The sequence below is a fragment of the Streptomyces sp. NPDC007164 genome, from assembly GCF_040634135.1.
GTDB lineage: Bacteria > Actinomycetota > Actinomycetes > Streptomycetales > Streptomycetaceae > Streptomyces > Streptomyces sanglieri.
The window spans coordinates 1-57,671 of the sequence record NZ_JBEYFB010000034.1; the positions used below are offsets into that span (position 1 = coordinate 1).

The 57,671-nt window shown below is 71.4% G+C and carries 47 protein-coding genes and 1 pseudogene (1 of these 48 running past the window's edge); 9 read left to right on the forward strand and 39 right to left on the reverse strand.

Going from position 1 to position 57,671, the window contains the following annotated elements:
- From ABZ622_RS30870 to ABZ622_RS30890, 5 genes are all read right to left on the reverse strand, one after another.
- On the reverse strand, positions 1–98 hold a 98-nt coding region (locus ABZ622_RS30870; protein ID WP_318273256.1), incomplete at its 3' end, for a hypothetical protein.
- Positions 99–198: 100 nt separating this feature from the next.
- Positions 199–726, reverse strand: coding sequence for an acetolactate synthase small subunit (gene ilvN, locus ABZ622_RS30875; protein WP_072486863.1), 528 nt, complete (start codon positions 724–726; stop codon positions 199–201).
- Positions 727–748: 22 nt separating this feature from the next.
- The gene (locus ABZ622_RS30880) at positions 749–2,605 is read right to left on the reverse strand and encodes an acetolactate synthase large subunit (protein WP_360548781.1); all 1,857 of its coding nucleotides are present in this window, start codon (positions 2,603–2,605) and stop codon (positions 749–751) included.
- A 217-nt stretch (positions 2,606–2,822) separates the two neighbouring features.
- Positions 2,823–5,657, reverse strand: a complete 2,835-nt coding sequence (locus ABZ622_RS30885; RefSeq protein WP_360548888.1) for an EAL domain-containing protein — start codon at positions 5,655–5,657, stop codon at positions 2,823–2,825.
- A gap of 272 nt (positions 5,658–5,929) precedes the next feature.
- Positions 5,930–6,898 (reverse strand): 2-hydroxyacid dehydrogenase, encoded by a 969-nt coding sequence (locus tag ABZ622_RS30890; protein ID WP_360548783.1) that lies wholly within the window; start codon positions 6,896–6,898, stop codon positions 5,930–5,932.
- A 131-nt stretch (positions 6,899–7,029) separates the two neighbouring features.
- On the opposite strand from ABZ622_RS30890, the gene ABZ622_RS30895 reads away from it, so the two are divergent.
- The 3 genes from ABZ622_RS30895 (at position 7,030) to ABZ622_RS30905 (ending at position 9,708) form a co-directional block, all read left to right on the forward strand.
- Positions 7,030–8,022 (forward strand): aldo/keto reductase, encoded by a 993-nt coding sequence (locus ABZ622_RS30895; protein WP_360548785.1) that lies wholly within the window; start codon positions 7,030–7,032, stop codon positions 8,020–8,022.
- A 209-nt stretch (positions 8,023–8,231) separates the two neighbouring features.
- Positions 8,232–9,404: a PQQ-dependent sugar dehydrogenase gene (locus tag ABZ622_RS30900; protein ID WP_360548890.1), complete on the forward strand. Its 1,173-nt coding sequence runs from the start codon at positions 8,232–8,234 to the stop codon at positions 9,402–9,404.
- A gap of 31 nt (positions 9,405–9,435) precedes the next feature.
- Positions 9,436–9,708 carry a DUF6191 domain-containing protein gene (locus ABZ622_RS30905; RefSeq protein ID WP_360548892.1) on the forward strand — a complete coding sequence of 91 codons (273 nt, stop codon included), beginning with the start codon at positions 9,436–9,438 and terminating at the stop codon, positions 9,706–9,708.
- Between the two features lie 22 nt (positions 9,709–9,730).
- Here ABZ622_RS30905 and ABZ622_RS30910 read toward each other — a convergent pair whose 3' ends face one another.
- The 6 genes from ABZ622_RS30910 to ABZ622_RS30935 all read right to left on the reverse strand — a co-directional run bounded on the left by ABZ622_RS30910 (position 9,731) and on the right by ABZ622_RS30935 (position 17,004).
- Positions 9,731–12,883 carry an AAA family ATPase gene (locus ABZ622_RS30910; protein ID WP_360548894.1) on the reverse strand — a complete coding sequence of 1,051 codons (3,153 nt, stop codon included), beginning with the start codon at positions 12,881–12,883 and terminating at the stop codon, positions 9,731–9,733.
- 156 nt (positions 12,884–13,039) lie between these two features.
- Positions 13,040–13,225 (reverse strand): hypothetical protein, encoded by a 186-nt coding sequence (locus tag ABZ622_RS30915; protein WP_360548787.1) that lies wholly within the window; start codon positions 13,223–13,225, stop codon positions 13,040–13,042.
- A gap of 181 nt (positions 13,226–13,406) precedes the next feature.
- Positions 13,407–13,946, reverse strand: a complete 540-nt coding sequence (locus ABZ622_RS30920; protein WP_360548789.1) for a hypothetical protein — start codon at positions 13,944–13,946, stop codon at positions 13,407–13,409.
- 263 nt (positions 13,947–14,209) lie between these two features.
- Positions 14,210–15,301, reverse strand: a complete 1,092-nt coding sequence (locus ABZ622_RS30925; RefSeq protein ID WP_360548791.1) for an alpha/beta fold hydrolase — start codon at positions 15,299–15,301, stop codon at positions 14,210–14,212.
- A 128-nt stretch (positions 15,302–15,429) separates the two neighbouring features.
- The gene (locus tag ABZ622_RS30930; RefSeq protein ID WP_360548793.1) at positions 15,430–16,707 is read right to left on the reverse strand and encodes a serine hydrolase domain-containing protein; all 1,278 of its coding nucleotides are present in this window, start codon (positions 16,705–16,707) and stop codon (positions 15,430–15,432) included.
- 69 nt (positions 16,708–16,776) lie between these two features.
- A complete protein-coding gene (locus tag ABZ622_RS30935; protein ID WP_360548795.1) occupies positions 16,777–17,004 on the reverse strand; it encodes a hypothetical protein in 228 nt (75 codons plus the stop codon).
- A gap of 259 nt (positions 17,005–17,263) precedes the next feature.
- On the opposite strand from ABZ622_RS30935, the gene ABZ622_RS30940 reads away from it, so the two are divergent.
- Positions 17,264–19,774 (forward strand): helix-turn-helix domain-containing protein, encoded by a 2,511-nt coding sequence (locus tag ABZ622_RS30940; RefSeq protein WP_360548797.1) that lies wholly within the window; start codon positions 17,264–17,266, stop codon positions 19,772–19,774.
- A gap of 19 nt (positions 19,775–19,793) precedes the next feature.
- Here the strand turns inward: ABZ622_RS30940 and ABZ622_RS30945 are convergent, their stop codons facing one another.
- The 16 genes and pseudogenes from ABZ622_RS30945 to ABZ622_RS31020 form a co-directional block, all read right to left on the reverse strand.
- The gene (locus ABZ622_RS30945) at positions 19,794–20,348 is read right to left on the reverse strand and encodes a GNAT family protein (RefSeq protein WP_360548896.1); all 555 of its coding nucleotides are present in this window, start codon (positions 20,346–20,348) and stop codon (positions 19,794–19,796) included.
- Positions 20,348–22,567 carry an MMPL family transporter gene (locus tag ABZ622_RS30950; protein ID WP_360548799.1) on the reverse strand — a complete coding sequence of 740 codons (2,220 nt, stop codon included), beginning with the start codon at positions 22,565–22,567 and terminating at the stop codon, positions 20,348–20,350. The genes ABZ622_RS30945 and ABZ622_RS30950 overlap by 1 nt, the downstream gene beginning before the upstream one ends.
- A gap of 184 nt (positions 22,568–22,751) precedes the next feature.
- The gene (locus tag ABZ622_RS30955; protein WP_360548801.1) at positions 22,752–24,230 is read right to left on the reverse strand and encodes a hypothetical protein; all 1,479 of its coding nucleotides are present in this window, start codon (positions 24,228–24,230) and stop codon (positions 22,752–22,754) included.
- A gap of 79 nt (positions 24,231–24,309) precedes the next feature.
- Entirely contained in the window at positions 24,310–26,436 is a 2,127-nt protein-coding gene (locus tag ABZ622_RS30960; RefSeq protein WP_360548803.1) for a phosphocholine-specific phospholipase C, read from the reverse strand.
- 176 nt (positions 26,437–26,612) lie between these two features.
- Positions 26,613–28,121, reverse strand: coding sequence for an Asp-tRNA(Asn)/Glu-tRNA(Gln) amidotransferase subunit GatB (gatB, locus tag ABZ622_RS30965; protein WP_360548805.1), 1,509 nt, complete (start codon positions 28,119–28,121; stop codon positions 26,613–26,615).
- A 15-nt stretch (positions 28,122–28,136) separates the two neighbouring features.
- Positions 28,137–28,376, reverse strand: a complete 240-nt coding sequence (locus tag ABZ622_RS30970) for a hypothetical protein (protein ID WP_124716236.1) — start codon at positions 28,374–28,376, stop codon at positions 28,137–28,139.
- On the reverse strand, positions 28,373–29,875 hold the full coding sequence (gene gatA, locus ABZ622_RS30975) for an Asp-tRNA(Asn)/Glu-tRNA(Gln) amidotransferase subunit GatA (RefSeq protein WP_360548807.1): 1,503 nt from the start codon (positions 29,873–29,875) through the stop codon (positions 28,373–28,375). Before gatA ends, ABZ622_RS30970 begins: the two co-directional genes overlap by 4 nt.
- Before the next feature lie 5 nt (positions 29,876–29,880).
- Positions 29,881–30,177: an Asp-tRNA(Asn)/Glu-tRNA(Gln) amidotransferase subunit GatC gene (gene gatC / locus ABZ622_RS30980; RefSeq protein ID WP_015036350.1), complete on the reverse strand. Its 297-nt coding sequence runs from the start codon at positions 30,175–30,177 to the stop codon at positions 29,881–29,883.
- A 65-nt stretch (positions 30,178–30,242) separates the two neighbouring features.
- Positions 30,243–30,419 (reverse strand): annotated as a pseudogene (locus tag ABZ622_RS30985) (cupin); the annotation flags it as partial.
- Positions 30,420–30,473: 54 nt separating this feature from the next.
- On the reverse strand, positions 30,474–30,842 hold the full coding sequence (locus ABZ622_RS30990; RefSeq protein ID WP_360548809.1) for a DUF4267 domain-containing protein: 369 nt from the start codon (positions 30,840–30,842) through the stop codon (positions 30,474–30,476).
- Between the two features lie 147 nt (positions 30,843–30,989).
- Complete coding sequence (locus ABZ622_RS30995) at positions 30,990–31,166, reverse strand: hypothetical protein (RefSeq protein ID WP_360548811.1); 177 nt, start codon at positions 31,164–31,166, stop codon at positions 30,990–30,992.
- A 727-nt stretch (positions 31,167–31,893) separates the two neighbouring features.
- The gene (locus ABZ622_RS31000) at positions 31,894–34,053 is read right to left on the reverse strand and encodes a bifunctional diguanylate cyclase/phosphodiesterase (RefSeq protein ID WP_360548813.1); all 2,160 of its coding nucleotides are present in this window, start codon (positions 34,051–34,053) and stop codon (positions 31,894–31,896) included.
- A gap of 364 nt (positions 34,054–34,417) precedes the next feature.
- Positions 34,418–36,610, reverse strand: a complete 2,193-nt coding sequence (gene ligA, locus ABZ622_RS31005; RefSeq protein ID WP_360548815.1) for an NAD-dependent DNA ligase LigA — start codon at positions 36,608–36,610, stop codon at positions 34,418–34,420.
- A 30-nt stretch (positions 36,611–36,640) separates the two neighbouring features.
- Positions 36,641–37,666: a methionine synthase gene (locus ABZ622_RS31010; protein ID WP_360548817.1), complete on the reverse strand. Its 1,026-nt coding sequence runs from the start codon at positions 37,664–37,666 to the stop codon at positions 36,641–36,643.
- 37 nt (positions 37,667–37,703) lie between these two features.
- Entirely contained in the window at positions 37,704–38,393 is a 690-nt protein-coding gene (locus tag ABZ622_RS31015) for an SDR family oxidoreductase (protein ID WP_360548819.1), read from the reverse strand.
- Between the two features lie 28 nt (positions 38,394–38,421).
- Positions 38,422–38,961 carry a TIGR00730 family Rossman fold protein gene (locus tag ABZ622_RS31020; RefSeq protein WP_360548821.1) on the reverse strand — a complete coding sequence of 180 codons (540 nt, stop codon included), beginning with the start codon at positions 38,959–38,961 and terminating at the stop codon, positions 38,422–38,424.
- Between the two features lie 106 nt (positions 38,962–39,067).
- On the opposite strand from ABZ622_RS31020, the gene ABZ622_RS31025 reads away from it, so the two are divergent.
- Positions 39,068–39,403: a DUF427 domain-containing protein gene (locus ABZ622_RS31025; protein ID WP_360548823.1), complete on the forward strand. Its 336-nt coding sequence runs from the start codon at positions 39,068–39,070 to the stop codon at positions 39,401–39,403.
- Between the two features lie 96 nt (positions 39,404–39,499).
- Positions 39,500–40,300, forward strand: a complete 801-nt coding sequence (locus ABZ622_RS31030) for an alpha/beta hydrolase (protein ID WP_360548825.1) — start codon at positions 39,500–39,502, stop codon at positions 40,298–40,300.
- A 399-nt stretch (positions 40,301–40,699) separates the two neighbouring features.
- Here ABZ622_RS31030 and mnmA read toward each other — a convergent pair whose 3' ends face one another.
- Positions 40,700–41,836: a tRNA 2-thiouridine(34) synthase MnmA gene (mnmA, locus tag ABZ622_RS31035; RefSeq protein WP_360548827.1), complete on the reverse strand. Its 1,137-nt coding sequence runs from the start codon at positions 41,834–41,836 to the stop codon at positions 40,700–40,702.
- Positions 41,837–41,897: 61 nt separating this feature from the next.
- Between mnmA and ABZ622_RS31040 the strand changes: the two genes are divergently transcribed.
- Complete coding sequence (locus ABZ622_RS31040) at positions 41,898–42,599, forward strand: N-acetylmuramoyl-L-alanine amidase (protein ID WP_360548829.1); 702 nt, start codon at positions 41,898–41,900, stop codon at positions 42,597–42,599.
- A 191-nt stretch (positions 42,600–42,790) separates the two neighbouring features.
- Here ABZ622_RS31040 and ABZ622_RS31045 read toward each other — a convergent pair whose 3' ends face one another.
- A complete protein-coding gene (locus ABZ622_RS31045) occupies positions 42,791–43,960 on the reverse strand; it encodes a cysteine desulfurase family protein (RefSeq protein ID WP_360548831.1) in 1,170 nt (389 codons plus the stop codon).
- 358 nt (positions 43,961–44,318) lie between these two features.
- On the opposite strand from ABZ622_RS31045, the gene ABZ622_RS31050 reads away from it, so the two are divergent.
- Entirely contained in the window at positions 44,319–48,143 is a 3,825-nt protein-coding gene (locus ABZ622_RS31050; RefSeq protein ID WP_360548833.1) for a S8 family serine peptidase, read from the forward strand.
- Between the two features lie 64 nt (positions 48,144–48,207).
- On the opposite strand, the gene ABZ622_RS31055 is transcribed toward ABZ622_RS31050, so the two are convergent.
- The 3 genes from ABZ622_RS31055 to ABZ622_RS31065 form a co-directional block, all read right to left on the reverse strand.
- Complete coding sequence (locus tag ABZ622_RS31055) at positions 48,208–49,218, reverse strand: helix-turn-helix domain-containing protein (RefSeq protein ID WP_360548835.1); 1,011 nt, start codon at positions 49,216–49,218, stop codon at positions 48,208–48,210.
- 195 nt (positions 49,219–49,413) lie between these two features.
- Entirely contained in the window at positions 49,414–49,791 is a 378-nt protein-coding gene (locus tag ABZ622_RS31060) for a DUF4190 domain-containing protein (protein ID WP_360548837.1), read from the reverse strand.
- A 72-nt stretch (positions 49,792–49,863) separates the two neighbouring features.
- Positions 49,864–50,025: a hypothetical protein gene (locus tag ABZ622_RS31065; RefSeq protein ID WP_360548839.1), complete on the reverse strand. Its 162-nt coding sequence runs from the start codon at positions 50,023–50,025 to the stop codon at positions 49,864–49,866.
- Between the two features lie 117 nt (positions 50,026–50,142).
- Here ABZ622_RS31065 and ABZ622_RS31070 point away from each other — a divergent pair, with 117 nt between their 5' ends.
- On the forward strand, positions 50,143–50,784 hold the full coding sequence (locus ABZ622_RS31070; RefSeq protein WP_360548841.1) for a TetR family transcriptional regulator: 642 nt from the start codon (positions 50,143–50,145) through the stop codon (positions 50,782–50,784).
- Between the two features lie 15 nt (positions 50,785–50,799).
- On the opposite strand, the gene ABZ622_RS31075 is transcribed toward ABZ622_RS31070, so the two are convergent.
- The 7 genes from ABZ622_RS31075 to ABZ622_RS31105 form a co-directional block, all read right to left on the reverse strand.
- The gene (locus ABZ622_RS31075; protein WP_360548843.1) at positions 50,800–51,789 is read right to left on the reverse strand and encodes a YafY family protein; all 990 of its coding nucleotides are present in this window, start codon (positions 51,787–51,789) and stop codon (positions 50,800–50,802) included.
- Positions 51,790–51,833: 44 nt separating this feature from the next.
- Positions 51,834–52,700 carry a thioesterase family protein gene (locus tag ABZ622_RS31080; RefSeq protein WP_329589078.1) on the reverse strand — a complete coding sequence of 289 codons (867 nt, stop codon included), beginning with the start codon at positions 52,698–52,700 and terminating at the stop codon, positions 51,834–51,836.
- Between the two features lie 66 nt (positions 52,701–52,766).
- Complete coding sequence (locus ABZ622_RS31085) at positions 52,767–53,438, reverse strand: trimeric intracellular cation channel family protein (RefSeq protein WP_360548846.1); 672 nt, start codon at positions 53,436–53,438, stop codon at positions 52,767–52,769.
- An 18-nt stretch (positions 53,439–53,456) separates the two neighbouring features.
- Entirely contained in the window at positions 53,457–54,692 is a 1,236-nt protein-coding gene (locus tag ABZ622_RS31090) for a dipeptide ABC transporter ATP-binding protein (RefSeq protein WP_360548848.1), read from the reverse strand.
- A gap of 14 nt (positions 54,693–54,706) precedes the next feature.
- A complete protein-coding gene (locus tag ABZ622_RS31095; RefSeq protein WP_266911859.1) occupies positions 54,707–55,807 on the reverse strand; it encodes an ABC transporter ATP-binding protein in 1,101 nt (366 codons plus the stop codon).
- Positions 55,804–56,805 carry an ABC transporter permease gene (locus ABZ622_RS31100; RefSeq protein WP_124717342.1) on the reverse strand — a complete coding sequence of 334 codons (1,002 nt, stop codon included), beginning with the start codon at positions 56,803–56,805 and terminating at the stop codon, positions 55,804–55,806. Before ABZ622_RS31100 ends, ABZ622_RS31095 begins: the two co-directional genes overlap by 4 nt.
- Positions 56,806–56,949: 144 nt before the next feature.
- Positions 56,950–57,671, reverse strand: the final stretch of a protein-coding gene (locus ABZ622_RS31105; RefSeq protein WP_360548850.1) for an ABC transporter substrate-binding protein. 1,051 nt of this gene lie beyond the right edge of the window; 722 of the gene's 1,773 nt are visible here — the last part of the coding sequence; its start codon lies beyond the right edge, outside the window; the stop codon is at positions 56,950–56,952.

The window sequence follows — 57,671 nt, forward strand, 5'->3', positions numbered from 1 at the left end:
GCGTGGGCGTGGCCCTGGCTGCCGTATCCGATCACCGCGACCTTGCGGCCCTGGATGATGGACAGGTCGGCATCGTCGTCGTAGAACAGCTCGGCCACTGGGTTTCTCCTTGGTGTGCAGGTGTTGCGTCCCACCGTACGGCGGGGTGCGTCAGATACGTTTTCGGGTCTCGCCATACGAGCGGCGAGGCGGCGGGTCCTACGCCGTACGGTCGAGGGCGCGCAGCGAACGGTCGGTGATCGAGCGCGCGCCGCGCCCTATGGCGATGGTGCCGGACTGGACCAGCTCCTTGATGCCGTACTGCTCCAGCATCTTGAGCATGGCCTCCAGCTTGTCGGCGCCGCCGGTCGCCTCGATCGTGACGGCCTCCGGGGAGACGTCCACGGTCTTGGCGCGGAACAGCTGGACGATCTCGACGATCTGGGAGCGGGTCTCGTTGTCGGCGCGGACCTTCACCAGGACGAGCTCCCGCTGGATCGCAGCGGACGGCTCGAGTTCGACGATCTTCAGGACGTTGACCAGCTTGTTGAGCTGCTTGGTGACCTGCTCCAGGGGCAGGTCCTCGACACTCACGACGATGGTGATGCGGGAGATGTCGGGGTGTTCGGTGGTGCCGACCGCGAGCGAGTCGATGTTGAAGCCGCGGCGGGAGAACAGGGCGGTGATCCGGGCGAGGACACCGGGCTTGTTCTCGACCAGGACGGAGAGCGTGTGCTTGGTGGACATGGAGTCGGTCTCTCTCTGTCTCTCAGTCGTCTTCGTTGTCGCCGAAGTCGGGACGGACCCCGCGGGCGGCCATGACCTCGTCGTTGGAGGTGCCGGCGGCGACCATCGGCCACACCATCGCGTCCTCGTGGACGATGAAGTCCACCACGACGGGGCGGTCGTTGATGGAGTTGGCCTCTTCGATGACCTTGTCCAGGTCGGCCGGGTCCTCGCAGCGGATCGCGTAGCAGCCCATGGCCTCGGACAGCTTGACGAAGTCCGGGACGCGGGTGCCCTTCGCCGGGACGCCCTCGGTGTCCGCGCCGGAGTGCAGCACCGTGTTGGAGTACCGCTGGTTGTAGAACAGGGTCTGCCACTGGCGGACCATCCCGAGCGCGCCGTTGTTGATGATCGCGACCTTGATCGGGATGTTGTTGAGCGCGCAGGTGGTGAGTTCCTGGTTGGTCATCTGGAAGCAGCCGTCGCCGTCGATCGCCCAGACGGTGCGGTCCGGCATGCCGGCCTTGGCGCCCATCGCGGCCGGGACCGCGTAGCCCATCGTTCCGGCGCCGCCGGAGTTCAGCCAGGTGGCGGGCTGCTCGTACTGGATGAAGTGCGAGGCCCACATCTGGTGCTGGCCGACGCCCGCCGCGAAGATCGTGCCCTCGGGGGCGAGCCGGCCGATCCGCTGGATGACCTGCTGCGGCGACAGGCTGCCGTCATCGGGCAGGTCGTAGCCGAGCGGGTAGGTGTCGCGCCAGCGGTTGAGGTCCTTCCACCAGGCCTCATAGTCGCCCACGTGGCCGTCGGTGTGCTCCGCCTGGACTGCCTGGACCAGGTCGGCCAGGACCTCGCGGGCGTCGCCGACGATCGGCACGTCGGCGACCCGGTTCTTGCCGATCTCCGCCGGGTCGATGTCGGCGTGGACGACCTTGGCGTACGGGGCGAAGCTGTCCAGCTTGCCGGTGACGCGGTCGTCGAAGCGGGCTCCGAGGGCGACGATCAGGTCGGCCTTCTGCAGCGCGGTGACGGCGGTGACCGCACCGTGCATGCCCGGCATTCCGACGTGCAGCGGGTGGCTGTCGGGGAATGCGCCGAGCGCCATCAGTGTGGTGGTGACGGGCGCTCCGGTGAGCTCTGCGAGGACCTTCAGTTCGGCGGTGGCCCCCGCCTTGATGACGCCGCCGCCGACGTACAGCACCGGGCGCCTGGCCTGGGTGATCAGCTTGGCGGCCTCGCGGATCTGTTTGGCGTGCGGCTTGGTGACCGGGCGGTAGCCGGGCAGGTCCTGGGTCGGCGGCCAGCTGAACGTGGTCCGTGCCTGGAGCGCGTCCTTGGCGATGTCGACGAGGACGGGGCCCGGACGGCCGGTGGAGGCGATGTGGAAGGCCTCGGCGATCGTGTGCGGGATGTCCTCGGCCTTGGTGACCAGGAAGTTGTGCTTGGTGACCGGCATGGTGATGCCGCAGATGTCGGCTTCCTGGAAGGCGTCCGTCCCGATCGCCTTGGAGGCCACCTGGCCGGTGATCGCGACCAGCGGGACGGAGTCCATGTGGGCGTCGGCGATCGGGGTGACCAGGTTGGTGGCGCCGGGGCCGGAGGTCGCCATGCAGACGCCGACCTTGCCGGTGGCCTGTGCGTAGCCGGTGGCCGCGTGTCCGGCGCCCTGCTCGTGGCGGACCAGCACGTGGCGGACCCGGGTGGAGTCCATCATCGGGTCGTACGCCGGAAGGATGGCGCCGCCGGGAATGCCGAATACCGTGTCGGCCCCCACCTCCTCAAGGGAGCGGATGAGGGACTGCGCGCCCGTGACGTGCTCAACGGTGGCGGGGGACGATCCGCCGCTACGGGCCCGCGGCTGGGGATGGTGGGCCCCGGTGGCCTGCTCGGTCATCGGCATTCTCTTCTCGAAGCTGAGGGTTTCTGCGGGTGTTTTGCAACAGTTTGCGTGGTGCCGGTGCAACAAAAAACCCCCCGTGCCGTGAGGCAAGCGAGGGGAGCGCGTCGGTGCGGTCTGCAGAGTGCCATCGTGGGACTCTGCTTCAGCCGACGCGCTTTCCAAGTACGAGAATTCGGGTGCGCATGGCAATGACCCTCTCTCCGACGCACTCGACGTGTCAAGTGGGTGGGATGGGCGTCTCAGCATGTGAGCCGCTGAGGAGTGGAATCGAGCCGCCTGTCAGGACGGGCTGGGCCATGGCGCTGCCGGGCACCGGGAACTCGCCGCGGGCCAGGGCGCGACGCAGCCGGTACTCGTCGAGCGGTCCGGAGAAGGCCATTCCCTGGCCGTGCGTACAGCCCATCGCGCGCAGCGCCAGGACCTGCTCCGGTACGTCGACCCCGTCGGCCACGGACTGCATGCCGAGGTCGCAGGCGATACGCAGCAGGCCGCTGGTGATCTTGTGCAGCCGGGCGGACTCCACCACGCCCTCGACGAGACCGCGGTCCAGTTTCAGTACGTCGATGGGGAGGCGTCGCAGGGCGTTGATCGCGGCGTAGCCGCTGCCGAAGCCGTCGAGCGCGATGCGGACGCCGATGCGGCGCAGGGCCACGAGACGCTGTTCCAGTTCCTCGAAGGAGATCCGGGGGTCGCTGTCGGCGACCTCGATCATCAGGGCTCCGGAGGGCAGGCCGTGCCGGGTGAGCAGTGCCTCCACGGAGCCGAACGGCGTGCCCTTGTCCAGGAGCCGGCGGGCGGAGAGGCGCACGGCGACGGAGACCGGGTGCCCGGCCCTGGCCCGGTCGGCGGCCTGCTCGACGGCCTCTTCGAGGAGCCAGCGGCCGAGCTCGGCGGTGCGGTCGCCGTCCTCGGCGACGCGCAGGAACTCGGCCGGGGTGAACAGGATGCCCTGGGCGGAGCGCCAGCGGGCCTGGGCGGCGACGGCGGCGACCCGGCCGCTGGCGAGGTGCACGACCGGCTGGTGGAGCAGGGCGAACTCGCCGTCGCGCAGGGCGGTGCGCAGCCGGGCGGCCAGCTCGGAGCGGCGCACCACATCGGCCTGCATCTGCGGGGCGTACAGCTCGACGCGGTCCTTGCCGCCCGCCTTGGCGCGGTACATGGCGAGGTCCGCGTTGCGCATGAGGTCGCTGGGGGTGATGCCGGGTTCGGCGAAGGCGACCCCGATGGACGCGGCGACCCGGACCTCGCCGGTGCCGATCCGGTACGGCTGGGAGAGGGTGAGGCGCAGCCGGTCGGCGATCTCGTGGACCTGGCATTCCCGGGCGGGCTGGTCGCGGGTGCCGTCGCCGAGGATGATCGCCGCGAATTCGTCGCCGCCCAGGCGCGCGGCGGTGTCGCCGGCCCGGACGGATTCGTGGAGGCGGCGGGCGGCCTGAATGAGGAGCTCGTCGCCCGCCTGGTGGCCGAGGCGGTCGTTGACCGCCTTGAAGCCGTCGAGGTCGATGAAGAGCACGGCGGTGCCGGAGTCGCCGGAGCGGCGGCCGCCGAGGGCCTGGCGGACCCGTTTGGTGAACAGCGCCCGGTTGGGCAGGTCGGTGAGCGGGTCGTGCTCGGCGTTGTGCTGCAACTGGGCCTGGAGCCGGACCCGTTCGGTCACATCTCGGCTGTTGAGGATCAGCCCGCCCTGGTGGCGATTGACCGTGGATTCGACGTTGAGCCAGTCCCCCGTACCGGATCTGAACCGGCACTCGATCCGGGTGGTGGGCTCCTCGCCCGGCGGGGCGGCGAGGAACCGGCGCACTTCGTGGACCACCCGCCCCAGGTCGTCGGGGTGGATGATCGAGGACAGCTCGGCGCCGACCAGCTCGTCGGCCTCGCGCCCGTACACCCCGGCGGCGGCGGGGCTGACGTAGCGCAGCACACCGTTGGGGGCGGCGATCATGATGACGTCGCTGGAACCCTGGACCAGGGAGCGGAAGTGGTTCTCCTTCTGCGCCAGTTCCTGGGTGAGGGCGATGTTGTCGACGAGCATGATGCCCTGCCGTACGACGAGGGCGAGCGCCACCGTGCAGCCGGTGAGGACCACCACGCGGTCCACCCGGCGGCCCTCGACGGCGTTGTAGAGGATGCCGAGGGTGCAGACCGCGGCGGCGAGATAGGGCGTCAGCGCGGCCAGCGATCCGGCGATGGGGCGACTGGCGGGCTGTGTGCTCAGGGGCGGGAAAGCGTTGCCCGCGGCCCTGTTGGCGCCCCAGGGGGCGTACGCGAGGAGCAGCGAGCCGGCGAACCAGCCCGCGTCCAGCATCTGGCCGGAGTGGTAGGTCTGGCGCAGCAGCGGTGAGGTGAACAGGGCGTCGGACAGGACCGTCAGGGCGAGTGCGGCGACGGCGGTGTTCACCGCGGAGCGGTTGACGCTGGAGCGCCGGAAGTGCAGCGCCAGCACCATGGAGACCAGCACGATGTCGAGCAGCGGATAGGCCAGCGCCAGCGCCGCGCGGGCCACGCTCACGCCCTCGGCGTCCACCAGATGCGCGGTGTGCGCGAGGGCGAGACTCCAGGAGAGCGTGAGCAGCGAGCCGCCGATCAGCCAGGAGTCCAGCGCGAGACAGAGCCAGCCGGCTCTGGTGACCGGGCGCTTGGCAAGGACGAGCAGCCCGACGATGGCGGGCGGCGCGAAGCAGAGGAAGAAGACGTCGGCGAGCGAGGGGGTGGGCACCGGGAGCCCGAGCACCACCTCGTACCAGCCCCAGACGGCGTTGCCTGCGGAGGCCATGAACGAGGAGAGCGCGAACAGCAGCCAGGCGGGCCGGAACCCGCCGGAGCCGGCCCGTGCGTAGCGGAAGCAGGAGACGGCGGCGATCAGGGCCGCCGCGCTGAGCCCGAAATCCCCCATGAAGAAGGCCAGTTGCTGAGAACCCCAGCCGAGGGCCGCTCCCACGGCGTATCCGGCCCAGACGACGCCGAGCAGGATCTGCCAGACCAGCGCGGACGCGCCGCCCACGGCCGACCTCCGGGAGAGGAGGGCCCCGAGGGCATCGGCCGGCGCGCTCACCGGGGCGCCCCCGGTGTCGTCGGGTGCGCGCGCACCCGGCGTCCCGCCGGTCCCCGTCGGCTGCCCGGCGGTGTCGGATCGTGCACCCATCGGCCGTACATCGCCCGCCCCCTCGCGTGTCGCGTCCTCCCTGGCGCCGTCCCTTCCACGGCGCAGCGCCCCTTTCGGGACGATACACCAGACTCGTCACGCAGGGACATAGTTCCTCTACTCTCCGTGACGACCTGGGGGGTTGTCGGAACAGTGCGCGACCGGAGGCCTCCGCAGCGTGGTCAGCCGATGGTGCGTACCACGTTCTCCACCGGCTCCCCCGCGGCGAACCGGCTCAACTGCCCGGCCAGCAGCCGCTTGGCGCGCGGCAGGAAGGCCGACGTGCTGCCGCCCACATGAGGAGTGATCAGGACGTTCGGAGCATGCCAGAGGGGGTGGCCGGCGGGCAGCGGTTCCGGGTCGGTGACGTCGAGGGCGGCCCGCAGCCGGCCGGACTGGAGTTCGATCAGCAGCGCCTCGGTGTCGACGACGCCGCCCCGGGCGACGTTCACGAGCAGTGCCCCGTCCGCCATCGCGGCCAGGAATTTCGCGTCGGCCAGCCCCTGCGTGGACGGGTTCAGCGGGGTGGACAGCACCACGACATCGGCCTCGGGCAGCAGTGCGGAGAGGTCTTCGAGCGGGTGTACGGGGCCGCGTGCGGTTGCCCGTGCGGAGCGCGCGACGCGCACCACCCGCGCGCACTCGAAGGGCGCGAGCCGGTCCTCGATGGCGGAGCCGATCGAGCCGTACCCGACGATCAGCACGGACTTGTCGGCGAGCGCGGGATAGAAGCCGGACCGCCACTCCTCCTTGTCCTGGCCGTGCACGAAGCCGGGAACACCGCGCAGGGAGGCGAGGATCAGAGCCAGGGTGAGCTCCGCGGTGGACGCCTCGTGGACCCCCTTGGCGTTGCAGACCAGCGCCCCGTCCGGCAGGAGGCCGAGTGCGGGCTCGACGTGGTCGATGCCCGCGGAGAGCGTCTGCACGACCTGGATGGCCGGCATGCCTGCCAGCGGACGGACCGCGACCTCGGCGCCCTTCATGTACGGCACGACGTAATAGGCGCAGTCGGCAGGGTCGGCGGGATAGTCCGGTTCGCCGTCCCAGAGCCGGTAGTTGAGCCCCTCGGGGAGCCCCGGCACCTCGTCCGCCGGGAACGGCAGCCACACGTCGGGCGTCTTCGTCACGTCGGGAGTATTCGTCGAAGTCATGGTCAGGAGGCTAATCGCCGGAGGCCGTGCGAGGACGGGCGGGCGGCAGAGGTTACTTTGGGGTGTGGTGCGGTCCCGCGACGGCGGGGCATGGGCCCGGTTCGGCGGCGGGCCTGGGGAGGGTCGGGGAGTTGGAGCGCAGGAGTCTCGGTGCGGCGGCGCTCGCCGTGGGGGCGGTCGGTCTCGGCTGCATGCCGATGAGCTGGGCATACAGCGCCTCGCAGCAGCGCGGTGACCGTGCGTTGCGTACGGTGCACGCCGCGCTCGACGCGGGTGTCCAGCTGCTCGACACGGCCGACATGTACGGCCCGTTCACCAATGAGCTGCTGGTGGGGCGGGCATTGAAGGGCCGCAGGTCGGACGCGTTCGTCTCCACCAAGTGCGGACTGCTGGTGGGCGACCAGCACATCGTGGCCAACGGCCGTCCCGGCTACGTCCGGCGGGCCTGCGACGCCTCGTTGCGCCGGCTCCAGACCGATGTGATCGATCTGTACCAATTGCACCGGGCCGACCCCGAGGTGCCGGTCGAGGAGACCTGGGGCGCGATGGCGGAGCTGGTGACCGCCGGGAAGGTGCGGGCGCTCGGGCTCTGCGCGATCGGGGCGCGGGCCTCACGCCGGCCGGGGTCGCGGATGTACGACGAAACGATCCGTCAGCTGGACCGGGTGCAGCAGGTCTTCCCGGTGAGCGCGGTCCAGGCGGAGCTCTCGGTCTGGTCGCCCCAGGCGCTGGAGTCGTTGCTTCCGTGGTGTTCGGCACGGGGTGTGGGGCTGCTGGCGGCGATGCCGCTGGGGAGCGGCTATCTGACCGGCACGCTGACACCGGGGCAGGGCTTCGAGCCGGACGATCTGCGGGCCCGGCATCCCCGGTTCACGGCGGAGATGATGGCGGCGAACCAGCCGGTGGTGGTCGGCCTGCGGCGGATCGCCGAACGGCACGGGGCGAGTACCGCGCAGGTGGCGCTGGCCTGGGTGCTGCGGCAGGGGCCGCACGTGGTGCCGGTGCCGGGGACCAAGCGGGAGCGGTGGGCGGTGGAGAACGCGGGGGCGGCCGGGCTGAACCTGACCCCGCGGGACCTGGCGGAGATCGCCGCCCTGCCCGGTGCGCAGGGGTCGTGGGACTGAGACTGCCGGCCGGTCCGCGTTCCGCCCTCGTACGTGCGCGCCGGACGGCAGAATCGGCGGGCATCGGGAACCCCGGGGCGGGGCCGCGGTGTAAGAACAGTAGTCAGCTGGCCGTCGAAGGGATCGGTGCTGTGCGCGGTGTTCTGTTCGGATCTGTACGAGGCCCCGCCGGGCCGCGGGGCCTGGGCCGGGGCCTGCGCCGCGGGACGGTGGCCGTGCTGGCGGCCGGTTCGCTGGTGCTGACCGCGGGGTGTTCCTCGGGCGGCGGCTCCGGCGGCACGGCGGGCGTCGGGGGTACGCCATCGGCCTCCGGCTCCTCCCCCGTCGCCGCACGTCCCCCGGCCTCCCCGTCCGCCTCGCCCGACCTGCCGCCCGCCAAGGGATCGGTGAAGGTGGTGTCGACGCTCACCGAGGGACTGGAGTCGCCCTGGGGGCTGGCGCAGTTGCCCGGCGGCGATCTGCTGGTCTCCTCCCGTGACAAGGGCACGATCACCCGGATCGACGCGAAGACCGGCAGGAAGACCCTGCTGGGCGCGGTGCCCGGGGTGTCGCCCGCCGGTGAGGGCGGACTGCTGGGGATCGCGGTCTCCCCCACGTACGGCGCGGACCACATGGTGTACGCGTACTTCACGACCGAGTCCGACAACCGCATCGCCCGCATGCAGTACGACGAGAACGGCACGACGCCCGGCCGGCTGCTGGGCGCGCCCGACACGATCCTGCGCGGCATCCCCAAGGGGTCGGTCCACAACGGCGGGCGGATCGCCTTCGGCCCGGACCACATGCTGTACGCGGGCACCGGGGAGACGGGCGACGACGGCCTCGCGCAGGACAGGAAGTCGCTGGCCGGCAAGATCCTGCGGATGACCCCGGACGGGCAGCCGCTGCACGGCAACCCGGAGGCCGACTCCGTGGTGTATTCGTACGAGCACCGCAATGTGCAGGGGCTGGCCTGGGACGGGCAGAAGCAGCTGTGGGCGTCCGAGTTCGGCCAGGACACCCGGGACGAGCTGAACCGGATCGTGCCGGGTGGGAACTACGGCTGGCCGGAGGTCGAGGGCAAGGCGGGGAAGAAGGGTTTCATCGATCCCGTGGCACAGTGGAAGACGTCCGAGGCGTCCCCGAGCGGGATCGCCTTCGTCAAGGGTTCGATCTGGATGGCGGGCCTGCGCGGCAAGCGGCTCTGGCGGATCCCGCTGTCCGGCAATGACGCCGAGGAACCTCTGGCGGCCCCTCAGTCGTTCCTGGAGGGGAAGTACGGCCGTCTGCGCACCGTGCTCGCCGCAGGCGGCGACAAGCTCTGGCTCGTCACGAGCAATACGGACACCCGTGGCACCCCGAAGCCGGGAGACGACAGGATCCTGGTGCTGGCGGTGCGGTAGCGGCTACAGCAGGTGAAAGGGCGTGCGGCCGGTGTTCAACTTCTTCGAGGAACTCTTCGCACCCGGCCGCAAGCACGCCTCCGACGAACAGAAGCGGCTGGAGCTGACCCGGGTGGATCTCGGTGTCGGTGACCCGGGGCGCGGGCCGATAGACCTGGCCTCCGGGAAGGTGGTCGTCCGGGCCTCCGGCTCGGGCGGGAGCGCGAGTGCGAGTCCCGTCGCCGACCGGGCGGACCGGGCGGATTCGGCGGATCCGGGATCCGCTCAGGACACGGAGGCGGACGGGGACGGCGCGGGGTCCTGAGCGGGCGGCGTCCCGGTCCCCGTCAGATGTTGCCGCGGACCGGGTACAGGCGGAGCCGGTGGGCGAGGGCGGCCGCCTCGCCGCGGCTGGAGACGCCGAGCTTGGCGAGGATGCTGGAGACGTGCACGCTCGCCGTCTTGGGCGAGATGTAGAGCTGCTCGGCGATCCTGCGGTTGGTGTGGCCCTCGGCGACCAGCCGGTGCACGTCCTGTTCGCGCCGGGTCAGCCCGAAGGACTCCACCGCGGCGGCGGCCGCCTCGCGCAGCCGGTCCTCGACGCGCTCCGGGGACGGCTCGTCGTCGCCGGTGCCGTCGTGGTCCGGGACGGTGACCGCGGGCGGGAGTTCGGGGGTGGCACCGCGGTCCGGGGCGGCCAGGGTGATGCGGGCGCGGCCGGCCAGCAGTTCGACGGCCGTGGTCAGCGGCCGGGCGCCGAGCCGCACGGCGGTGCGGTGGGCCTCCCGCAGCAGCGTGGTGGCGGCGGGCCGGTCGCCCGAGGCGACGAGGAGTGCCTCGGCCCAGCGGTGCCGGATCCGGGCCAGCTCGTACGGGCGGTGCAGCGGCGCGAAGGCGGCGGCCGCGCGGGACCAGTGGGCGGGGGTGTCGATGCCCTCCGCCCTGGCCAGCTCGGCATCGACGAGGAGACCGTGGGCGGCCCAGACCGGGGCGAGCATCGGGAGCCGCTTCAGGTGGGCGCGGATGGCGGCCAGGATCGCCGGCCGGCCGGGGTCGGCGGCGGGCAGGCCCCTGGCGTCGGCCTCGGCCGCTGCGGCGACCTGGAGCAGCGGCAGCGCGTACCGCTGGGTGCCGGGCGGGAAGCCCTGCTCCGACCGGGCCTCGAACTCGGCCCGTGCCTCGGCGAGCCTGCCCTGCTGTGCGGCCAGGGCCATGGCGTGGCGTGCGGGGTCGATGATGTGCTGGGGCTGGGGGGCGAGGGAGCCGAAGCAGCGCCGGGTGAGGGCGAGTTGGTTCTCGGCCTCGGCCAGGTCGCCCTGTGCGAGGGCGAGTTCGGTGCGGCGGGAGGCCACCATTGCCCGGGCCGTGCCGGACCGGGCGGCGCGGGCCGCCGCGTCGGTGGTGGCCCGGCTCTCGTCCCAGTGCCCGAGGGAGAACAGCGAGGTCGCCCGGTTGCAGCGGACCCATGCCTCCATGTCCGCGATGCCGTGGCCGAGGCCGGTCGCGATGCCGTGGTCCGCGGCGGTCACGGCCTCCAGGGAGCGGCCCATGGATTCGAGGGTGGACGGGAGGTTGATCCCGGCCCGGCTCATGATGCCGACCATGTGCAGTTCGTCGGCGCGGTCGCGGACGGCGTACATCTCGGCGATGCCCTCGTCGACCCCGCCCGCCTCGGCGGTGAGCCGGCCGCGGGTGAGCCGGGCGTGCAGCTCGATGTACTCGTCGCCGACGAGCCTGGCGTACTCCACCGCCCGGTCGGTGGCGAGCAGCGTCTCGGCGCCGGGACGGTGCAGGGCGCCCCAGCCCGCCACGCTCATCAGGACGTCGGCGTGGACGGCGGACGGGGGCAGGCCGCGGACGAGTTCCTGGGCGGTGGCCAGTTCCTCGCGGCCGTCGCCCCGGGCGAGGTCCTGGACCAGCCGGGAGCGCTGGACCCAGAACCAGGCGGCGCGCAACGGGTCGTCCTCGCCCTCCAGTACCCGCATGGCCTTCTTGGCGACGGCCAGGGCGCGTTCGCGTTCCCCGCCGAACCGGGCGGCGACGGTGGCCTCGGCCATCAGATCGAGATAGCGCAGCGGGGTGGTGTCGGGGTCGCAGCCGCAGGCCGGGTAGCTCTCGGCGTAGTCGATGGGCCGCAGGGTGCGGCGCACGTCGTCGGGGGCGTCGTCCCACAGCTCCATCGCCCGTTCCAGCAGGCCGAGTTGTTCGGAGAAAGCGTAGCGGCGGCGGGCCTCGACGGAGGCCTTGAGCACGGCGGGCAGGGCCTTCGCGGCGTCGTGTGCGCCGTACCAGTAGCTGGCGAGGCGGGTGGCGCGCTCCCCGGCGCGGACGAGGGTGGGGTCGGCCTCCAGGGCCTGGGCGTAGCGCCGGTTGAGCCGGGAGCGTTCGCCGGGCAGCAGGTCGTCGCTGACGGCCTCGCGGACCAGGGAGTGCCGGAAACGGTAGCCGTTGCCCTCCGGGGTGGCGAGCAGCAGATTGGCGCCGACGGCCGCCCGCAGTGCCTCGATGAGTTCGTCCTCGGTCAGCCGGGCGACCGCGGCCAGCAGTTCGTACTCGACGGTCGAGCCGCCCTCGGCGACGATCCGGGCGATCTTCTGCGTGTCGTCGGGGAGCACTTCGACGCGTACGAGGAGGAGGTCGCGCAGCGAGTCGGTGAGCCGGGAGCGGTCGCCGCTCTCCAGGCTGCGGGCGAGTTCCTCGACGAAGAAGGCGTTGCCGTCGGAGCGTTCGAAGATCTCGTCGACGAGGGTGGCCTCGGGGGTGGCGGCGAGGATGCCGGTGAGCAGGCGGCGGACCTCGGCGCGGTTGAAGCGGGCGAGTTCGATCCGGTGCACCGTGCGCAGCCGGTCCAGTTCGGCGAGCAGGGGGCGCAGCGGGTGGCGGCGGTGGATGTCGTCGGAGCGGTAGGTGCCGATCACGACGAGGCGGCCGTCGCGCACGGTGCGGAAGAGGTAGGAGAGGAGGTGGCGGGTGGAGGTGTCGGCCCAGTGCAGGTCTTCGAGGACGAGGACGACGGGGCGACCGGCGGATACGTGTTCCAGGAGTCTCGCGGTGAGCTCGAAGAGCCGGGCGGTGCTGTGTTCGTCGGTCGCGTCCCGGTCGGCCTCGCCGAGCTCGGGGAGCAGCCGGGCCAGCTCGCCCTCCCGCCCGGCGCAGGCGGCGGCGACCTCGGCGGGCAGGGTGCGGCGAAGGGCCCTCAGCGCGGTGGAGAACGGGGCGTAGGGCAGGCCGTCGGCGCCGATCTCGACGCAGCCGCCGACCGCGACGACCGCGTCGCGGCGTACCGCCGCCGCGAGGAACTCCTCGACCAGCCGGGTCTTGCCGACCCCCGCCTCGCCGCCGATGAGCAGCGCCTGCGGTTCGCCCGGGGTGTCCGCCCCGTCCGGGCCGCCGCCGCCCTGCGCGCAGGCACGGCCGAGCGCGTCGACGAGCGAGGCGAACTCTTCCTCGCGGCCGACGAACACGGGGCTGACGGACCTGGTCTCCACGCCGCCGAGCATCGCATACGGGGCCGGGCGCGCAGGCCCCGGAGCCGGGCGGCCGGCCACCGCCGCGCCGGGCATCGATCCGGCAGGCACCGGCTCGCCGGTCACCGGCTCATCGGGCGTCGGGCATCGGGCGTCGGGCGTCGGGCATCGGGCATCGTCGCACGGCCTTCACGCGGCGTGGGCGAATCGCTTCTGGTCGGTGCTCACCGGCCCCCCGGCCTCCTTGCGCCCGGTGCGCCGGGCGGCCCTGCGGGCGTCCCGGCGGGCGCGAAGGGCCTCCCGGACGAGCCGGTCCCGCTCGGCCCGGCGGCGCAGTTCGGCGGCGTGCAGTTCGTGGAGCCGGTACGCGTGCATGTGCTTCTCCCTGGGGACGACGGCCCGTTCGGGCCGGGGGCGGCAGGGTTTCTCTGCCGTGCCCCGACTGTCGTCCCCCAGGGGGTGTCACCACATCGGGCAAGATCCGCATCTTTGTGGGGCGGAGTGCCCCAGGGTCTCTCGTCGGATGCCCTACAGAACGGTCCTCGGGCCGTCGTGCCTACTGGGCGGCGGTCGCGGTCGGCAGGGCGACGATGAGGTCGAAGTACATGCCTACGGAGATCAGCAGGCCGAGGACGCCGAGCACGATGCCGGCGGTCGCGACGGCGCGGACCCAGCCGGGCTGCGGTTGCGCGGAGGGTACGCCGAAGGCCGGTCGGACCAGGGCGAAGATGCCGACCAGCAGGGCCAGCAGCGCGAAGAGTCCGTTGACCAGGGCGGTGGAGTGCCAGGCGTCGCCGTAGATCTCGGAGATCTGCTGGGCCGCGGTGCCGCCGCCCGAGGTCTTGATCTGGCCGATCAGGGTCTCGCGCTCGGCGGCGACCTTGCCGGTCCAGGACCCGGTGAGTGCGACGACGCCGAGACCGGCCGCGACCACGGCAGCGGCGGCCGCCCCCAGGCCGGAGGGCTCCTTGGCCGATTCGTCGTCGAGGCCGTCCAGGTCCTCGTCCCCGTCCTCGTCCCCGTCCTCCGTGACCGCGTCCCCGGTGACCTTGTCCAGGTCGTACGAGGTGCCCTCGGCCGCGGCCTTCTTGGTCACGGCCTCCTCGGCACCGGATGCATCAGACGCATGGGGCACATCAGACGCATCAGACGCATCGGCTGCTGCGGATACTTCGGATGCTTCGGAGTCGGCGGGAGCGGTGGGGTTAGTGGGGGTCCTGGGGTTCATGTTGCGCACGCTAGGGGGCCCGTATGAGAACCCTCTTAACGAATGCCCCGCGCGACGGAGTCATGGGCGGGCCCCGGTCCCGGCGGACGTCCGCCGGGACCGGGGTCATTGCCGAGCCGTTGTCCTCCGTGTCAGCTCTTCGCCTCGAAGGAGTCCTGGAGCCGGGGTACGTAGTCGGCGAGGGCGGCCGCCCAGCAGCCGTAGTTGTGGCCGCCGTCGCAGCCGGCGGCCAGTGTCGACCCGTCGCCGTAGTCGACCAGGCGGCTGGGCAGCCCGAGCGTGTCCATGCGGGTCTTGACGTTCCTGGCGGCGATCGCGGTGAAGTGATCGATCACGTCGTTGTCGCCGGTGTAGAGCGTGACCTCGGCCCCGGCGAGCCCGGCCAGGTTGGCCGGGGCGGCGGGGTCGACCGCCTTCCAGATCCGGTCCGCGTTCAGGACCGGGTAGGGGGAGCCGAAGATCGCGTCGCTGTCGACGGTGGGACCGTAGCCGGTGCACCGGCCGGTGCCGGACGGGCTGGAGGTGCTCACGGCGCACCAGGCTCCCGTGACGTTGAGCTCCGTGGCCAGGACCGCTGCGCGGACCTCCAACATGCCGAAGTCGATGCCGCCGGACAGCGAGGCGACATGGCCGAAGAGATCGGGCCGGGCCTCGCCGTAGTGCAGGGCGCCGAAGCCGCCCATCGACAGGCCCACGACGGCCCGGTGGTCCTTGTCGGCGATGGTGCGCAGGTTCGCGTCGATGAAGGGGACGACCTGCTTCAGGTGGAAGGTCTCCCAGTTCGCCGCGCCCTCCGCGGTGTTCTGCATGAGCCAGTCGGCGTACCAGCCCTTCCGGCCGCCGTCCGGCACGACGGTGATCATCGAGTCCGAGCGCAGCGCCGGGGCGGCCGCGGCGTCGTCCGGGTTTCCGGGGCCGCCGTGCAGGAAGTACGCCACCGGCCAGCGCTTGCCGGGGTCGGTGCGGTAGCCGCTGGGCAGGAAGATGCGGATCCTGTGCGAGCCCGCCACCTGCGGGGTGGTCACGGTGATGGTGAAGTCGTGGTCCGAGTGCACCTCGGTGCCCCCGGCGACCTGGGTCAGGCCGAATCCGTCGGACAGCACCGGAGGGGCGGCGCCCTCGGCGTGCGCGAGCGGGGTCGCGAGGGTCGCGGTCATGGTCAGCGCGGCCGCGGCGACGGCCGTCCGCGTACGTGTCCGCCAGGCGGTCAGCAGCGTTTTCATCGGGTGTCCTCTCCGAGGGCGGGCGGCTCTCGCGGGTGAGTGGGGGCGGCGGTCCGGGGCCGGGCCGCGCGGGCCGGGTCGCGTCATCGACCCGGCCCGCGCGGCCTGCGCCCTTCCGGTCGCGGTCCTCAGAGCGCGCAGAACGCGTCCGTCATGGCCTTGCCCGTGTGGGCCTGTCCCGGAGTTCCGGCGAGCATGTGGAACTCGTTGTTGGCGTGCAGCGCCTGTTCGGTGCCGTCCTCGCTGCTCAGCCACTCGCTGAAGTAGCCGAGCACCGCGCCGTTGTGCCCCCAGGCCCACTTCCCGCAGGACAGCTTCACGTGTTCGATGCCCAGCCCGTAACCGGCTTCGGCGTTCACCGGGACGGTGGTCTTGAGCTCGGCCAGCTGCGCGGGCTCCAGGAGTTTCCCGGTCATCAGCGCCCGGGAGAACGTGGCCAGGTCGTCCATGGTCGACACCATGGCACCGGCACTCCCGCTGACCTGCACGTTGGAGACCGTGGCGTCGTCGATGAGAATCGCCCGGAGCACGTAGCCGTGGAGGTGGTTGCCGTAGAGCGCGGGGTCGGCGGTGGGGAAACTCGTGTCGCGCAGGCCGAGCGGCTCGATGATGCGCCGCTGCACCTCCGCGGCCGGTTCCGAACCGGTGACGGCCTTGATCACCATGCCTGCGAGCACGTAGTTGGTGTTGGAGTAGCCGAACTTCTCCCCCGGCGTGCTCGTCGGCGCGCGCATGCCGAGGGCGACGTCGACCAGGTTCTGCGGCGGGAAGACCTCCCTCGGGTTGAGGTTGAGGAAGTACGGCGCGTTGATCTGCACGGCACTGAGGTAGTCGGGCAGGCCCGACGTGTGGTTGAGCAGCTGACGGATCGTGATCTTCGAGCCGTCGTATCCGTTGGCGTCGACCGCTCCCGGCAGCCACCGGGCAACGGTGTCGTCCAGCGAGAGCTTCTTCTCGCCCTCCAGCTGGAGCAGCACGGTGGAGACGAACGCCTTGGTGTTGCTGCCGATCCGGAACGCCGCCTTCGGGTCCGCCGGCACCTTGGTCGCGCGGTCACCGACCCCCGCGTGCACGTACTGGGCGGTGTCGCCCTTCCGGACCATGCCGATCACGCCCGGGTACCCGTCGGCGATCCCCTGCTGGGCCCCGGCCTGAAGGATCTCGGCCGGGGTCCGGGCGGCTGCCGAGGAGCCGGTGGCCGGGGCGACGGTCGACGGGCCGGTGGCCCCGGCGGCCGCGTTCGACGTGCCGGCGGCGGTCAGCAGGAGGCAGGTCAGGCCGGCCACCGGCAGCAGCCTGCGCCGGTTCCGGCGCCTGCGCGCCGGCGACGGCTGCTGCCGGGCCGCGCCTCCGGCGTCAGGGTTCTCCGTGTCCACCGCGACGCCTGTACCGGATGAATCGAGCACGCTCATTCTCTTTACCGTCCCTTTCGGTTGGATGGTCGTTCCGGTTGTGCGGTCGAATTCAGGTCGCTCTCAGCGTCGACAGGAAACGACGATGATCAGCAACAGGAGGGCGATTCCCGCCACTTGCAGAAATCCGAAGCCGCCCTCGGGGTTTTTCCGGTTGGTCTCCACATGGCCACCGGCGGGAATTCCGGGATGCTGCTTGAGGTAGTGCTCCAACTGACGCTGCGCACCCCGGGACTCGGCGAGCCACGGCGTCTTGAAACCGCACTCTCCGCACCAGAATCGGTAGGCCATGTCAACTCCTCATCGGTCGTAGCAGGAGAAAGCCGCGAAAGCCGGCTCCGGCCCGGTGCCGGGATCCGTCCGATCCCGGCACCGGCCGCTTCTCCGGTGCCCTGTGCGGTGCGCCGCCCCGTGTCGGCGCTCCGGCCGGGCACCACTTGATCGTGGCGTTCGCACTGCCCGACGGACAGGACAGCCGACCGGCCATATATGACCGGTCGTCACGATAGGCTCGTCGCCGGCCGCGCTCGGTGCTGGAGGGGATGGCGAAGTGGCGGATCAGCTCGGCACGTTGTTGCGTCGACTGCGCAAGCGGTCGGGGCTGACGCAGGAGCAGCTGGAGGCACGTTCCGGGGTGAGCGTGCGCACGATCCGCAGACTGGAGACGGGCAGATCCAGCGATCACCGGCTGGGTACGGTGAACCTGCTGGCGGACGCGCTGAAGGCCGGGCCCGAGGACCGTCAGCGGCTCGCGGCCACACTCACGGGATCGACGACGGAATTCGCCGTTTCCGTTCCCGGGGCCATCCCCGAATTCATCCCCGAATCAGTTGACGGGCCCATTCCCGATCCCGTACCTGCACCCGGTCCCGAACCCGCCACCGAGCCGGATTCCGGTCCCGTCCCCGCCCCTCCATCAATTCCCGCGCAGAATTCCCGCCCGGAGGCGAACGGGCCCCGCACCCCGCACCCGATCCACAGTGAACTCGCGGACGCCGCCACGGAACTGGCGAAGGAGATCCGGCGGCGCTGGCAGCGCGAGGAGGAACACCGCCGGGTCCACGACCCCTTTCCGCTTCCCGTGCGCTGGCAGGACGCCCCCGAATCCCTGACCGACCATTCGGAGAACATCCAGCGGCTGCCGCCCGGCGCGGCCTCGCAGGAAATGGACCTGAGCGGCGATCTGGGCAGCGTGGCCGAGGTCTACCGGCGGATCCTGTCCGGGCGGCTGGTGGTGCTCGGCCGGGCCGGATCCGGTAAGTCGATCCTGACGATCAGGTTCGTCCTGGACCAGTTGGAGGCCCGGGAGCCGCACGACCGGGTGCCGGTGATCTTCAGCCTCGGGTCCTGGGATCCCACGGCCATCGCGTTACGGGACTGGCTGATCGACCTCCTGGTCCGCGACCATCCCCACCTCACCCGCAGGGCCCGCGACGGGTCGACGCTGGCCGCCGCGCTGGTCGACGCCGATCTCGTACTGCCGGTCCTGGACGGCTTCGACGAGATCGCGGAAGGTCTGCGGAGCACCGCGCTGGAGACACTCAACGCCACCTCGCTCCCGCTCGTCCTGACCAGCCGACGCGGCGAGTTCGCCGAGGCGGTCGAGGAAACGCGCACCCCGCTGGTGTGGGCCGCCGGTCTGGAGCTCACCGATCTCACTCTCGACGACCTCGACGACTACCTGCCCCGGACGGCCCGCCCGGTCCCCCGTGGCGACGGCGGGAGCGAGGCGGTGTGGAGCCCCGTCCTGGCGCGGCTGTCCGCCGGGGAGGGCGGCGCGGACGCCCCTCTGGCCAGGGTTCTGAGCACCCCGCTCATGATCATCCTGGCGCGGACGATGTACAGCGGGACACCCGGCGGGGATCCGGCCGAGCTGCTGGACACCGAGCGGTTCCCCGACGAGAACTCCCTGGAGGAACACCTGCTGGCCGGCTTCGTACCGACGGTCTACCGCCGCCGCGTCGCCGAGCGGAGCGCCGTGGGCCGCCCGGAGCGGCACCGGGACCCGGAGCACGCCGAGCACTGGCTCGGCTACCTCGCCCACCATCTGGCCCGGCTCGACCGCGACCAGCAGGATCTCGCCTGGTGGCGGATCGGCGATTCGCTGCGGCTGTCCACGCGTCTGCTGTCGGTGGTGGTGGCGTCGGCGCTCTGCGTCGCCCTCGCCCAGTGGTTCGTCAATCTGATCAACCTGCCGTTCCCCATCGGTGAGGCCCTCCTGCTGGGCGGTTCGCTGGGGGCGGCCGCGGGCCTCGCCTTCGGGTGCGTCCACGCGATCCTGGCCCGGTTCGGCACCGCGGCCTTCGAACCGGCCCATGTGCGGCTGCGGCTACGGCTGCCCGGCGCGGGCACCGGCATCGGTCACAGACCGGTCCGCACGTTCGCCACCCGGTTCGGCGCCGTTCTGCCGGGCGGATTCGTGATGGGCGTCGGGTGCGCGTCCGCGCTCGCCCTCCAGCGCTGGCTGTACTACGGGGTTCCGCTCGCGAACGAACTGGTGATCAAGGGCACGCTGATCAACATGCTGGTCCTCGGGCTGATCTTCGGTGCGGGTGCCGGGCTCGTCTTCGGGCTCATGGCCGCGTTCGAGGCGCCGCTGGACGTCACATCGGCGGCCACCCCGGTCGGCCTGCTGGCCTCGAACCGCGCGACGGTGGCCCGGCAGGTCCTCGTCCTGGTGCCGATGCTCACCCTCGCGATCACGCTCGGCGGATTCCTGATCACCGATCTGCTCCAGGGGCTGCTCGGAACCCTGATCTGGCGGCTGCCGGACGGGCTGGCCATCGGCATGGTCGGCGGGCTCGGGGGCTCGTGCTCGTACGCGCTCTCGTTCACCGCCTGGGGGCGGTGGCTGGTCCTGTCGCGCGTCTGGCTGCCCCTGACCGGCAGGCTGCCCTGGGACACGGTGGCCTTCCTGGACGATGCCTACCGCCGGGGCGTGCTGCGCCAGACCGGTGCGGTGTACCAGTTCCGCCACATCCGGCTCCAGCACCACCTCGCCCGCTCGTACCGCGAGCACCAGAGCAAGTACGCACCGGCTCGGTTCGGTCCCGGGGCATAAGCGCCGGCACGGCCGGCGCTCAGTCCTTCCGTGCCCGCCACTCCCTGGCCAGTACCGACCAGATCTCCGAGTCGTGCCGCTCGCCGCGGTACAGGTAGTTCTCGCGCAGCACCCCGTCGCGCGTCATGCCGAGCCGCTTCGCCACGGCGATGCTGGCGGTGTTCGCGGCGGAGGCGTCCCACTCCACGCGGTGCATGCCGCGCTCGTACACCGCCCAGTCGATCAGCTTCCGGGCCGCCCGGGTGACCAGCCCGCGCCCCCCACCCGCCGGCTCCAGCCAGCAGCCGATCTCGCAGTTCCCCGACTCCGCGTCGAAGATCCGGAACAGGACGCCGCCGACGAGCGTTCCTTCCAGCCAGATTCCGTAGATCCGCCCGGTGTCCGCCGCCTGCTTCTCCGCGTACCGCCGCAGCAGCTCCCGCGCCGAGTCCAGGTCGGTGGCGAAGGAGGCGAAGGGGATCCACGGGTCGATGAACGCGCGGGCCCGGTCCATGTGGTCGAGGAACTCCTGCGCCTGCCAGATCTCCAGCGGACGCAGTTCCGCTCCGTCGTCACCCAGGGATATCGCGAACATCATGCTCCTTCTCGGACCGCTTCCGGCAACTGCTCGACCTGTGCCACCTGCGAGATCTTCGCATGCGGCAGGCTCTGCTCGGGCGGCTCGATGCTGATCCGGGGCAGCAGCCGGTCCAGCCGGCGCGGCAGCCACCAGTTCGCCCCGCCCAGCAGATGCATCAGCGCGGGGACCAGCAGCGTACGCAGGACGAAGGCGTCCAGCAGGACGGCCGCGGCGAGCGCGATGCCGAACATCGCGATGACCCGGTCCCCGCTGAGGACGAACGCCAGGAAGACCGAAATCATGATCACGGCCGCGGAGTTGATCACCCGGCCGGTCTCGGCGAGGCCCACCCGGACGGCCCGCCGGTTGTCCCCGGTCTCCAGCCACTCCTCGTACATCCGCCCCACCAGGAACACCTGGTAGTCCATGGACAGTCCGAAGAGCACCGACACCATGATCACCGGCAGGAACGGTTCGATGGGCCCCGGACTGCCCAGCCCCAGCAGCTCGCTCCCCCACCCCCACTGGAAGATCGCGACGACGACCCCGAACGAGGAGGCGACGGCGGCCACGTTCATCACCGCGGCCTTCAGCGGAATGCCGATCGACCGGAAGGCCAGCAGCAGGAGCAGACAGCCGAGCCCTATGACCACGCCGACGAAGAGCGGGAGTTTGCCGATGATGATCCGGGCGAAGTCGTCGTAACTGGCGGTCACTCCCCCGACATGGGCCTGGAGCGAGTTGTTCTCCTCGGCCTCCGGCAGGACGTCGGTGCGCAGCCGGTCGACGAGCTCACTGGTCTCCTGGGACTGCGGTGACGACTTCGGTACGACGGTGACGAAGGCCGTGTCACCGCTGCTGTTGTACGTGACCGGGCCGACCGAGGCCACGCCCTCGGTGGACCGCAGCGTGGCGGGCAGGCCGTCCATCGCGAGCCGGTCGTCCGCGCCGTCCAGCTGCGCGGCGATCGTCAGCGGCCCGTTGACGCCGGGGCCGAATCCGTCGGCCAGCAGGTCGTACGCCTGCCGGGTGGTCGACGAGGAGGGGTTGTTGCCCTGGTCGGAGCTGCCCAGGTGCAGGGAGAACGTGGGCAGTGCGAGGACCAGCATCACGACGGCGGCGCATGCCCCGAGCAGCTTGGGGTGGCGTTCGACGAAGGCGGACCAGCGGGCGGCGAAGCCCGTGGGCGATTCGGGCTGCGGGCCGTGCTCGGCGAGTTGCCTGCGCTCGCGCCGGCTCAGGGCCCGCATCCCGATGAAGGACAGCAGGGCGGGTAGCAGGGTGACGGAGGCGGCCACGGTCAGTACGACGGTGAGCGAGGCGGCGATCGCCACGCCGTTGAGGAACCCGAGCCGCAGGATCAGCATGCCGAGCAGCGCGATGCAGACGGTGGCCCCGGCGAAGACCACGGCGCGGCCGGTCGTCGCGACGGCGGTCCGAGCGGCCTCGGTGACCGACAGGCCCCTGCGCAGCCCTCTGCGGTGTCTGGTGACGATGAACAGCGCGTAGTCGATGCCGACGCCGAGCCCGATCAGCATGCCCAGCATGGGGGCGAAGTCGGCGACGGTCATCACATGGCCGAGCAGCACGGTGCCCGCGTACGCGGTGCCGACGGAGACCAGTGCGGTGGCGATGGGCAGCATGCTGGCGGCGAGCGAGCCGAAGGCGAGGAAGAGGACGACCGCCGCGACGACGACCCCGATGGCCTCGCTGAGGTGGGCGGTGGGTGCCTCGGTGAGCGCCACCGCCGGGCCGCCCAGCTCCACCTGGAGGTGGTCGGCGGCGGCCGCCTTCGCGGTGTCGACGACGGCTTCGGCCTGCTGCGCCGGGATTTCCTCGACCTGCCGGTCGAAGGTGATCGTGGCGTAGGCAGTGTGTCCGTCGGCGCTGATCTGTGCGGTGCCGGAGGCCCCGTACGGGCCGGTGACCGCGCCGACCCCGGGCAGTTCCTCGACCGCGTGCAGGGTCCGGGTCATCGTCTGCCGGACGTCGGCGGCCCGCACGGTGGAGTCGGTGGTGTGCCAGACGATGGTGTCGGTGTCCCCGCCGAGATCCGTGAAGCCGGCCCTGAGCAGTTCGGTGGCCCGGCCGGACTCCGTACCGGGGACCTCGTAGTCGTTGGAGTACGCGGAACCCGCGAAGCCCGCCGCGGTGGCCGCGCCGCCGAGGGCGAACAGCCAGAGGAGGACGGCGATGAGACGGTGCCTGATGCACCAGCGGGCGATGGCAGCCAACGGACGTGCTCCCTGCTGGTTCGTGGTTCTTTGACGGTAAAAAACATGAATTACCTGCAAAGAACGCATGACCTGAGAACCGTCACTCTGGCAGCCGAAAGTGATCCTTTGTCTCTTTCGTGGCCTTACTCACAATGGCCGCAGGAATGGCCGTGGCCCCGTGGCGCAATGGCCTCCGGCCGCCTCACTCGGCCAGTCGTTCCTCCTCCGCCTCCAGCTCGTCCTCGAACTGCTCCTCGATCTCCGCGATGCCCTTCGTCACGGCCTCCGCCAGATGGACGGGGCAGGTCAGCACCTCGCTGCTGAAGCCCTGGCCGGAGTCCGGGCCAGGGGCGGGGCAGGCGTCGGGGTCGTAGAGGTGCGCGATGTGTGCCAACCGGTCGGACGTGCGCTCACGGGCGGGCGCATGGCCGTCCGCGTGGGCGCATGTGCCGCCGGGCAGGGTGGCGGCAGCGGTGCGGAGGATGCCGAGGATCTCGCGGGCGATTCCGTACGACAGCTCCAGGGAATCGGCCGCCGTGCCCATCAGGAGCAGCAGGACGGTCCGGTCGGGCGCGGGTCCGTCCGGGCCCAGCCGCTCGTACCGCCGGGCCGCCCAGAGCGCCGCCTCCTCGGAGGCCGTCTCGTCCTTGAACGGGACATGCCGCTCGCTCAGCGGCCCGATGTCGAGCCGGCCGTCGGCGCGCAGGTACACCTGGTCCAGATGTGCCGTCTCGCGGGTGCCGAAGAGTCTGTCGACCGCTTCGCGCAGATGCTCGCGGGCCTCGACGGCGAGGGCGCGCAGGAAGGTGGTGCAGGTCCATGCCTCCAGCGAGGCGCCGTATCCGTCCGCGTGTTCCTCGCGCAGGACGGACCGGCCGCCGGGGCTCTGCAGGTGGATGCCCTCGGAGGCCTGCTCGTCGCTGCCGGAGCGCAGTGCCGGGTGCTCGCCGTCCCCGTGCGCGCAGGACTCGTCCGGCAGCAGCGGCAGTACGAACTCCAGGCCCTCGATCATGTCGTCGAGCAGCGACCGCTGTCTGATCCGGCCCGACCCCGCGTACCAGCAGTTCGCATGGGCGACGACGACATAGCCGGCGAGAGCGGCCCGGGAGAGACTGCGGGGCGGTCCGGCGTGGATGTCCAGGTCCCAGAACGGATCACCGTTCGGATAGTCGTTGAGCACACTGCCCAGACTGCGGATGTATCTCTGGTGGCTTTCGGGGACGATCTCGGGGATGCCGTCCGTGCTGCCCGGCAGGATCACATCGGCGGCCGTCCGCGCCCACCCGGCGGCATTACGGGGGCAGGCCTCGGCGCCGTCCCACTCGTCGAGCGGAACCTGGGCGTCGGGCGCGTCGAGCAGCCCGTCCGCGTCCGTGTCCCACTCCTCCAGGCTGTCGGTGTACGGATGGGCCGGGTGCCCGCACCCACCGGCCTGAAGACACTGCTCGTCCATGGCCTCGGCGGCGGCGCCGAGCGCGTCCACCACGGCCCGCTCGACGTCGGCGCCCCGTCGCCCGAGGACGTACCGCGCCATGTTCACCAGCCCGAAGGTCAGCAGGACCGCCTGCTCGCCGTCCGGTTCGGCGGCGAGCAGGCGGGCGCACTCCAGGACGACGGGGTCCGCCTCCTCGGGGGCGGTGCCCGCCGTGACTCCGTCCCATTTCTCGATCAGTTCGTTCATGATCAAGGACACGCGGGCCGTGCCGCGGTGGTTCCGGTGGGCGCCGCACCCCCGTGCGGAGAGCCTGCCGGACGGTCCGTCAGCCCGAGACGCTCGCCCGGCCGTTCTCGATGTGCCCCATCAGCCGGCGCCGGAACGCGTCGTCCCCGTCGACGGTGACGTCCAGGTCGTACCAGCCGTGCGCGTCGGCCGCCGAGTGGACCACCGTGCGGGTGCGTCCCGGCTTGACCTTGACGGTCCGGGTCCAGTCCCGCAGGTCCGCCTCGTCGACGTAGCCGAGCGGCCGCACCGTGAAGGTGAGCGTGGTCCGGCCGGTGTTGCGGAGCGTGAGGTGCAGGTCGCGCTCATGGGCGTCGACCTGCGAGGCGACCTCGGCCCCGGCCGAGGCGCCGCCCTTCGCGGGCCCGGCGAACTCGCGGCGGAAGCCGTTCGGCCCCGTCACCGTGAACCGGTAGGCCTCGCCGGTGACGGGCACCGTCCACTGCGCGGTGCGCTTCACGTCCCGGTGCTGCGGTACGGGGAACTCACCCGCGTACGGGTACAGCGCGAAGTGCGCCGACGAGCGCCCGGTGTTGCTGAGGGCCACCCGCACCGCGCCGTTCACCACCTTCGCCTGCGCGTCCGGCTGGTAGGGCAGCGCGCGGGCCGGGCGGGCGCCGGGCTCCTGCACGGGCATGTGCTGTACGGCCGGCGGCTTCGGCGACCAGCGGCCGCTGAACGGCGGGATGGCGCCCGGCTGTTCCACCTCGGGCCGGCGGCGGGTGCGCGAGAAGTCGAAGGCGGAGGTCAGGTCGCCGGTGACGGTGCGCCGCCAGTCGCTGATGTTCGGTTCCTCCACCCCGGTCCAGCGCTCCAGGAAGCGGACCACGGAGGTGTGGTCGAAGACCTCGGAGCAGACGTAGCCGCCGATGGTCCACGGCGACACCACGAGCATCGGCACCCGCATGCCGAGCCCGGTGGGCTTGCCCTCCCACTGCTCCTCGGTCACCTCGGACGGGGCGACCGGCGGCGGCACGTGGTCGAAGAAGCCGTCGTTCTCGTCGTAGTTGATGAAAACCGCGGTGTGCCGCCACACGTCGGGGTGCTTGCCCAGCGCGTCCAGGACCTTGTAGACGATCGTCGCGCTGTGGATCGGCGAGGAGACGCTCGGGTGCTCGGAGTCGACGGCGGACGGCACCAGGTAGGAGACCTCCGGCAGGGTGCCGGCCGCGACGTCCTTGGCGAACTCGTCGGCCAGCGTCCCGGTCTCCACCCGGCGCAACGCCCGCTCGAACAGGCTGCGTTCGGTCTTGTCGAGGGTGGCGACACCCTCCTCCAGCAGGCCGAACAGCCGCTCCCGCTCCGTGGCGTCGGCGTCCCGCACCGCGGCGTAGAACGACTCCATGAACGTGTGGCCGCCGGTCTTCGCCAGCGCCTTGCGGGCCACCGCCTTGAAGGTGGCGAAGAACTCGATCTGGTTGTCGGTGAAGTTCTCCCACTCGGTGTACGTGCGCCAGCTGCGCCCGGCCTTCTCCAGCCGCTCCGCGTACGTGCCCCAGTCGTAGCCGGGGTGGGTGCCCTCGTTGTACGCGTCGTTGCCGACGGCCCGCTTGCCGTTCGGTTCGTTGCCCGTCTTCCCGCTCCACAGGTGGTTGCGGTTGGGGCTGGTCGAGGAGTGGATGGAGGAGTGGTAGGCGTCGCAGACCGTGAAGGTGTCGGCCAGTTCGTAGTGCAGCGGGATGTCGCGGCGGTCGTAGTACGCCATGGTGGCGGCCGTTTTCGCGGTCACCCAGCCGTTCATCCACCCGCCGGCCCACGCCTTGCCGCCACCGCTCCAGGAGTGGTCGAGCGCGCCGATGTACTGGAGGTCCTTCTTCTGCATCTCGGCGGCGTCGCGCACCGGGAACGGCAGCACGGAGGAGCCGAGCGCGGCGGGCTGCTCGAAGACCGGCTTGCCCGAGGGCAGTTCGACGGCGTTGCGGTCACCGAAGCCGCGTACGCCCCGGAGCGTCCCGAAGTAATGGTCGAAGGAACGATTCTCCTGCATCAGGATCACCACGTGCTTGATGGCTCCGAGCCCGTCCCGGCCGCCGGACCCCGCCGAGTGTGCCGGCTGCGCGGCGATCGCGGCCTGCAGCGAAGGCGGCAGCAGCGACCCCGCCGCCGCGGCGCCGAGCGCACCGCCGCCCAGCGCGAAGAGCCGTCGACGTGAAATGTCCGTGGTCAAGTGAGCCTCCCGAGTCCTGTCGTACAGCCGGGAAACTAATCAAGCCAGGTGGCGCGCGGAAGGATTCCGTACGGCTCGGTGGTGAACGTCCAACAGGTCGTGCGGGAAAGTCCAAGGGGCGGCACACCCGGCTCACGGGTGTGCCGCCCCTCGGGGGACGTGCCTGCGCCGGAGGGTCAGCCCTCGACGCCGAGCTTCTCCAGGATCAGCTCACGCACCCGGGCCGCGTCCGCCTGGCCGCGGGTGGCCTTCATGACCGCGCCGACGAGCGCGCCCGCCGCCGCGACCTTGCCGCCGCGGATCTTGTCCGCGATGGCCGCGTTGGCCGCGATGGCCTCGTCGACCGCGGTGGACAGCGCGCCCTCGTCGGAGACGACCTTCAGGCCGCGCTTCTCGACGACGGTGTCCGGGTCGCCCTCGCCCGCGAGGACGCCCTCGATGACCTGGCGGGCCAGCTTGTCGTTGAGGTCGCCCGAGGTGACGAGCTCGGCCACCCTGGCGACCTGCACCGGGGTGATCGGCAGCTCGTCGAGACCGCGGCCGGTCTCGTTGGCGTTACGGGCCAGCTCGCCCATCCACCACTTGCGGGCCTGGTCCGAGGGGGCGCCCGCGTCGGTCGTGGCGACGATCAGGTCGACCGCGCCCGCGTTGAGGATGGACTGCATGTCGTGCTCGGAGACACCCCACTCCTCCTTGAGCCGCGCCCGGCGCAGCCGGGGCAGCTCGGGGAGGCCCTTGCCCAGCTCCTCGACCCATTCGCGGGCCGGGGCGACCGGCACCAGGTCCGGCTCGGGGAAGTAGCGGTAGTCCTCGGCGTTGTCCTTGATGCGGCCGGCCGTGGTGGAGCCGTCCTCCTCGTGGAAGTGCCGGGTCTCCTGCACGATGGTGCCGCCGGAGGACAGCACGGCCGCGTGGCGCTGGATCTCGAACCGGGCGGCCCGCTCGACGGAACGCAGCGAGTTCACGTTCTTCGTCTCGGAGCGGGTACCGAAGGTCTCGGTGCCGTTGGGGCGCAGCGACAGGTTGACGTCGCAGCGCATCTGGCCCATCTCCATGCGGGCCTCCGAGACGCCGAGCGCCTTGATGAGCTCGCGGAGCTCGGCGACGTACGCCTTGGCGACCTCGGGGGCGCGGGCGCCCGCGCCCTCGATCGGCTTGGTGACGATCTCGATGAGCGGGATGCCGGCCCGGTTGTAGTCCAGCAGGGAGTGGGACGCGCCGTGGATACGGCCGGTGGCTCCGCCGACGTGGGTCGACTTGCCGGTGTCCTCCTCCATGTGGGCGCGCTCGATCTGCACCCGGAAGATCTCCCCGTCCTCCAGCTGGACGTCCAGATAGCCGTTGTAGGCGATCGGCTCGTCGTACTGGGAGGTCTGGAAGTTCTTCGGCATGTCCGGATAGAAGTAGTTCTTCCGGGCGAAGCGGCACCACTCGGCGATCTCGCAGTTCAGCGCGAGGCCGATCTTGATGGCGGACTCGACGCCGATCTCGTTGACGACCGGCAGGGCGCCGGGCAGGCCGAGGCAGACCGGGCAGGTCTGGGAGTTGGCGTCCTGCTTGAGCTCGGTGGAGCAGCCGCAGAACATCTTGGTCTTGGTGCCGAGCTCGACATGGACCTCCAGGCCCATGACGGGGTCGTAGGACGCGAGCGCGTCCTCGTACGACACCAGGTCGATGACAGTCACGGTGAAACTTCCCTCTCAGCCCAGCAGTACGTCGTCGTCGCCGAGGCGCTTGAGTTCGCGCAGCAGCAGGGCGACACCCGTGGCGATGGCGGCGGCGGAGACGACGGCGTCGATCAGTCGGAGCGTGTCGTGCTCGTAGCGTGCCTTCTTGGCCTGCTTGAGCACGCTGACGGCCCCGAAGGCGGTGGTGCCGATGGACAGGTACGTGCCGGTCTTGGACTTCTTGAAGCCCTTGGCCTTGGTCAGTGCGCTCACAACGACGGAGCCTCCTCCAGCAGCGGGTGTCCCCACTTTTCCACGAAGGCGGCCTCGACGGCGGCTCCGACCTTGTAGAGACGGTCGTCCTTCATGGCGGGGGCGATGATCTGCAGCCCGACCGGCAGGCCGTCCTCGGGCGCCAGGCCGCAGGGCAGCGACATGGCGGAGTTGCCCGCGAGGTTGGTCGGGATGGTGCACAGGTCCGCGAGGTACATCGCCATCGGGTCGTCGGCGCGCTCGCCGATCGGGAAGGCGGTGGTGGGCGTCGTCGGGGAGACGATGACGTCCACCTGCTCGAAGGCCCTCTCGAAGTCCTGGGTGATGAGGGTGCGGACCTTCTGGGCCGAGCCGTAGTACGCGTCGTAGTAGCCGGAGCTGAGGGCGTACGTACCGAGGATGACGCGGCGCTTGACCTCGTCGCCGAAGCCGGCCTCGCGGGTGAGCGCGGTGACGTCCTCGGCGGAGCGCGTGCCGTCGTCGCCGACGCGCAGCCCGTAACGCATGGCGTCGAAGCGGGCCAGGTTGGAGGAGCACTCGGACGGCGCGATCAGGTAGTACGCCGACAGGGCCAGGTCGAAGGACGGGCAGTCCAGCTCGACGATCGTGGCGCCGAGCGACTTGAGCAGCTCGACCGACTCGTTGAAGCGCTGGACGACACCGGCCTGGTAGCCCTCACCGGCGAACTGCTTGACGACACCGACGCGCATGCCCTCGACGCTGCCGTTGCGGGCGGCCTCGACGACCGGCGGGACCGGGGCGTCGATGGACGTGGAGTCCATCGGGTCGTGCCCGCCGATGACCTCGTGCAGCAGGGCCGCGTCCAGGACGGTACGGGCGCAGGGCCCGCCCTGGTCCAGGGAGCTGGAGAAGGCCACCATGCCGTAGCGGGAGACGCCGCCGTAGGTGGGCTTGACGCCGACCGTGCCGGTGACGGCGGCGGGCTGGCGGATGGAGCCGCCAGTGTCCGTGCCGATGGCGAGCGGGGCCTCGTACGAGGCGAGCGCGGCGGACGAGCCGCCGCCGGAGCCGCCCGGGATGCGGGTGAGGTCCCACGGGTTGCCGGTCGGGCCGTAGGCGCTGTTCTCGGTGGAGGACCCCATGGCGAACTCGTCCATGTTGGTCTTGCCGAGGATGACGACGTCGGCGGCCTTCAGCTTCCCGGTGAGGGTCGCGTCGTACGGCGGGATCCAGCCTTCGAGGATCTTGGAGCCGACGGTGGTCGGCATGTCCTTCGTGGTGAAGATGTCCTTCAGCGCGAGCGGGACGCCGGCCAGCGGGCCGAGCTTCTCGCCGGCCGCCTTCTTGGCGTCGACGGCGCGGGCCTGCGCGAGCGCGCCCTCACGGTCGATGTGCAGGAAGGCGTGGACCTTCTCGTCGACCGCGTCGATCCTGGCCAGGTGTGCCTCGGTGACCTCGACGGCCGTGAGCTCGCCGGAGGCGATCCTCGCGGCGATCTCGGCAGCGGTGAGCTTGATGATGGTGCTGTGGTCCGTCATGGCTGTTAGTCCTCCCCCAGGATCTGCGGCACCTTGAAACGCTGCTGCTCCTGGGCCGGGGCGCCGGAGAGCGCCTGCTCGGGGGTGAGCGACGGACGGACCTCGTCCGCGCGCATGACGTTGGTCAGCGGCAGCGGGTGGGAGGTCGGCGGTACGTCTTGGTCGGCGACCTCGGAGACGCGGGCGACCGCGCCGATGATGTCGTCGAGCTGACCGGCGAAGTGATCGAGCTCTTCGCCCTTCAGCTCCAGACGCGCCAGCCGGGCGAGGTGGGCGACCTCCTCGCGCGTGATGCCAGGCATGCAGCGATCCTCAGGGGTTGGTGTGTGGTTTTGGCCCAATCTTATGGGGCCCGGAGGCATGGCCCCTAAACGGTTTCCCCCGGAGGGGCTCCGCAGTGCCTTTTCTCCCACACCGCACTGTTCGGGAAGTGGTTGTCGTAGCGCTCCTGCACCTCCAGGAGCGACTCGGGGCTCAGCCCGCCCAGCGCGATGCGTTGCAGGTGGCGGAAGTACTCGAAGCGTTCCACGCCGGCCGTGACGACCTCTCCCCCGCCAGGAACTCGGGAACGATCAGCGACACTGCGGCTCCTCGGGTCTCAGACGGCGAACAGCAGTCCGGCGCTGACGAGCACCACGGCTGCGGTCGCGAAGTGGATGCCGTACGCGACCGCCTTCGTCCCGCCGTGGCGGAGCACTATGAGCGTGTCGCCGAGCGGCGCCAGCGCCACGAGCAGCATGTACCAGGCCTCGGCCCGCGCGCCGACGAACGCGAGAAGCGCCAGGCCGAGCAGGCCCAGGGTGAGGTCCCTGAGCCCCTTGACCGTGAGGTACGCGCGGTCCCCGTCCTCCGTGGCGGGGACTCCGTATCCGGCGGCGGAGGGCAGGGGCTGGAGCAGGAAGCGGGCTCCGATGAACACGACGAACAGGTCGAGCACCACGGCGAGCGTGTACGCGGCGACGGTCATGGCAGGACTCCTGGCTTCTGCCGGCTTCACACCGGACGAGTTCATGGGGCGGCTTCACCGGCCGCGCCGCTAGCGCTGCTAGCAACAAGAGCGAAGGTAGCAGAAGCATCGGCAGACTTGCTAGCGTTGCTAGCATTTCTGGCATGGCTATTCGGACGCGCCGGGAGCGGGGCGGGCGGAGCGGGGGCGGGCGGAGCGGGGGCGGGCGGAGCGGGGGCGGGCGGAGCGGGGGCGGGCGGAGCGGGGGCGGGCGGAGCGGGGGCAGCTGATCGTGACGGCCGCGTGGAAGCAGGCGGAGTCGGCGGGCTGGAGCGCGGTGACCACGCGCCGGCTCGCCTCGGAAGTCGAGTACAGCCGGCCGGTCCTCTCAGCCCCTTCAAGGGCAGGGACGCCGTCATGGCGGCGGTCGCGGTGGAGGGCTGCGGCGGGCCGGCCGAAGGGCTACGGACGGCCCGCACCTCGGCGACGGACGCGCGGGACGCAGCGGCCGCCTCCCCCGGAGGCTCACGACCACCGTCTGGCACTACTGATCGGCCACTTCGCACCCGCCCACTGAAGCGCCCGCGCCGGGCGGAGGGCGGGGGCGGGTCGACCCCTGTTGGCCGGGGGCTGTTCCCCGTGGCCGGGCGAAATCCGGGGCGGGGGCAGGTCGCCGGAGGCTCAGGACCCCGCGCCTCCGGGCCCTCGGGTCTTCGGGGCCGGGAGTCGACCGGTCGTACGGACGGGCACGGCCTCAGACCGCCGCAGCTCGGGCCGTCGCGGGCCTGGACCACCGCGGGCCCGAACCGCCACAGGCCCAGACCACCACAGGCCCGGAGCGCCACGGGCCCGGACCACCACAGCCTCAACCCCCGCAGGCTCAGGCCCCCGCGCCCTCAGGTCGTCGCGGGCCTGAACCACCACAGGCCCGGACCACCACAGGCCCGGACCACCACAGGCCCGGACCACCACAGGCCCGGACCACCACAGGCCCGGACCACCACAGGCCCGGACCGCCGCAGGCCCGGACCGCCGCAGCCTCAGGCCTCCGCGGGCTCAGGCCCCCGCGCCCTCAGGTCGTCGCGGGCCTGGAGTTGACCGGTCGTCCGGGCTGGCGCTGTTCCAGTTCCGGCTGTGTGCCGGCTGCCGCCGCGGCGGCGGCCGCTGCTGCCGCGAGCTCGGCCGGGCGCCGCCAGCCGTGCTCGCCGCGTGCCCGCAGCCAGGCCGTGGTCTCCTGCGGCGGCATCGCCGCGGCAACCAGCCAGCCCTGCACCGCGTCGCAGCGCAGATCCCGCAGCCGCTCCCAGGTCTCGTCGTCCTCGACGCCTTCCGCGACGACCAGCAGACCCAGCGAGTGGGCCAGGTCGATCGTGCAGCGGACGATCTCCGCGTCCTCGTTGTCCACGGCCAGCCGGGCCACGAACGAGCGGTCGATCTTCAGCTCGCTGACCGGCAGCCGGCGCAGATGGACGAGCGAGGAGTACCCGGTGCCGAAGTCGTCGAGGGACATCTTCACGCCGTGCCCGGTCAGCCCGGCGAGCGTGTCGGCGGCGCGCTGCGGGTCCTCCAGCAGCACGTGTTCCGTTATCTCCAGCTGCAGGGCCCCGGCCGGGACGCCGTGCCGGGCGAGCCTGGCCGCGACGCCGCCCGCGAACCCGGGGGTGTGGACGTCGCGCGGGGAGACGTTGACCGCGACCGGGACGAACAGCCCCTGCGCCCGCCACCGGGCGACCTGGGCCAGCGCCGTCTCCAGGACGTACTCCGTGAGGTGCGGCATGAGGCCGGACGACTCGGCGATGGCGATGAACTCGTCCGGAGGAACCCTGCCGCGTTCCGGATGCACCCAGCGCACCAGGGCTTCGAGGCCGGCCACCTGGCCGTCGAATCGGACCTTCGGCTGGTAGTGGAGCTCGACCTCGCCGGCGTCCAGGGCGCGGCGCAGATCGCCCAGCAGCCCGAGCCGGTCCGGGGTGTTGCTGTCCCGCTTGGACTCGTAGACCTCGACGCCCGTGCGGTCCCGCTTGGCCTGGTACATCGCCACGTCCGCGCGCCTGAGCAGCCCCTCGGCGTCCAGCGCGTGGTCCGGGTAGACGGCGACTCCGGCGCTGGCCTCCAGCACCAGGGTCAGTCCGTCGAGGTCCAGCGGGGAGGACAGCTCGGCGACCAGGTGGCGGGCGACCCGCTGGGCGCTGGTGGTGGAGTCCGCGGTCGGCAGCAGCACCGCGAACTCGTCGCCGCCCAGCCGCGCGGCCTCCGCGCCCCGGGGCAGGGCGAGTCTGAGGCGTTCCGCTATCTGCAACAGCAGCCGGTCCCCCGCCAGATGGCCGAGAGTGTCGTTGACCGCACGGAAACGGTCGAGGTCGATCAGGACGAGAGCGGATCTGGCGCCGACGGACTCGGCGTCCTCCAGGGCCGTCCAGGTGCGCTCCAGCAGCCACTGCCGGTTGGGCAGCCCGGTCAGCGGGTCGCGCAGCTGCTCCTCGGCGCGGGCCCTGGCGATCCAGAGGGCGGAGTCGAGGGCGATCAGCGGGACGGCGAAGAGCGGCAGGAGCAGGGGGGTGGCCATCGCGACGACGCAGATCAGCGGCGCGATGGCGACGAGGGCCAGGGCGACGAGGCCCTGGCGCAGCAGGGCGGTACGGGCGATGGTCGGCAGTCCGCCGCCCTGGGGCGTCCTCGCGTACCACAGCAGGACCCTGGTGACCACGAGGTAGGTGGAGGCGGCGAGGAGGACCTCGGGGACGGAGTCGATGCCCCAGTCGAGTGGCTGCCAGGGTGACTCGACGGTCTGCACCTCGCCGAAGGCGGCGAGCACCAGGGCCGCCGCGCCGATCCCCAGGATGTCCACCGCGCCGTGCAGCAGCCCCTGCCACCAGCGGTGTCTGCGGGCGACACCGACGAGGACGACGACGACCAGGGAGACCAGACCGGCGGGCACCCAGCCGTAGAGCAACAGCACCGCCAGGGTGAGGGAGGCGCCGGAACCGGTCCCTCCCCACCAGCGGTCGCGGCCGAGCGCGACGAGATGGCCGACGATGATTCCGGTCAGGACGGCGAGGGACCAGCCGGCCCTGCCGTCGGGAAAGAGCGCGTGCCCCTCGCTCACGGTCCGGTAGAAACCGGTCGCGATCTGGACAACGGCGATCGCCACGGCAACAGCGCCCACTTTTGGCGTGAGGCCGACGAAACCTTGCAGCCGCGACACCGGTGCGGCGCTCTCGGTCGGTTTCATTCCGTCCCTCTCACAGCCGGCGGTGCCGATGTCACCCGATGGTTCCGTTCCACGCCGCCACGACCCGGTTTCCCACCCCGCGGCCGGGCACGGCAGGTGCACGTCTCAACAGTAGGCCGCGGAAGGCTTCTACGGGCAGCGCTCTGACGCTCTTGCCCGAATGCGGACCGACCATCCGTCAGCATCTGCTATGCGCCGATCGGGTGAACCGGCCGAAACGGCGCAACCCTTGCCCTGGCATGCCCCTCTACATCCTTTATCACCTCCTTGCTCATCATTCGCCCACCTCCCCGTCGTACGGCCACCGTTCCGCTCCGACGGCCGCCGTTCTGTTCCGATACCCCGCCCGGGGGCGGGGATCCGCCTACTGCGCCGGTTCCTCGGCCGGAACCGCCGCCTCGCGGGCCGCATCCGGACCCTGTTCGAGCAGTACGGCGAAGCCGTCCTCGTCCAGCACCGACACCTTCAGCTGCATGGCCTTTTCGTACTTCGAACCGGGGTTGTCACCGACGACCACGAAGGAGGTCTTCTTCGAAACGGAACCTGTCACCTTCGCGCCGCGGCTCTGGAGCGCCTCTTTCGCGCCATCCCTGGTGTGGCCGGCCAGCGTGCCGGTGACGACGACGGTGAGTCCTTCGAGCGGACGCGGCCCCTCGTCCTCCCCCGCACCCTCGTTCTCCATCCGGACCCCGGCCTCGCGCCACTTGCGCAGGATCTCCCGGTGCCAGTCCTCGGCGAACCACTGCTTCACCGACGCGGCGATGATGGGGCCGACCCCGTCGGCGTCGGACAGCTCCTGCTCGGTGGCCTCGTCGATCCGGTCGATGGAACGGAACTGACGGGCCAGCTCCGCGGCGGCGACCGGGCCGACATGGCGGATGGAGAGCCCGGTGAGGATCCGCGCCAGCGGGGCTTCCTTGGCCGCGGCGATGGCGTCGAGCATGGCGACGGCGTTCTTCCTCGGCTCGCCCTGCTGGTTGGCGAAGACCCAGGCGGTCTTCTCCTCGCCGGTCTTCGGGTCGCGCTTGGGCAGCCCGCTGTCCTGGTCCAGGACGTAGGCCCGGATCGGCAGCAGCTCCTCGACGGTCAGCCCGAACAGATCGCCCTCGTCGCGCAGCGGCGGCTCGGCGGGCTCCAGCGGCTTGGTGAGGGCGGCGGCGGCGACATAGCCGAAGTGGTCGATGTCCAGACACTTGCGGCCCGCGAGATAGGCGAGCCGCTCCCGCAACTGGGCGGGGCAGGAGCGTGCGTTGGGACAGCGGACGTCGATGTCGGCCTCCTTCATGGGCCGCAGCTCCGTACCGCACTCCGGGCACTCGGTGGGCATGACGAACGCCCGCTCGGTGCCGTCACGGAGGTCGACGACCGGGCCGAGGATCTCCGGGATCACGTCGCCCGCCTTGCGGAGCACCACCGTGTCCCCGATGAGGACACCCTTCGCCTTCACCACGTTCTGGTTGTGCAGGGTGGCGAACTCCACCTCGGAGCCCGCCACTTCGACCGGCTCGACCTGCGCGTACGGCGTGACCCGGCCGGTCCGGCCGACGCCGACCCTGATGTTGACCAGCTTGGTGTTGACCTCCTCCGGGGCGTACTTCCAGGCGATCGCCCAGCGCGGGGCGCGGGAGGTGGAGCCGAGCCGGCCCTGGAGCGGGATCTCGTCGAGCTTGACGACGACGCCGTCGATCTCGTGCTCCACGGAGTGCCGGTTCTCACCGAAGTACCTGATGAACTCCCGTACTCCGTCGAGGGAATCCACCACCTTGTTGTACTTGGCGGTGGGCAGGCCCCATTCGTGCAGCAGCTCGTAGGCGTGCGAGAGGCAGTCGATGTCGAAGCCCTCGCGGGCGCCGATGCCGTGCACCACCATGTGCAGCGGGCGGGTGGCGGTGACCTTCGGGTCCTTCTGGCGCAGTGAACCGGCCGCCGCGTTGCGCGGGTTGGCGAACGGCTTGTCGTCGGCCTCGACGAGCCGGGCGTTGAGCTCCTCGAAGGCTTCCATCGGGAAGAAGACCTCGCCGCGGATCTCGACCAGCGCCGGGATCCGGTCGCCCTTCAGCCGGTGCGGGATCTCGGCGATCGTACGGATGTTGGGGGTGATGTCCTCGCCGGTGCGGCCGTCGCCGCGGGTGGCGGCCCGGGTCAGCCGCCCGTGCTCATAGGTGAGGTTGACCGCCAGTCCGTCGACCTTCGGCTCGCACAGGAAGTGGTAGTCGGTGGTGCCGACGTCCCGGGCGATCCGCTCGCCCCAGGCGGCCAGCTCCAGATCGTCGAAGGCGTTGTCCAGCGAGAGCATCCGCTCGCGGTGCTCGACGGAGGTGAATTCCGTCCGGTACGGGCCCGCGACCTTCTGGGTCGGCGAATCCGGGGTACGCAGCTGCGGATACGTGTCCTCCAGCGCCTCCAGCTCGCGCATCAGCCGGTCGAACTCGGCGTCGCTGACGACCGGCTGGTCGCTCACGTAGTACCGGAAGCGGTGCTCCTCGATCTGCTCGGCGAGCAGCGCGTGCTGCTCCTGGGCCTGTGCGGGCACCGTCGTCTGCTGTTCGCCGGCCATCGTCTCGTCCTCCCGTTACCCGTTGCCCCGTTACTCAGGGTTGTCTGCGAGCGATCTCGCGGCCCGGACGCAGTGGGCGAGCGCGGCGCGCGCGTACGCGGGCGAGGCACCCGCGAGCCCGCACGACGGGGTGATCACCACGGACTCCGTCAGAGTCCCCGGATTCAGCCCCAGCCTGCGCCACAACGTCCTGACACCCATGACGCTACCGCCCGGGTCCGACAATCCGCCCGAGGCCGGGTCGGTACCCGGCACCACTCCGAGGAGGAGCTGGGTGCCGCCCTCGACGGCTTCCCCGATCGCCTCCTCCTCACGCTCGGTGAGCAGCGAGAAATCGAACGAGATGCCGCCGGCCCCGGCCCGGCGCAGCAGCGCGAACGGCACCTCGGGCGCGCAGGTGTGAACGAGTGTCGTCCCGTCCCCGGCCGCCGCCAGGACATCGCGCAGGGTGCCCTCGACGACCTGGCGGTCCACGGCCCGGTAGGTGCGGTAGCCGCTGGCCGTCGTGACCCGCCCGCGCAGTACGGCGGTCAGGGACGGCTCGTCGAGCTGGAGGATCACTTCGGCACCGGGCACCCGGCGCCGCACCTCCGCGAGGTGGGCGCGCAGCCCCTCCGCGAGTGAGCCCGCCAGGTCGCGGCAGGCGCCCGGGTCGCCGAGCGCGGCCTCGCCGCCCCGCCGCTCCAGTGCGGCGGCCAGCGTCCAGGGGCCGACGGCCTGGACCTTGAGCGGCCCCTCGTACCCCTGGGTGAACTCCTCCAGGGCGTCGAGGTCCTCGCCGAGCCAGGACCTGGCCCGGCGGGTGTCGCGGCCGGGCCGGTCGCTGATCCGCCAGCCGCTGGGCTCGACGTGTCCGTACAGGTCGACGAGCAGCCCGATGGTCCGCCCGATCATGTCCGCGCCGGGCCCCCGGGCGGGCAGCTCCGCCAGATATGGCAGGCCCTCGCCGCCCGCGAAGGAGCCGGTGACGGTCTTCGCCGCCTCCCGCGCGTCTCCCCCGGGCATGGACCCGATCCCGGTGGCCGGGCAACCGCTGAACTCGCTCTTGTCGCTCACACGGGAAGCCTAAGGGCTGCTCCGTAACCCCTGGGTGTCAGCGGCCGGGGCGCACCGTCAGGTCGTTGACCTCGGCGTCTCGCGGCAGGTCGACGGCCATCAGGATCGTGGTGGCCACCGACTCCGGGTCGATCCAGCGGGAGGGGTCGTACTCCTTGCCCTCCTGCCGGTGCACCTTGGCCTGCATGGGGCTGGCGGTGCGCCCGGGGTAGACGGAGGTCACGCGGACGCCGTTCGCGTGCTCCTCCTGACGAAGCGAGTCGGCGAGGGCCTTCAGACCGTGCTTGCTCGCGGCGTACGCGCTCCACTCGGCGTGTGCGGCGAGGCCGGCGCCCGAGTTCACGAAGAGCACATGCCCCTGGGCGACGCGCAGCAGCGGCAGGAAGAGCCGGGTCAGCTCGGCGGGCGCGACCAGGTTGGCGTTGAGCTGGACGTGCCAGGCCTTGGGCGTGAGGTCACCGACCCGGCCGAGCTCGACCACTCCCGCGATGTGCAGCAGCGAGTCGATCCGGTCCGGCATCGCCTGCTGGGCGAGCGCCCACGACAACCGGTCCGGGTTGGAGAGATCGCCGACGAGCGTACGGGCGCCGGGGTGGAGCCCGGCCAGTTCCTTGGCACGGCCCGCGTCGCGGGCCAGCAGCACGGTCTCGTCACCGCGCTCCAGCAGACGGCGGGTGACGGCGGCTCCGATGCCGGAACCGGCACCGGTGATGACATGAGTGGGCATGCCCTCATGATCGCACCCCGCCGTCCCGTCACCGCAGGCCGGACCACTCCTCCAGGTAGGCCAGCGCGCCCACGCCGTCCTTGGCGAAGAACACCAGGTCGGTCAGCGGAACGGGCAGGAAGCCCTCGTCCTCCATGCGCTGGAACTGCTGGCGCAGCCCGTCGTAGAAGCCCGCCGTGTTGAGCAGGACGACCGGCTTGTCGTGCTTGCCGTGCTTCTTCAGCTCCAGGATCTCGGTCGCCTCGTCGAGCGTCCCGGTGCCGCCCACCATGATCACGACCGAGTCGGCCTTCTCCAGGAGCAGTGCCTTGCGCTCGGCCAGATCGCGCGCGATCACCATCTCGTCCGCGTCGGCCCGTGCCTTTGCCGCCAGGAAGTCGACGGACACCCCCACCAGCCGCCCGCCCGACTCCTGGACCCCGTCGGCGACGACCTTCATCAGGCCGCTCTCCGAGCCTCCCCAGACCAGGGTGTGTCCGCCCTTGCCGAGCAGCTCGGCGAATTCGCGGGCGGGCCGGGTGTAGCGCTCGTCGAGGTCGGCGGCGGAGAGAAATACGCAGATCTTCATGGACCAACCGTAAGGGCCACCACCGACAGGTCCCCGCAACCGGTGGAAAACCGGCTGCCCTAGGGAGTCGGGGAAGAATCCGGTCCGCGAAACGGCTGACCTCTGTATGACTACGTCACCAGGACACTGCATCACGGTCGAGCCCGGCACCGAGCATGTACGTGTGGTCCGCGACGGGCAGGTGCTCGCAGAGAGCCGGCGCCCGCTCGTCCTGCGCGAGACGGGCTGTCCGGTCCGCTACTACCTGCCGCCCGAGGACGTCCGTACCGAACTCCTCACGACCTCGGACACCCGAACCCACTGCCCGTTCAAGGGAGATGCCTCTTACTGGTCGCTCCCGGACGCCGCGGATCTCGTCTGGGCCTACCCGGAGCCGAAGCCCGAAGTCAGCGCGATCAAGGATCACTTCTGCTTCTACAACACCGAGACGGTCTCCGACTGATCATCAAGAAGCCTGTCTGACCTGGGGTTTCGAAGAACTTCAAAAAAACTTCGGCAGAAGCGATGAGTTTCTCCGGGCCCGGCGGTCCACCCTCGCATGGACAAGATTCTCTCCCGCGACGGCACCATGATCGCGTACCGGCGGCGCGGTGAAGGCCCGCCGGTGATCCTGGTCGGCGGCTCGCTGGGCATGGCGGCCACCGAGGCGCCGCTGGCGCGTCTGCTCGCGCCGCACTTCCATGTCGTCACGTACGACAGGCGCGGCCGCGGCTCCAGCGGCGACAGCATGCCGTACGCGGTGGAGCGCGAGATCGAGGACCTGGCCGCACTCGTCACCGCGGTGGGCGGCCGGGCCTCCGTCTTCGGCATGGGCGCCGGCGGTGCGCTGGCCCTGGAGGCACAGGCCGCCGGGCTCCCCGTCGACCTGCTGGCGGTGTACGAACCGCCGTACACGCCGGGCCCGTCGGGCCTCCAGTACAAGGCGTGCTGCACCTCCCGGCTGCACCGGCTGCTGTCCACCGGGGACCGCGCGGGGGCCGTCGAGCTGTTCCTGTCCGTGACGGGCGTGCCGGCCGACATGATCGCCCGGATGCGCCGCGCCCCGCTGTGGAGCGACCTGCTGGCGATGGCCCACACCCTCGCGTACGACGACGCGATCCTCGGCAACGGCGCGATCCCGGCCGCCCGCTTCGCCTCCGTCACGGCCCGCACCCTGGTGATCGGCGGCGGCTCCAGTCCCACCCCGGCCCGCCAGGCCACCCGAGCCCTCGCGGAGACCCTCCCCCGCGCCCGCCACCGCACCCTGACGGGCCAGACCCGCGACCTGGCCCCGCAGGCGGTGGCCCCGGTGCTGGCCGAATTCTTCGCAAGAACCGTCCCGCTGCGTCAGGCGTCCTGAGCCCACGTCCCGTCCCGCGCGGTCACGCCCGTACAGGGGTCGGACGTGGCCGCACGGGGCGCCGCAAAGGCATCCGTGGCTCAGGCGCCGAGCGCGAACCCGACCAAGGCGGTCCTGCCGCCCGGTCCGAGCCCCCTTCCCTTGTGGCGCACTCGCCCCATCGGTCCGCGACGAGTCCGAGGATGACCATGTTCCTGCCGGGCTTCGGCGTGGGGGGAAGCAACGGGCGGCGCGGTCAGACCTCGGGCAGGTCCGGGCTCATCTCCCAGACACCGGTCCGGAGTACCGGGTGCCGTCACTGGAGCCGCACGGCGGCCGGCGCCTCGGTGTGCCGTACGTAGCCGGTGGTCAGCTCGGACGGCGCACAAGGGACCGGCGTGGCTCCGGAGGTCGCCCGGGTCAGCCGGACGTTGTCGCCGCCGCCGTCTCGCGTCGCGCCGTCGTCGCGATCGTCGCCGAGCCGACCACGCGGGTGCCGTCGTACAGGACGACCGCCTGGCCGGGGGCCACGCCCCGTACCGGATCGGTGAAGGTGACGTTCAGGGTGCCGTCGACGAGTTCCGCCGTGACCTCGGTCTCGCCGCCGTGGGCGCGGAGCTGGGCGGTGTAGGTGCCGGGGGCGGAGGGGGCGGTGCCGCACCAGCGGGGCTTGATGGCGGTGAGGGCGGTGACGTCGAGGGACTCGGCCGGGCCGACCGTCACCGTGTTGTTCACCGGGGAGATGTCCAGGACGTAGCGCGGCTTGCCGTCGGGGGCGGGGTGGCCGATGCGCAGGCCCTTGCGCTGGCCGATGGTGAAGCCGAAGGCGCCCTCGTGGGTGCCGACCTTCGTGCCCGACTCGTCGACGATGTCGCCCTCGGCGGTGCCGAGGCGGCTCGCCAGGAAGCCCTGGGTGTCGCCGTCGGCGATGAAGCAGATGTCGTGGCTGTCGGGCTTCTTGGCGACGGCGAGGCCACGGCGCTCGGCCTCGGCGCGGATCTCGTCCTTGGTGGTGAGGGTGTCGCCGAGCGGGAACATGGCATGGGCGAGCTGCTTCTCGTCCAGGACGCCTAGGACGTACGACTGGTCCTTGGCCATGTCGGAGGCGCGGTGCAGCTCGCGGCTGCCGTCCTCGTTGAGGACGACGGTGGCGTAGTGGCCGGTGCAGACCGCGTCGAAACCGAGCGCGAGGGCCTTGTCGAGGAGCGCGGCGAACTTGATCTTCTCGTTGCAGCGCAGGCACGGGTTGGGGGTGCGCCCCGCCTCGTACTCCGCGATGAAGTCGTCCACGACGTCCTCGCGGAAGCGTTCCGCCAGGTCCCAGACGTAGAACGGGATGCCGATCACGTCCGCGGCCCGGCGGGCGTCGCGGGAGTCCTCGATCGTGCAACAGCCGCGCGCCCCGGTACGGAAGGACTGCGGGTTCGCGGAGAGGGCGAGGTGCACACCGGTCACGTCGTGGCCCGCCTCGGCGGCGCGGGCCGCCGCGACGGCGGAGTCGACACCGCCCGACATGGCGGCGAGCACACGGAGGGGGCGCTGGGAAGTCTCAGTCATAGCTCCACCAGGGTACGGGGCTCCGGGAACCGAACGCTCGCGGATAAGCGTTGTGGATCACATGGGGACCAAGGGGACACCGGGCGCCAAGAGCTCCGGGGGCGCGAAGCCCGGGCGCGGCATCAGTCGGCGCGGGCTGCTGATCGGCGCCGCGGTCACGGCCGTGGGCACCGCGGCGCTGGCGCGGGAGCAGTTGGAGCACGCCTGGTGGCGGCTGCCCGGGGTGGAGAAGCCCCGGAAGCCCGGTGAGGTGGATTTCGCGCGGGCCCAGTGGATAGCGGCCTCCTCGGCGAACTGGCGGCGGGCCGACCGCCCCGACGACTATACGATCGACCGGGTCGTCATCCATGTCACCCAGGGCAGCTACCAGAGCGCGGTGAAGGTCTTCCAGGACCCGGGACACGGGGCGGCGGCGCACTACGTGGTGCGCAAGGACGGTCATGTGACGCAGATGATCCGTGAGCTGGACGTGGCGTTCCACGCGGGGAACAGGTCGTACAACGAGCGCAGCGTGGGGATAGAGCACGAGGGCTTCGTGGACCGGCCGCAGGACTTCACGGCCGCGATGTACGGGGCCTCGGCGCGGCTCACGGCGGCGATCTGCGGGCGGTACGGGATGCCGGTGGACCGGGAGCACATCATCGGGCATGTGGAGGTGCCGGGCACGGACCACACCGATCCGGGCAAGCACTGGGACTGGGACCGGTATCTGAAGCTGGTCCGGGCGGCGGACAAGGAGATGACCGCCGGGCACAAGCGGTGACCGCGGGGCCCGTCCGGTCGCGTCACCGAACGGGCCCGGGACGGCCATGGGGCCGGGGGGGCAGGCGTACGTGCCCGGGAGGCAGGCATGCGTGCAGGATGCCGGCGTACGGGCCCGGGAGGCCGACGTACGGGCCCGGGAGGCCGCGGGGGCCGGAGGCAGACGTGCGGGCCCGGGGTACGGACCTGAGCTCAGGTGAGTCCTGCCGTGCGTGCCCGCTCCACCGCCGGACCGATCGCGCGGGCCACCTCGTCGATGTCCTGCTTGGTGGACGTGTGGCCGAGCGAGAAGCGCAGGGTGCCGCGGGCCAGGTCCGGATCGGTGCCGGTGGCCAGCAGTACGTGGCTGGGCTGGGCGATCCCGGCGGTGCACGCGGAGCCGGTGGAGCATTCGATGCCCTGGGCGTCCAGCAGCAGGAGCAGGGAGTCGCCCTCGCAGCCGGGGAAGGTGAAGTGGGCGTTGGCGGGGAGCCGGCCACCCGGGGCCGGGTCCCCGCCGAGGACGGCGTCGGGCACGGCCGCCAGCACGGCCGCGGCCAGTTCGTCGCGGAGCCCGCCGATCTCGCGGGCGAACTCCTCGCGCCCGTCGGCGGCCAGCCGCCCGGCCAGGGCGAAGGCGGCGACGGCCGGCACATCGAGGGTGCCCGAGCGGACGTGCCGCTCCTGGCCACCGCCGTGGAGCACGGGTACGGGGGTGTGTTCGCGGCCGAGCAGCAGCGCGCCGATGCCGAAGGGACCGCCGATCTTGTGCCCGCTGACCGTCATCGCGGCCAGCCCGGACCGGGCGAAGTCGACCTCCAGCTGCCCGAACGCCTGCACCGCGTCCGCATGCATCGGTACGTCGAACTCACGGGCCACGGCGGCCAGTTCACGTACCGGCATGATGGTGCCGATCTCGTTGTTGGCCCACATCACGGTGACCAGCGCGACGTCGTCGGGGTCACGGAGGACCGCCTCGCGCAGTACGTCCGGGTGGACGCGCCCGTGGCGGTCGACGGGGAGGTATTCGACGTTCGCGCCCTCGTGTTCGGCGAGCCAGTCGACGGCGTCCAGCACCGCGTGGTGCTCGACCGGGCTGGCCAGGACGCGCGTGCGGCGGGGGTCGGCGTCGCGGCGGGACCAGTACAGGCCCTTCACGGCGAGGTTGTCGGCCTCGGTGCCGCCGGAGGTGAAGACCACCTCGCTGGGGCGTGCGCCGAGGGCGTCGGCGAGGGTCTCTCTCGACTCCTCGACGGTACGGCGGGCCCGGCGCCCGGCGGCGTGCAGTGAGGACGCGTTACCGGTGACGGCGAGCTGGGCGGTCATCGCCTCGATCGCTTCCGGAAGCATCGGCGTGGTCGCGGCGTGGTCGAGGTAAGCCATGGTGGGCTCGATTCTACGAGCCCGCGGCGGGGCGTACGGCGGGCGCATGGTGCCCCGGCACCCGCGCACGGCCGGGTGCCGTCTTCCCCGCCCCGTTCCCGGGCCCGTCCGGGCGGGCAGTGCGCCGGGCTCCGCGCCCGGTTCAGCCGGCGAAGTTCCGGGCGACGAGGCCGTTGCCGGTGACGAGGAGGGGCCGCTCGGCCCCGGTGATTCCGCCGGTACGCGCGGTGGGGCGCGCCGTGTCGTTTTGGCGACATGTCGCAAGCACGGCACGGAAAAGGCTGGTGCGGCCGATCAGTGGGGCCCCAGTCTTGTGCCGCACCGCGTGTCCATTTCCTTGCCTTCTGGAAAGGTTCCGATGCACAGACGGTATCGCTCTGCCGCCGTACTGGTGGCAGGAGTCCTCATCGCCACCCTGGCCCCCATCTCCTCCGGCGCGAGCGCCGCCCCGGCGCCCGCCTCCGTCGGCCCGAACTCCGCCGGCCGTCCCCAGGTCAGCTCCGTCACGCTCGTGACCGGTGACCGGGTGCGGCTGGAGACCTTCCCCGGCGGCCGGAAGGCCGTCTCCGTCGAGCCGGCCCCGGGCGCTTCGCAGGCCGACTTCAGCCAGTTGGAGATCGACAAGCAGCTGTACGTGCTGCCCCGCGCCGCACTCCCGTACATCGCCTCCGGCAAACTGGACCGGCAGCTGTTCAACATCACCTCCCTGGTCAAGCAGGGTTATGACGACGCCCACACCTCCGCCATCCCGCTGATCGCCCGCTACACCGGCGGCACGAACCCCACGTCCAAGGGGGCGCCCAGCGGTTCGCGCAAGGGCCTGGTCATCAAGAGCCTGCGCGGCTCGGCACTGAAGGCGGACAAGAAGCAGGCCGGGCGCTTCTGGAAGGCCATCGACGACGACGCGCTCGCCAAGAGCGGCGCCGAGGGCGGCGCGAAGAACGCTTCCAGGAACTCTTCCCTCAAGAACGCGGCCTTCGAGGGCGGCGTCGAGAAGCTGTGGCTGGACGCGAAGGTCCACGCCTCCCTCGAGCGCAGCACCGCGCAGATCGGTGCGCCCGAGGCGTGGCGGGCCGGCTACGACGGACACGGCGCGACCGTCGCCGTCCTGGACACCGGCGTCGACGCCACCCACCCCGACCTGGCCGGAAAACTCGGCGAAGTACGCAACTTCACCGACGAATCCACCGCGAACGACGGCCACGGCCACGGCACCCACGTCGCCTCCACCATCGCCGGCAGCGGCACCGCGTCGGGCGGCTCGCGCAAGGGCGTGGCACCGGGGGCACGGCTGCTGATCGGCAAGGTGCTCGACGACAACGGCTCCGGCTCGTACTCCGCCATCATGGGCGGCATGGACTGGGCCGCCCGCTCGGGCGCCGACATCGTCAGCATGAGCCTGGGCGGCCAGCCCACCGACGGCACGGACGTACTCAGCCTCGTCCTCGACGGCCTCAGCGAGGAGACCGGCACCCTCTTCGTCGTCGCGGCGGGCAACACGGGCTCCGACTACTCGGTGGGCTCCCCGGGCGCCGCGGAGCGCGCGCTGACCGTGGGCGCCGTCGACCGCGACGACAAGCTGGCCCCCTTCTCCAGCCGCGGCCCGCGCGTCGGGGACAACGGCGTCAAGCCCGACCTCACCGCCCCCGGCGTCGGCATCGTCGCCGCCCGCGCGGCCGGCACGTCCATGGGCGACCCGGTGGACGCGGCCTACACCGCCGCGTCGGGTACGTCCATGGCGACCCCGCACGTGGCGGGCGCGGCAGCGATCCTGGCCGGGCGCCACCCCGACTGGAGCGCCCAGCAGCTCAAGGACGCGTTGATGAGCACGACGCGTACCGCCCCCGACCAGACGGTCTACGAACAGGGCACCGGCCGGGTGGACGTGGCCCGCTCGGTGCGCCAGCAGGTGCGCGCCACCGGCACCACCACCTTCGGCGCCCTGGCACCGGATTCCGGCCCGCGGCAGGTGAGCGTCACCTACACCAACGACGGCGACGCGCCCGTGTCGCTCACCCTGGACACCACCTTCGACAAGCTCTACGGCTCCCCGGCCCCGGCAGGCGCCATAGGCACCCCCGCACAGGTCACCGTGGACGCCCACGGCACCACCGACGTGACCGTGACCCTCGACGCGCCCGCGCTGCCGGAGGGCGTCTACAGCGGCCGCCTCACCGCCACCTCGGCCGACGGGCAGGCCATCGCGCACACCGTTCTCTCCGCGGTGAAGGACCCGGTCACGCACAAGGTCACCGTGCGCGGCATCGACCGCGCCGGGCAGCCGGCGACCATCTTCCCGCTGATCCTGCTGGGTCCCACGGGCCGCTTCGATGTCGTCCAGGAGGTGCCGGCGGGGAAGAGCCTGACGGTGGACATGCCCGAGGGCATGTACTACCTGCACGGCGTCATCACGCAGCACACGGAGGACAACGTCACCAACAGCCTGGTGGTCAACCCCCACCTGCGGGTGGGCGGCGCCACGGAGCTGGTGCTCGACGCACGCAAGGCGGTCCCCGTGAAGATCCAGACCCCCAAGCGGGCCGAGCAGCGGGGCCCGCTGGTCTTCTCCACCCACTGGAAAAAGGGCGACCGGGAGTTCGCCAGCTTCTTCACCAGCGGACACAGCGGCGGACAGCTCCTCTACGTCACGCCCACCGAGGAGTTCACCGAGGGAACCTTCGAGTTCTCCTCCCGCTGGCAGCTGACCGCACCGATGCTCCGCGCACGCGCGCTCTCCGCCACCGCCGCGGCCGGTGTCCCCGTCCGTCTGCTCCACAACTCCCCCGCCGTGGAGGGCGTGCGGCGCTTGCGGGTGGTGGACGCCGGTCACGGACGCCCCGAGGACTACGCGGCGCTGCGCGCACGGGGCATGGACGTCCGCGGAGCGGCGGTGCTCGTGGAACTGGAAGGGGTGGAGTACGACGAGGCGGTGGCCTCGGCCGCCCGGGCCGGAGCCGCGGCCGCCGTCACCACCGCCGGCGGCAACAGGTACGCCGCCGCGACCTGGCAGCCGGTGGGCCGGCGGCTGCCCGCGATCGGGCTGTACGCCTCCCACGCCGCCGCGCAGCGGCTGCGCGCGCCGGGCACCGTGCTGGAGTTGAAGGGGACCCCGGAAAGCCCCTACCTCTACGACGTCGTGCAGGTCTCCGAACAGCGCGTCCCCGAGCACGTGGTCCACAAGGTCGGGCCGAAGAACACGGCCACCGTGGTCTCGCGCTATCCAGACACGGGCGGGGCGCGCTACGTCGCGGAGGACCGGCTGTCCTGGCGTCCGTGGGAGGGGGAGGATGTGCAACTCTCCATTCGGGCCCGGTACGTCCGCACCGGGCAGGCGCGGACGGAGTACGTGAGCGGTCCCGCCGACACCCGGTGGCTGCACTGGGTCAACCCCCGCAACACCTGGGCGATCCAGGCGGCGGGGACCGGCATGATCGGCCCCCTGCGCGCCTACCGGCCCGGTGAGCACGCCACGGAGAGCTGGTACGCCGCCGTGGTGCGCCCGGCGATCCCCCGGGGTGTCGAAGGGCTCGCCCACCGCAAGGGCGACAAGCTGACCATAGGGATCCCCGAGTTCACCGACACCGCCTCCGGCCACTACGGCTACGCCCTGCCCCGCCAGGACGCCAACACCCCCTACCCCGACGAAACCCGGGCCGTACTGCGTCGCGACGGCGAGATCCTCGCCGAAGGCCCCCGGGCGTGGGGCGTCTTCCCCGCGGGCGGGGACGACGGCCGCTACCAGTTGGACCTGGACGTGAAGCGCACCAGCCCCGAGGGCACCCTCTCGCGGGCCACCAGCACCCGCTGGTCGTTCACGGCCCCCCGCCCGGCCGAGGGCGAGGAGTCCCTGCTCCCCCTCCTCCAGCTCGACTACGACGTGGCCACCGACCTCCGGGGCTCCGCCCCTGACTCCGGGTCCTTCGGCTTCGGAGTGAGCGCCCGCCACCAGGACGGTCTGACGGGCCGTTCCGTGAAGGGCATGGAGGTGTCCGTCTCGTACGACGACGGCGAGCACTGGCAGGCGGCGAGGACTTCCGCCCGGGGCGACGGTGCCTACCGTGTCCGGGTCACCCACCCCTCGACCGCCCGCACCAGCGGGTACGTCACGCTGCGGGTCCGCGCCTGGGACGACGCGGGCAACGAGGTGACGCAGGAGATCGAGCGGGCGTACGCGCTGAGGTAGTACGCGGGATCCGGAAGCCGCGACCGGCCCCGGTCGCGGCTTCCGTGCATCCTTGCCGGTAGGTCTAGGACAGCCAGTCGCGCCGCGCCGCCTGCCACACCAGCTGCGTACGCGTCGTCGCGCCCGCCCGCTGCATCAGCGCGGTGATCCGGCGCTGCACCGTGCGGTGGCTGACACGCAGCTGGGTGGCGATCGCCTTGTCCGTCACGCCCGCGACGACCAGGGAGAGCAGATAGCGCTCGTCGTCGGCGAGGCTGCCGCCCGGTTCCATGCCGCCGGCGAAGTCGGCCAGCTCGCCCGCCTCCGTGACGTGCAGCGGGGTCCCCGCCGCCCACTGGATGTCGAACAGGGCGACGAGGGCGTCCAGGAGAGTGCTGCTGCGGATGATCGCGGCGGTCGGCTCGCCGCGGGCGCCGGTCGTGCTGCCCGGCATCAGCGGGCAGACGGCGACGGAGCTGTCGACGATAACCATGCGCACGGGAAGTGTGCTGGTGGCACGGGCCACTTCACCGGCCCGGATGCCCTGGGCGACGTTGTCGACCATGCCGGGCTGTTCCAGGCAGGCCCGTTCGTAGATCGCCTCGTAGCGGATGCCCTGGGCGAGCAGTTCGAACTCCTCGTCGTTGTCCTGGGCGCGCAGCGCCACGGGATCGGCCTTGCAGAACCACCGCAGGTCACTGCGGGCCCCGTAGGCGAGTTGGCGCAGCTGCTGACGGATGGCGCCGGCCCCGGTGATCACCTCGACCAATTGACCGGCGTCATGGCGTCGGCCGCCCGCCCGGTACTCCTCGGCCAGCTGTTCCACTCCACGCCGCGCCCACTCCAGCGCTTCCTGGCCGCGCGCCAGCAGAGGCTGCAGCGCCACGTCCGGCGGGACGGGTACGTACCGCATGTCGCCGTCGCCCGGCAGCCGCCCGACCAGGCCTTTGTCATGCAGGGAGGACAGAAGCGACGCCGCCTCGCGTTCCCGGATGCGGAGCCGTTGGACGATCTCGTCCACACCCGCACCTCGTACCTCCACCAGGTGGCGGTAGACCCGCTCCTCCGCCGCCCCGATCCCCGCTATCTCCAGCACGCGCCCTCTCCCTCCCCGCAGCCCACCCCGGACGGACGCCCACTGTGCCATCCATGATCGAAATCGAACAGGATGCGGGATGCCCTGCCGGACGGTCGGAAGACACCACGGTTTCCGCGAGCCCGGGGCGGGGCGTACGGCGGGCGCCCGGCGTCTTGGGACCGGGCACCGCGGCGGGGGACCGCTCCGCCCGGTTCAGCCGCCGAAGTTCCAGGCGACGACGCCGTTTCCGGTGACCAGGCAGGCCAGCACCACGAGGTCGGCGATGCCCAGCGCCAGACCGAGGAAGGCGCGGCCGCGGCGGGAAGTGGAACGGACGAGGGCCATGACCGCCATGACGATCGCGGCCGGGCCGAGCAGGATGTTCATCACCAGCAGACCGACGAGCCCGAGTACGAACGAGGCGACGGCCAGCCCGTCGGCGTCCCGGGTCCGGGCGCTGCGGCTGCGGCTGTCCGTCCGGGTCTCCGCGGCGGTCACAGGCTCGGGTCCGGCCTCGGTGCCGATTTCGGGGCCGGTGGTCTCGGGTCCGGCTTCGGCCTTGGTTTCGGGGCCGGTTTCGGTGAGTGTCATGGTGCGGGCTCCTTCGAATCGGAGATCGAATCGGAGATCCAGTCGGAGATCCAGTCGTCGACGGGGCGGGGATCACCGCGAACGGCGCTGCGCGCCGGCCCGTTCCCGTACGGCGAAGATCAGCAGCCAGCAGCCGATCGCGGCGGCCAGCACGAGGGACAGCGGCACCGGAATCTGGGCCACCGCTCCGAGTACGACCCCGAGCAGGAGCAGGGCGACGACGAGGACGATCATGTTCAGCCTTTCCGCGGGCTCTCCATGAGCATTTGAGAGTACGACTGTTCACTGACTTGTCAGTCTAGACCCGTTCGCCACTTCCCCGCCCCGGAGAACAGTTGTTTACTGAATGGCATGAGTCACACCGTCGGCGTCCGACAGACCCAGAAGCTGAGAACCCGTCAGGCACTGCTGGATGCCGCACTCGGACTGCTGGAGCACCAGAGCCTCAGCAGCCTCGGGCTGCGCGAGGTGACCCGGGCCGCGGGCGTCGCGCCCACCGCCTTCTACCGGCACTTCGACGACACCGCGGCGCTCGGGGTGGCACTGGTCGAGGAGGCGCTGGGCAGCCTGCACGGAATGATCGGCGCGACCCTCGCCGAGACCGGTGACAGCGAGGAACGCCTGGACCGCAGCATCGAACTGATCATGCGTCATGTCGGCGAGCAGCCCGCCCACTTCCGCTTCATCGCCCGTGAGCAGCACGGCGGCGTCGGCCCGGTTCGCGAGGCCATAGCGGCCCAACTGCGGCGGTTCGCCCAGGAGGTGGCGGCGGCGCTCGCCGAGGAGCCGCAGTCCCGGGGCTGGAGCGACGAGGATCTGCTGATGCTCGGCGGCCTCTACGTCGACCACATGGTGATCACCGCGTCGGCGCTGCTGGACGCGGGGCCGGAGGGCGAGCGGGAGGTGGCCGGGGTGGCCCGCCGCCGGCTGAGACTGGTCACCCTCGGCAGGCTGCACTGGCTGGACGACGTCGGCGGGGCCGATGCCCTTTAGAGCCTCGCGTACCGATCAGGGCGCACCCGCCTGCCCGTACAGCGCCACGACCGCCGCCGCGTGGCGGGCGAGGACGTCCCGTGCCTCGGGCGGCGAGAGCACTTCCACGTTCGGGCCGAAGGAGAGCAGGGCACGGGCCCACTCGACCGAGCCGACGGCCAGTTCGGCCCGCAGCCACTCCCCGAGCCCCTCACCCGCCTCGGGCGCCTCCGGCCGCGGCTCCCCCGTCAGCGCACCGGCGTGCAGGCGTACGAACAGGTCGAGCCGGGAGCGGTGCACGCGCACCCGCAGCCGCACCCGCCCCGGCCGTTCCTCGACCTTTCTGCGCAGGGCGTCCCACAGGTCCGCGAGCTCCACCCCGGGCCGGCGCACGACCGCTTCGTCCACGAGGGTGGCGCGCCGCACCCGGTCGGCCCGGAAGAGCTGGGGCGCCCCGTCCCGGTCCGCCACCAGGTACCAGACGCCCGCCTTCACGACGAGGCCGTACGGATCGACGGTGTAGGTGCGCGGGGTGCTCGTACCGCTGTGGCGGTAGTTCAGCCGCAGCCGCCGGTCGGCGAGGACGGCGTCGTGGAGTTCGGCCACATCGACGGCCGGCTGCGGGCCGCTCATCCAGCGCACCGGGTCGACCAGGATCCGTCTGCTGGTCAGTTCGGCGGCGGGCCGGTGCGGTTCGGGCAGGGCCGCCATCACCTTGCGCAGCGCGGAGCCGAGCGCCTCGTCGAGGCCGAGCGCGGCATGGGCGCCCTCGGCGGCGAGGACGAAGAGGGCGCGCGCCTCGTCGGCGGTCAGCCCGGTGACATCGGTGCGGAACCCGGGCAGCAGCGCGATGCCGCCGTGCCGCCCGCGCTCGGCGTAGACCGGGACACCGGAGGCGGAGAGCGCCTCGATGTCGCGGTAGATGGTGCGTACGGAGACTTCGAGGCGCTCGGCCAGCTCGGTGGCGGGCACCAGACCGCGGGTCTGGAGCAGCAGGAGGATCGAGAGCAGCCGGTGGGATTTCACCTCACCAGCCTCCCCCGGCCACTGCCCCTTCCCGCCCCCGGCCGTCAGGAGCGCGGTGCGCGTGCCAGCTGGCGGGACTGGGCCACCAGCCGGTCCGCGCTGTCCCAGACCTCCGCGTCCTCCTCCAGGAAGCCGCCCGCGAGGTTGCGGGTGGTGATGGAGACGCGCAGCGGGCCGGGGGCCGGGCGGCAGCGGATGTGGGTGGTGAGCTCGATGGTGGGCGTCCAGCCCTTGAGACCCAGCTCGAACGAGGTGGGCGGCAGCGCGTCGACGGTGAGCAGCAGCGAGAGCGGGTCGGCGTCGCGGCCGTCCGAGAGGCCGAACCAGCCGCGCATCTCGCCCTTGCCGGAGGGTGCGCCGACGGCCCAGCCGACCGTCGCCGGGTCGAGCTTGATGTCGAGCCGTCCGGTGATGGCGGAGCTGCCGGGGATCGGGGCGGGTCCGTCGCCCGGACCCAGGCAGTACTCCATCGGCGGGATGGCCGGCGGCTTCGCCGACGTACGGACCTCGTCGGACAGGCCGTCCAGGTCGCCGTAGGTGGCGATGACCCGGATGCGCTCGACCTCCGTGCCGTCCTCCGCGAACTGGAAGAGGGAGGCCTGGCCGGTGGAGAGGGTGCGGCCGGTACGGACGGTCTGGGTCCGGATCACCGCCGGGCCGGGGACGGAAGCGGTGAGGTAGTGCGCCGATACGGAGAAGGGGTCCGGGTGCGGCAGCGCCTGGCCGAGTGCGCGGCCCAGCGTGGCCAGCAGGTATCCGCCGTTGACGGCGTGGATGATCGTCCATCCGGCGGAGAGTTCGGCGTCATAGACGCCGTCCTCGCGAAGGGTGACGGCGGTGTCGCGGTCGAACTCGCTGTCCCCGATGGTCGCCTGTCCGGTCCGCGCCGCCTGCTCTGCTGCCTGTGCCATGCGATGCACCGTACACCGATTGTATTACTGAGCGGTAGCTTTTTTTGCTGGGATCGCAGTCCCGGCTCAGGTGGTCGCCGAGCCCTCCTCGGCCGATGCGGACTTCCGGTTGTAGGCGCGCGGTGCCCGCCAGTGGTAGCGCATCGCCAGCAGTCGCAGCGCGAAGGCGACGATCACGGCGGTGCCGCTGGTGAACGCGTTGAGGATGTCGAAGCGGATGCAGAGGACGATCATCGTGGCGCCGACGATGGCGGGCACCGCGTACAGGTCGCGGTCCCAGCGCAGCAGCGAGGGCACCTCGTTGGCCAGTACGTCACGCAGCACACCGCCGCCGACCGCGGTGGCGAGGCCGAGGGCCGCCGACGCGGTGAGCCCCAGGCCGTAGTCGTACGCCTTGACCGTGCCCGTGACGCAGAACAGCCCGAGGCCCGCCGCGTCGAAGACATTGACGCCGACCTGGATCCGCTCGACGTGCGGGTGCATGAAGAACACCAGGACGGCGGCGAGGAGCGGGGTGGTGAAGTAGCCGAGATCCGTGAACGCCGCGGGCGGAACCGCCCCGATGACGATGTCACGGAACAGCCCTCCGCCCAGCGCGGTCACCTCGGCGAGCACCGCGATGCCGAAGACATCGAAGTTCTTGCGTACGGCGAGCAGAGCGCCGGAGATCGCGAAGACGAAGATTCCGACGATGTCGAGCGCATGCTGGACGGAGGGCGTGAACAGTTCGTTGAGCACCGGGCAATTGTGCCGGTACTACTCCTTCGTGCTGTCCTCCGGCGTATCGGGCGAGGCTGCGCCACCCTCCGCCTCGGCGGCCTCGGCGGTCGCGACTGACTCCGCGGTCTCCACCGCCTCCGCTGCCTCCGCTGCCTCCGGCTTCTGCACGTCGACGATCTGGATCGCCTCGCGCGCCGCCGCGGTCACCGTCTCGCCGGGCACCTGGTCGGGCGCGTTCTCCGGGTGGTGGCAGGCCACCTGGTGCCCGGTCTTCAGCGCGGCCAGCGGCGGTTCCTGCGTCTTGCAGACCTCCGTCGCCTTCCAGCACCGGGTGTGGAAGCGGCAGCCGCTGGGCGGCGAGATCGGCGAGGGCACGTCGCCCTTGAGCAGGATCCGCTCGCTCTTGACCGACCGGCGCTTGGGGTCCGGGATCGGGACCGCCGAGAGCAGCGCCTTCGTGTACGGGTGCATCGGCGCCCTGTAGAGCGACTCGCGGTCGGCCAGCTCCACGATCTTGCCGAGGTACATCACCGCGATCCGGTCCGAGACGTGCCGGACCACCGACAGGTCATGGGCGATGATCACGTACGTGAGGCCCAGCTCGCTCTGGAGGTCGTCGAGCAGGTTCACCACCTGCGCCTGGATCGACACGTCCAGCGCCGACACCGGCTCGTCCGCCACGACCATCTTGGGGTTGAGCGCCAGGGCGCGGGCGATCCCGATGCGCTGGCGCTGGCCGCCGGAGAACTCGTGCGGATAGCGGTTGTAGTGCTCGGGGTTCAGGCCCACGACCTCCAGCAGCCGCTGCACCTCCTTGCGCACGCCGCCGTCGGGCGTGACGCCCTGCAGCTTGAAGGGGGCGCCCACGATCGTGCCGATCGTGTGCCGCGGGTTCAGCGAGGAGTACGGGTCCTGGAAGATCATCTGCATGTCCCGGCGCATCGGGCGCATGGCGCCCACGCCGAGGTGCGTGATGTCCCTCCCCTCGAACTCGATCTTTCCCGCGGTGGGTTCGAGCAGCCGGGTGATCAGCCGGCCCATCGTCGACTTGCCGCAGCCGGACTCGCCGACGACGCCCAGGGTCTCGCCCGAGCGCACCTCGAAGTCGATCCCGTCGACGGCCTTCACGGCACCGGCGTTGCGCTGCAGCATCCCCTTCTTGATGGGGAAGTGCTTCTGCAGCCCGGTCACCCTGAGCAGCACCTCGCGGGAGGCGGTGTCACCGGCCGACCTCTGCGCCGGAACGTCGACGCCCTTGTCCTCGCTCGTCACGGCCTTGTCCTCGCTCACAGCTTGGGCGCAATCTCTTCGGTCCAGATACGCTCCCGCTGCTCCGGCGACATGTGGCAGGCCGCCCAGTGCCGGCCGCCGACCTCCTGGAGCTCGGGCCGTACGGTGCGGGTGACGTCGTCCTTGGGCACGTCCGCGTACGGGCAGCGCGGGTTGAAGGCGCAGCCCGACGGGATGTTGATGAGCGACGGCGGGGAACCCTTGACCGGGATGAGCCGGTCGGTCTGGTCGCGGTCGAGGCGCGGCATCGAGCCCAGCAGGCCCCAGGTGTAGGGGTGCCGGGGCTCGTAGAACACCTTCTCGGCCGGTCCGCGCTCCACGCAGCGCCCGCCGTACATCACCAGGATGTCGTCGGCGAGCTCGGCCACGACGCCCAGGTCGTGGGTGATGATGATGACCGCGGAGCCGAACTCCTTCTGCAGGTCCCGGATCAGGTCGAGGATCTGTGCCTGGACGGTGACGTCCAGCGCGGTCGTCGGCTCGTCGGCGATCAGCAGCTCGGGGTTGTTGACCAGCGACATGGCGATCATCGCGCGCTGGCGCATGCCGCCGGAGAACTCGTGCGGGTAGCTGTCGACGCGCTTGTCGGGCTGCGGGATGCCGACCCGGTCGAGCATCTCGATGGCCCGCTTGCGGGCGGTCTTCTTGTCGACGCTGTGGTGGACCCGGTACGCCTCCACGATCTGCTTGCCGATCGTGTAGTACGGGTGCAGCGCGGACAGCGGGTCCTGGAAGATCATGGCCATGTCGCGGCCGCGCAGCTTGCGCACCTCGTCGGGGTCGGCGGACAGCAGCTCCTTGCCGTCCAGCCAGATCTCGCCGGAGACCTGCGCCTTGCGCTTGCCGTACTGGCCCGTGGTGTGCAGGCCCATGATGCCCAGCGAGGTGACGGACTTGCCGGAGCCGGACTCGCCGACGATCCCGAGGGTCTTGCCCTTCTCCAGCTGGAAGTTGAGCCCGTCGACGGACTTGACCAGGCCGTCGTCGGTCGGGAAGTGCACCTTGAGGTCGCGCACTTCGAGGAAGGCGGTGGGAGCGGGCGAGCCGGCCGGGGAGGGTTCGCCCAGCGCGGCACCGCTCTTGTGCAGTTCGGTCATCCCAGCCTCACTCGCGGGTCGATGACGGCGTACATGATGTCGACGACGAGGTTGGCGACGGCGATCGCGAGAGCCGCGAACAGGGTGACGCCGAGAATCACCGGCAGGTCCTTGTTGCTGATCGCCTGGACCGCGGCGAGCCCGAGCCCGGGCAGGTTGAACGTGGACTCGGTGAGGACGGCGCCACCGAGGAGCACGCCGATGTCCAGACCGAAGACGGTGAGGATCGGCGTCATCGCGGAGCGCAGGGCGTGCCGGGTGATGACGGTGCCCTCGCCCAGGCCCTTGGCGCGGGCGGTGCGGATGTAGTCCTCGCCGAGCACTTCGAGCATGGTCGCTCTGGTGAGGCGGGCGTACATCGCGGCGTTCAGGAAGGCGAGCACGATCCACGGCAGGATCAGGCTCTGGAACCAGGTGCCGATGCCGTCGTCCGTGGAGAGGTTGTCGGCGATGTGGACCCAGCCGAAGTTGTGCACGAACAGGCCCATCGCGACCATGCCGGTGAAGAAGATCGGCAGCGAGACGCCGGCGAGCGCCGTGGTCATCGCGGCGCGGTCCCAGATCGTGCCGCGCCGGAGCGCGGACACCACACCGGTGGCGACACCGCCGAGGAGCCACAGCACGCAGGCACCGGCGGCGAGCGCGCCGGTCACGGGCAGCGCGTCCTTGAGGGTGGTCCAGACGGGTACCTCGGTGCGGAAGGAGTAGCCGAAGCAGGGCGCGGCGCAGTGGGTGACATCGGCACCGTTCGCGTAGTCGCGTCCCATCGGGATGCCCTTGACGAAGTCCCAGAACTGGACGAGGAGGGGGTCGTCGAGACCCAGTTTGATCCGGATGCCCTGGAGCTGCTCGACACCCGTGGCCTTGCCGGCGAAGAGGACTGCGACGTCCTGACCCGCCCACTTGGGCAGCATGAAGAAGATGGTGAACGTCGCGAGCAGTACGACGAGCACCATGATGACTACGGCGAACAGGCGCCGGATGAGATAAGCAAGCACTGTGTGCGGCCCGGCGGTGGCCGGGAACCCCTTGTGGGGGCTCCCGGCCACCGCCCCGGCCCTCACCTGCCCTTCGGACTGGCGGGTTTCGGCGGCGGTGGAACAGTCAACCGGGTTGACTGCGGATGCTGTTGACTACAGCGGCTACTTGACGACGCCGAGCGAGACGTAGTCGTAACGGCCGTTGTACGCGTCGGACATGTAGGCGTTCGTCAGACGGTCGCCGCGCCAGGTGATGTTCTTCTCGTAGATGAAGGGCATCCAGTCGGCCTGGTCGAGGATCCGCTTGTCGAGCGCCTTGTAGATCTCGCCGGCCTTGACCGGGTCGGTCTCCGCGATCGCGTTGTCGAAGAGCTTGTCGATCTGCGGGTCCTTGAGCTGGGACTCGTTGTAGTTACCGGTGTCCGAGAGGAACCGGCTGTCCCACAGCGGCTGGCCGAAGCCCTGGCCGGACGGGAAGTCCGGGCCCCAGCCGCTCATCGTCATGCCGTAGCCGCGCTTCTTCACGACGGACGGCGAGCCGGTGATGCTGGACGCCTCGGCGCCGTCGAGCGGGTCGACCTCGATCTTGATGCCGACCTTGCCGAGCTGCTCCTGGAGCGCCTCGGCGGTGTCGACCTCGCCCGGGTTGTTGTTGCGGGCGGTGAGCTTGGTGGAGAAGCCGGTCGGGTGACCGCACTGCTTCAGCTCGTCCTTGGCCTTGGCCAGGTCCGGCTTGCCCTTGCGGGCGAGGACACCGTACGGGTCGTAGTCGCTGTGACCCTTGATGGAGACCGGCAGGGTGCTGTTGGCGATCGCACCACCGGCGATCTCACCACCGCGGGTCTGCTGGAGACCGGCGAAGTCGGTGGCGTAGAAGACGGCCT

Coding starts and splice junctions, on each gene's coding strand:
- ilvN (WP_072486863.1), bottom strand. CDS start 726: ATGTCCACCAAGCACACGCTCTCCGTCCTGGTCGAGAACAAGCCCGGT.
- ABZ622_RS30880 (WP_360548781.1), bottom strand. CDS start 2,605: ATGCCGATGACCGAGCAGGCCACCGGGGCCCACCATCCCCAGCCGCGG.
- ABZ622_RS30890 (WP_360548783.1), bottom strand. CDS start 6,898: ATGACTTCGACGAATACTCCCGACGTGACGAAGACGCCCGACGTGTGG.
- ABZ622_RS30910 (WP_360548894.1), bottom strand. CDS start 12,883: ATGCTCGGCGGCGTGGAGACCAGGTCCGTCAGCCCCGTGTTCGTCGGC.
- ABZ622_RS30915 (WP_360548787.1), bottom strand. CDS start 13,225: ATGCACGCGTACCGGCTCCACGAACTGCACGCCGCCGAACTGCGCCGC.
- ABZ622_RS30925 (WP_360548791.1), bottom strand. CDS start 15,301: ATGAAAACGCTGCTGACCGCCTGGCGGACACGTACGCGGACGGCCGTC.
- ABZ622_RS30935 (WP_360548795.1), bottom strand. CDS start 17,004: ATGGCCTACCGATTCTGGTGCGGAGAGTGCGGTTTCAAGACGCCGTGG.
- ABZ622_RS30945 (WP_360548896.1), bottom strand. CDS start 20,348: ATGTTCGCGATATCCCTGGGTGACGACGGAGCGGAACTGCGTCCGCTG.
- ABZ622_RS30955 (WP_360548801.1), bottom strand. CDS start 24,230: ATGAACGAACTGATCGAGAAATGGGACGGAGTCACGGCGGGCACCGCC.
- gatA (WP_360548807.1), bottom strand. CDS start 29,875: ATGACGGACCACAGCACCATCATCAAGCTCACCGCTGCCGAGATCGCC.
- gatC (WP_015036350.1), bottom strand. CDS start 30,177: ATGCCTGGCATCACGCGCGAGGAGGTCGCCCACCTCGCCCGGCTGGCG.
- ABZ622_RS30990 (WP_360548809.1), bottom strand. CDS start 30,842: ATGACCGTCGCCGCGTACACGCTCGCCGTGGTGCTCGACCTGTTCGTC.
- ABZ622_RS31000 (WP_360548813.1), bottom strand. CDS start 34,053: ATGAAACCGACCGAGAGCGCCGCACCGGTGTCGCGGCTGCAAGGTTTC.
- ligA (WP_360548815.1), bottom strand. CDS start 36,610: ATGGCCGGCGAACAGCAGACGACGGTGCCCGCACAGGCCCAGGAGCAG.
- ABZ622_RS31015 (WP_360548819.1), bottom strand. CDS start 38,393: ATGCCCACTCATGTCATCACCGGTGCCGGTTCCGGCATCGGAGCCGCC.
- ABZ622_RS31020 (WP_360548821.1), bottom strand. CDS start 38,961: ATGAAGATCTGCGTATTTCTCTCCGCCGCCGACCTCGACGAGCGCTAC.
- ABZ622_RS31025 (WP_360548823.1), top strand. CDS start 39,068: ATGACTACGTCACCAGGACACTGCATCACGGTCGAGCCCGGCACCGAG.
- ABZ622_RS31030 (WP_360548825.1), top strand. CDS start 39,500: ATGGACAAGATTCTCTCCCGCGACGGCACCATGATCGCGTACCGGCGG.
- mnmA (WP_360548827.1), bottom strand. CDS start 41,836: ATGACTGAGACTTCCCAGCGCCCCCTCCGTGTGCTCGCCGCCATGTCG.
- ABZ622_RS31040 (WP_360548829.1), top strand. CDS start 41,898: ATGGGGACCAAGGGGACACCGGGCGCCAAGAGCTCCGGGGGCGCGAAG.
- ABZ622_RS31045 (WP_360548831.1), bottom strand. CDS start 43,960: ATGGCTTACCTCGACCACGCCGCGACCACGCCGATGCTTCCGGAAGCG.
- ABZ622_RS31050 (WP_360548833.1), top strand. CDS start 44,319: ATGCACAGACGGTATCGCTCTGCCGCCGTACTGGTGGCAGGAGTCCTC.
- ABZ622_RS31060 (WP_360548837.1), bottom strand. CDS start 49,791: ATGACACTCACCGAAACCGGCCCCGAAACCAAGGCCGAAGCCGGACCC.
- ABZ622_RS31065 (WP_360548839.1), bottom strand. CDS start 50,025: ATGATCGTCCTCGTCGTCGCCCTGCTCCTGCTCGGGGTCGTACTCGGA.
- ABZ622_RS31070 (WP_360548841.1), top strand. CDS start 50,143: ATGAGTCACACCGTCGGCGTCCGACAGACCCAGAAGCTGAGAACCCGT.
- ABZ622_RS31080 (WP_329589078.1), bottom strand. CDS start 52,700: ATGGCACAGGCAGCAGAGCAGGCGGCGCGGACCGGACAGGCGACCATC.
- ABZ622_RS31095 (WP_266911859.1), bottom strand. CDS start 55,807: ATGACCGAACTGCACAAGAGCGGTGCCGCGCTGGGCGAACCCTCCCCG.